At 47.6% G+C, this 49,120-nt stretch carries 46 protein-coding genes (1 of these 46 running past the window's edge); 23 read left to right on the top strand and 23 right to left on the bottom strand.

All coding sequences use genetic code 11. The features are described from left to right. Positions 1-236: 236 nt before the first annotated feature. Entirely contained in the window at positions 237-1,538 is a 1,302-nt protein-coding gene (locus NWE96_01155) for a coproporphyrinogen III oxidase family protein (GenBank protein MCW3982585.1), read from the bottom strand. Positions 1,539-1,922: 384 nt separating this feature from the next. Between NWE96_01155 and NWE96_01150 the strand changes: the two genes are divergently transcribed. Beyond that, positions 1,923-4,550 (top strand): hypothetical protein, encoded by a 2,628-nt coding sequence (locus NWE96_01150; protein MCW3982584.1) that lies wholly within the window; start codon positions 1,923-1,925, stop codon positions 4,548-4,550. A gap of 32 nt (positions 4,551-4,582) precedes the next feature. On the opposite strand, the gene NWE96_01145 is transcribed toward NWE96_01150, so the two are convergent. From NWE96_01145 to NWE96_01135, 3 genes are all read right to left on the bottom strand, one after another. Next, complete coding sequence (locus tag NWE96_01145; protein MCW3982583.1) at positions 4,583-5,983, bottom strand: radical SAM protein; 1,401 nt, start codon at positions 5,981-5,983, stop codon at positions 4,583-4,585. A 112-nt stretch (positions 5,984-6,095) separates the two neighbouring features. After that, on the bottom strand, positions 6,096-8,318 hold the full coding sequence (locus tag NWE96_01140; protein ID MCW3982582.1) for a PQQ-binding-like beta-propeller repeat protein: 2,223 nt from the start codon (positions 8,316-8,318) through the stop codon (positions 6,096-6,098). Between the two features lie 109 nt (positions 8,319-8,427). Then, the gene (locus tag NWE96_01135; GenBank protein MCW3982581.1) at positions 8,428-8,676 is read right to left on the bottom strand and encodes a hypothetical protein; all 249 of its coding nucleotides are present in this window, start codon (positions 8,674-8,676) and stop codon (positions 8,428-8,430) included. 413 nt (positions 8,677-9,089) lie between these two features. Between NWE96_01135 and NWE96_01130 the strand changes: the two genes are divergently transcribed. Continuing rightward, on the top strand, positions 9,090-9,851 hold the full coding sequence (locus tag NWE96_01130) for an ATP/GTP-binding protein (GenBank protein ID MCW3982580.1): 762 nt from the start codon (positions 9,090-9,092) through the stop codon (positions 9,849-9,851). Here NWE96_01130 and NWE96_01125 read toward each other — a convergent pair. Both NWE96_01125 and NWE96_01120 read right to left on the bottom strand, forming a co-directional pair. Further along, on the bottom strand, positions 9,848-10,471 hold the full coding sequence (locus NWE96_01125; GenBank protein ID MCW3982579.1) for a hypothetical protein: 624 nt from the start codon (positions 10,469-10,471) through the stop codon (positions 9,848-9,850). The two genes, NWE96_01130 and NWE96_01125, sit on opposite strands and share 4 nt — an antisense overlap. Positions 10,472-10,529: 58 nt before the next feature. Next, positions 10,530-10,910 carry a Rid family detoxifying hydrolase gene (locus tag NWE96_01120; protein MCW3982578.1) on the bottom strand — a complete coding sequence of 127 codons (381 nt, stop codon included), beginning with the start codon at positions 10,908-10,910 and terminating at the stop codon, positions 10,530-10,532. Between the two features lie 167 nt (positions 10,911-11,077). On the opposite strand from NWE96_01120, the gene metK reads away from it, so the two are divergent. Further along, positions 11,078-12,256: a methionine adenosyltransferase gene (gene metK, locus NWE96_01115; GenBank protein MCW3982577.1), complete on the top strand. Its 1,179-nt coding sequence runs from the start codon at positions 11,078-11,080 to the stop codon at positions 12,254-12,256. Positions 12,257-12,489: 233 nt separating this feature from the next. After that, positions 12,490-13,734 (top strand): tyrosine-type recombinase/integrase, encoded by a 1,245-nt coding sequence (locus NWE96_01110; protein ID MCW3982576.1) that lies wholly within the window; start codon positions 12,490-12,492, stop codon positions 13,732-13,734. 194 nt (positions 13,735-13,928) lie between these two features. On the opposite strand, the gene NWE96_01105 is transcribed toward NWE96_01110, so the two are convergent. Further along, positions 13,929-14,093, bottom strand: a complete 165-nt coding sequence (locus NWE96_01105) for a hypothetical protein (protein ID MCW3982575.1) — start codon at positions 14,091-14,093, stop codon at positions 13,929-13,931. Positions 14,094-14,381: 288 nt separating this feature from the next. Here NWE96_01105 and NWE96_01100 point away from each other — a divergent pair, with 288 nt between their 5' ends. After that, complete coding sequence (locus tag NWE96_01100) at positions 14,382-14,921, top strand: hypothetical protein (GenBank protein ID MCW3982574.1); 540 nt, start codon at positions 14,382-14,384, stop codon at positions 14,919-14,921. A gap of 261 nt (positions 14,922-15,182) precedes the next feature. On the opposite strand, the gene NWE96_01095 is transcribed toward NWE96_01100, so the two are convergent. Then, positions 15,183-16,100, bottom strand: coding sequence for an S-methyl-5-thioribose-1-phosphate isomerase (locus NWE96_01095; protein ID MCW3982573.1), 918 nt, complete (start codon positions 16,098-16,100; stop codon positions 15,183-15,185). A gap of 388 nt (positions 16,101-16,488) precedes the next feature. On the opposite strand from NWE96_01095, the gene NWE96_01090 reads away from it, so the two are divergent. Beyond that, entirely contained in the window at positions 16,489-17,163 is a 675-nt protein-coding gene (locus tag NWE96_01090) for a GH3 auxin-responsive promoter family protein (GenBank protein MCW3982572.1), read from the top strand. On the opposite strand, the gene NWE96_01085 is transcribed toward NWE96_01090, so the two are convergent. After that, positions 17,160-17,537 carry a zinc-ribbon domain-containing protein gene (locus NWE96_01085; GenBank protein ID MCW3982571.1) on the bottom strand — a complete coding sequence of 126 codons (378 nt, stop codon included), beginning with the start codon at positions 17,535-17,537 and terminating at the stop codon, positions 17,160-17,162. The two genes, NWE96_01090 and NWE96_01085, sit on opposite strands and share 4 nt — an antisense overlap. Positions 17,538-17,651: 114 nt before the next feature. Here NWE96_01085 and NWE96_01080 point away from each other — a divergent pair, with 114 nt between their 5' ends. From NWE96_01080 to NWE96_01070, 3 genes are all read left to right on the top strand, one after another. Continuing rightward, positions 17,652-18,152, top strand: coding sequence for a hypothetical protein (locus NWE96_01080; protein MCW3982570.1), 501 nt, complete (start codon positions 17,652-17,654; stop codon positions 18,150-18,152). 219 nt (positions 18,153-18,371) lie between these two features. Then, positions 18,372-19,613: a DNA methyltransferase gene (locus tag NWE96_01075; protein ID MCW3982569.1), complete on the top strand. Its 1,242-nt coding sequence runs from the start codon at positions 18,372-18,374 to the stop codon at positions 19,611-19,613. A 5-nt stretch (positions 19,614-19,618) separates the two neighbouring features. Further along, the gene (locus NWE96_01070) at positions 19,619-20,314 is read left to right on the top strand and encodes a BsaWI family type II restriction enzyme (GenBank protein ID MCW3982568.1); all 696 of its coding nucleotides are present in this window, start codon (positions 19,619-19,621) and stop codon (positions 20,312-20,314) included. An 83-nt stretch (positions 20,315-20,397) separates the two neighbouring features. Here NWE96_01070 and NWE96_01065 read toward each other — a convergent pair whose 3' ends face one another. Beyond that, positions 20,398-21,477, bottom strand: a complete 1,080-nt coding sequence (locus NWE96_01065) for a radical SAM protein (protein MCW3982567.1) — start codon at positions 21,475-21,477, stop codon at positions 20,398-20,400. 263 nt (positions 21,478-21,740) lie between these two features. Between NWE96_01065 and NWE96_01060 the strand changes: the two genes are divergently transcribed. Further along, on the top strand, positions 21,741-24,257 hold the full coding sequence (locus NWE96_01060; protein ID MCW3982566.1) for a PQQ-binding-like beta-propeller repeat protein: 2,517 nt from the start codon (positions 21,741-21,743) through the stop codon (positions 24,255-24,257). Here NWE96_01060 and NWE96_01055 read toward each other — a convergent pair. Continuing rightward, the gene (locus NWE96_01055) at positions 24,254-25,729 is read right to left on the bottom strand and encodes a B12-binding domain-containing radical SAM protein (GenBank protein ID MCW3982565.1); all 1,476 of its coding nucleotides are present in this window, start codon (positions 25,727-25,729) and stop codon (positions 24,254-24,256) included. The genes NWE96_01060 and NWE96_01055 overlap by 4 nt on opposite strands. A gap of 168 nt (positions 25,730-25,897) precedes the next feature. Here NWE96_01055 and NWE96_01050 point away from each other — a divergent pair, with 168 nt between their 5' ends. Together NWE96_01050 and NWE96_01045 are read left to right on the top strand one after the other, a co-directional pair. Next, positions 25,898-27,442, top strand: a complete 1,545-nt coding sequence (locus NWE96_01050; GenBank protein ID MCW3982564.1) for an amidohydrolase — start codon at positions 25,898-25,900, stop codon at positions 27,440-27,442. A gap of 181 nt (positions 27,443-27,623) precedes the next feature. Beyond that, positions 27,624-28,784, top strand: a complete 1,161-nt coding sequence (locus tag NWE96_01045) for a PQQ-binding-like beta-propeller repeat protein (GenBank protein MCW3982563.1) — start codon at positions 27,624-27,626, stop codon at positions 28,782-28,784. 88 nt (positions 28,785-28,872) lie between these two features. Here the strand turns inward: NWE96_01045 and NWE96_01040 are convergent, their stop codons facing one another. Next, positions 28,873-30,102: a site-2 protease family protein gene (locus NWE96_01040; protein MCW3982562.1), complete on the bottom strand. Its 1,230-nt coding sequence runs from the start codon at positions 30,100-30,102 to the stop codon at positions 28,873-28,875. Between the two features lie 177 nt (positions 30,103-30,279). On the opposite strand from NWE96_01040, the gene NWE96_01035 reads away from it, so the two are divergent. Both NWE96_01035 and sepF read left to right on the top strand, forming a co-directional pair. Beyond that, positions 30,280-30,612: a DUF5658 family protein gene (locus tag NWE96_01035; protein MCW3982561.1), complete on the top strand. Its 333-nt coding sequence runs from the start codon at positions 30,280-30,282 to the stop codon at positions 30,610-30,612. 208 nt (positions 30,613-30,820) lie between these two features. Beyond that, on the top strand, positions 30,821-31,408 hold the full coding sequence (gene sepF / locus NWE96_01030) for a cell division protein SepF (GenBank protein ID MCW3982560.1): 588 nt from the start codon (positions 30,821-30,823) through the stop codon (positions 31,406-31,408). Here the strand turns inward: sepF and NWE96_01025 are convergent. Both NWE96_01025 and psmB read right to left on the bottom strand, forming a co-directional pair. Further along, positions 31,395-33,326: a beta-CASP ribonuclease aCPSF1 gene (locus NWE96_01025; GenBank protein MCW3982559.1), complete on the bottom strand. Its 1,932-nt coding sequence runs from the start codon at positions 33,324-33,326 to the stop codon at positions 31,395-31,397. The genes sepF and NWE96_01025 overlap by 14 nt on opposite strands. Then, entirely contained in the window at positions 33,326-33,970 is a 645-nt protein-coding gene (gene psmB / locus NWE96_01020; GenBank protein MCW3982558.1) for an archaeal proteasome endopeptidase complex subunit beta, read from the bottom strand. The genes NWE96_01025 and psmB overlap by 1 nt, the downstream gene beginning before the upstream one ends. Positions 33,971-34,315: 345 nt before the next feature. Between psmB and NWE96_01015 the strand changes: the two genes are divergently transcribed. Beyond that, positions 34,316-34,783, top strand: coding sequence for a tetratricopeptide repeat protein (locus NWE96_01015; GenBank protein MCW3982557.1), 468 nt, complete (start codon positions 34,316-34,318; stop codon positions 34,781-34,783). Between the two features lies 1 nt (position 34,784). Next, entirely contained in the window at positions 34,785-35,567 is a 783-nt protein-coding gene (locus NWE96_01010; protein ID MCW3982556.1) for a lipoate--protein ligase family protein, read from the top strand. On the opposite strand, the gene cysS is transcribed toward NWE96_01010, so the two are convergent. The 3 genes from cysS to NWE96_00995 are packed head-to-tail and all read right to left on the bottom strand — an operon-like array spanning position 35,564 to position 37,495. Continuing rightward, positions 35,564-37,039 (bottom strand): cysteine--tRNA ligase, encoded by a 1,476-nt coding sequence (gene cysS / locus NWE96_01005; protein MCW3982555.1) that lies wholly within the window; start codon positions 37,037-37,039, stop codon positions 35,564-35,566. The genes NWE96_01010 and cysS overlap by 4 nt on opposite strands. 5 nt (positions 37,040-37,044) lie before the next feature. Continuing rightward, positions 37,045-37,278, bottom strand: a complete 234-nt coding sequence (locus NWE96_01000; protein MCW3982554.1) for a type II toxin-antitoxin system HicA family toxin — start codon at positions 37,276-37,278, stop codon at positions 37,045-37,047. Continuing rightward, on the bottom strand, positions 37,271-37,495 hold the full coding sequence (locus NWE96_00995) for a type II toxin-antitoxin system HicB family antitoxin (GenBank protein MCW3982553.1): 225 nt from the start codon (positions 37,493-37,495) through the stop codon (positions 37,271-37,273). The genes NWE96_01000 and NWE96_00995 overlap by 8 nt, the downstream gene beginning before the upstream one ends. Positions 37,496-37,604: 109 nt before the next feature. Here NWE96_00995 and NWE96_00990 point away from each other — a divergent pair, with 109 nt between their 5' ends. The 4 genes from NWE96_00990 (at position 37,605) to hemE (ending at position 41,418) form a co-directional block, all read left to right on the top strand. Further along, positions 37,605-38,057, top strand: coding sequence for an Lrp/AsnC family transcriptional regulator (locus tag NWE96_00990; GenBank protein ID MCW3982552.1), 453 nt, complete (start codon positions 37,605-37,607; stop codon positions 38,055-38,057). Positions 38,058-38,152: 95 nt separating this feature from the next. After that, positions 38,153-39,286, top strand: coding sequence for a radical SAM protein (locus NWE96_00985; GenBank protein ID MCW3982551.1), 1,134 nt, complete (start codon positions 38,153-38,155; stop codon positions 39,284-39,286). A gap of 9 nt (positions 39,287-39,295) precedes the next feature. Beyond that, positions 39,296-40,381, top strand: a complete 1,086-nt coding sequence (locus NWE96_00980) for a radical SAM protein (protein MCW3982550.1) — start codon at positions 39,296-39,298, stop codon at positions 40,379-40,381. Further along, on the top strand, positions 40,381-41,418 hold the full coding sequence (hemE, locus tag NWE96_00975; GenBank protein MCW3982549.1) for a uroporphyrinogen decarboxylase: 1,038 nt from the start codon (positions 40,381-40,383) through the stop codon (positions 41,416-41,418). The genes NWE96_00980 and hemE overlap by 1 nt, the downstream gene beginning before the upstream one ends. A 114-nt stretch (positions 41,419-41,532) precedes the next feature. Here hemE and NWE96_00970 read toward each other — a convergent pair whose 3' ends face one another. From NWE96_00970 to NWE96_00950, 5 genes are all read right to left on the bottom strand, one after another. After that, the gene (locus NWE96_00970) at positions 41,533-41,763 is read right to left on the bottom strand and encodes a hypothetical protein (protein ID MCW3982548.1); all 231 of its coding nucleotides are present in this window, start codon (positions 41,761-41,763) and stop codon (positions 41,533-41,535) included. Between the two features lie 12 nt (positions 41,764-41,775). Continuing rightward, positions 41,776-43,947 (bottom strand): CDC48 family AAA ATPase, encoded by a 2,172-nt coding sequence (locus tag NWE96_00965; GenBank protein MCW3982547.1) that lies wholly within the window; start codon positions 43,945-43,947, stop codon positions 41,776-41,778. A gap of 143 nt (positions 43,948-44,090) precedes the next feature. Then, a complete protein-coding gene (locus NWE96_00960; GenBank protein ID MCW3982546.1) occupies positions 44,091-44,369 on the bottom strand; it encodes an elongation factor 1-beta in 279 nt (92 codons plus the stop codon). A gap of 13 nt (positions 44,370-44,382) precedes the next feature. Next, entirely contained in the window at positions 44,383-44,562 is a 180-nt protein-coding gene (locus NWE96_00955) for a zinc finger domain-containing protein (GenBank protein MCW3982545.1), read from the bottom strand. Between the two features lie 338 nt (positions 44,563-44,900). Then, a complete protein-coding gene (locus tag NWE96_00950) occupies positions 44,901-45,674 on the bottom strand; it encodes a hypothetical protein (protein ID MCW3982544.1) in 774 nt (257 codons plus the stop codon). A 390-nt stretch (positions 45,675-46,064) separates the two neighbouring features. On the opposite strand from NWE96_00950, the gene NWE96_00945 reads away from it, so the two are divergent. Further along, entirely contained in the window at positions 46,065-46,643 is a 579-nt protein-coding gene (locus NWE96_00945; protein ID MCW3982543.1) for a DUF488 domain-containing protein, read from the top strand. Here NWE96_00945 and NWE96_00940 read toward each other — a convergent pair. Further along, entirely contained in the window at positions 46,635-47,987 is a 1,353-nt protein-coding gene (locus NWE96_00940) for an RsmB/NOP family class I SAM-dependent RNA methyltransferase (protein MCW3982542.1), read from the bottom strand. The two genes, NWE96_00945 and NWE96_00940, sit on opposite strands and share 9 nt — an antisense overlap. Positions 47,988-48,209: 222 nt before the next feature. Between NWE96_00940 and NWE96_00935 the strand changes: the two genes are divergently transcribed. Together NWE96_00935 and NWE96_00930 are read left to right on the top strand one after the other, a co-directional pair. Next, positions 48,210-48,392 carry a hypothetical protein gene (locus NWE96_00935; GenBank protein ID MCW3982541.1) on the top strand — a complete coding sequence of 61 codons (183 nt, stop codon included), beginning with the start codon at positions 48,210-48,212 and terminating at the stop codon, positions 48,390-48,392. A gap of 111 nt (positions 48,393-48,503) precedes the next feature. Further along, positions 48,504-49,120 carry the 5' portion of a hypothetical protein gene (locus NWE96_00930; GenBank protein ID MCW3982540.1) on the top strand. It continues 187 nt past the right edge of the window, so 617 of the gene's 804 nt are visible here — the first part of the coding sequence; its start codon is at positions 48,504-48,506; its stop codon lies off the right edge, out of view.

The following is a 49,120-nucleotide window of genomic DNA, read 5'->3' as shown; positions in this document are numbered from 1 at the left end:
CTGACCCTTTGATGGCGGTTGTTACTAACTTTGTGCCTCTCATTGCTTTGGGTGTGATCGTTCCGATTCTTGCCAAAGTTATGACTTGGTATGGCCTCCAGCCTCAGAAGCACGCGGCTGGATACTAAACCCCCCACTTCTTTTCTTTGTTAAAATAACAGTTTTTGCTTTTTCAGCAAATTAACTATAGAAATCTAAATGCTTAAGAAAATAAAAACTACAAAAATATGAGAAAATTAAGTGTGGTTGGGAGCAAATTCCCAAGCGATGTTGCCTTTCCAGAGTTCACCTTTCTTGGTTAAGCGGACTTCTTTGTCGTCGATTTCGATTAAGCCTTGGTCCTGCAGCTTCTGAAGTTGCTTGGGAAACACCGCTTCAGGTGTGGTGTTGAATTTCTCTTTGAACTCTTTCTTGCTCACAGGCAAACGCAAGTACAACCGGGTCATGGTTCGTCGCATCATGTCCTCAGTTGAAGATTCCGACAACCTGCAAATTGGCAGCTTGCCTGACTTAACTGTCTCCATGTAAGCGTTGATGTCCTCTAAGTTTGAGTAGCTGAATTTCTGCAGATAACCCATAAAGCAACCTGCGCCAGTGGTTAAGATTCCTCCCCATGGCCAACCGTTGAGGCAGTTCTCGCGCATGTGCCACTCAACGCGGCTGTAGCGGTCATGCCCCACTGCTTTGTAGCCTGCTTTGGTAAGCATCTCGTGGGCTTTCATGAACATTTGTTTCTCGTATTCTGCGTTGCCTTGTGGGGGTGACTGACCGTTTTTGATCATTTTTTCTAAGATGGTTCCCGGGTCAACGTGGAGGCTGTAGCAGTCGACTTCGGCGTCTAACTCTATGGTTTTTTTGAGTGTGGCTTCCCAGCTTTCCATGGTTTGACCTGGCAAGTTGTACATTATGTCCGCGCAGACAACTAAGCCGAGTTTTCGTGCGTATCTGATGGCTTCTTCGACTTCTTTGGCGCTGTCTGGAAGGCAGAGGGCTTTGCGGAGTTTATCGTCGAAGGTTTGGGCACCCATATCCATTTGGTAGACGCCGTATTCGGCGAGTTTTTTGATTTTTGGGAGCGCCAAGGTTTTTGATGAACCAGTGACTTTGATAAAGTATTCTTTGCTGGTGTTAAAGTTCGCTTTACAGAAATCGATTAAATCTATGATTTGCTCCGCGCTTAGTACGCTGGGGGTTCCTCCGCCGAGGACGATTTCGTCAAAGTAGCTTGTTTTGACGTATTTTGTTTTGGCGTACATGGCGAGTTCTTTTTTGAGTAAATCCAAGTAGGGGCCAATCTGAACTTTGCTAGACGCGGTTGTGGGGAAGTAGCAGAAGGCGCAACGTGAGTCGCACACGGAAACCCAGGGTTGTAGCTCCATGAGTCTGCCTGAAGTGTTCTCTGTGTTGAGGAACTGCATGAAGGCTTCGTAGGTTTCGGGTTTTATGTCTGGGTAATCTCGGTAAGTGTAGGGGGGCCAGTTCTCCCGTGTATCGTAGACTTCGGTTGTGCCTTTTTGGGTTGCGGAGGCTTTTGTCATCTATATCCCTTTGAGTGTACCTTAAAAACGCCTTGATACTATAATAAAGTTTACGCGAAATTTACCTAATGCGGGGAATGATTCGATGAAGAATATCAATGGTTGTTTACAAGTGTGTTTAAATTGAATCTGAGGTTTTTTTGCAGTTTTTGTGTGAAATTTGGCGTTTGTGTATTTTTTGGTTGTTTTTTGGTAACTATTTAGTTGCTGTTTGGTCTTTCTTTGATCTTTATTAACTAAAACTTAGTTAATTGGTTATTGTGATAAAATGTTAATTTAAAAGCGGTTTTTTCCTAAAATAAAGTTATATTGTCCACGCTTTTGGCAAATTTTAAATACACAAAAACAACAAATCACCAATCGCCTACTAAGGAGAACAGAAAAATGAAAAAAACAAAATCTCTAGTAGTGATGTTTTTTTTGCTTCTTCTAACAATACCCATGATCCTACAAGTATCTCAAATAGCACCAGTGACAGCGGCAGAAGACATGCCAGTATACCTCAAAGTATACGCTGAACCAAACGTAGTCGGAGTCGGCCAAACCGTCTACATCAGCCTCTTCTTCACAAAACCAATACCAATCGTCGGCGCAGCAGGAGGAGCCAGCCTCTACACGGGACTAACCATCAACCTCGTCAAGCCTGACGGCTCTAACCAAACTTATGGACCATACACAAGCGACACAACAGGAGGAGTCGGCGGAATAGAATTCGTACCCGATACCGTCGGTAACTATACAGTCCAAGCTTTCTACAAGGGACAAACAATCAACGGCACAGTCTCCGGCAAAGTTTTCACCTACAATATACTTCCAACTCAAAGCGAAGTTACCACATTCACTGTGCAGACTGACCCAATCCCTGGCAATCTCATGGTTCCTCTTCCAACAGAGTACTGGTCACGACCCATTTATGCCACTAACTATCAATGGGCACAGCTCGGTGGTAATTGGTGGGGCTTAGGAAAACCCTCATTCACCGACACAGGCGGATACGATGCACAGGGCAACAACTTCAACCCCTACACGGAAGCACCTAACTCGCCGCACATAATGTGGGTAAAGCCAACAGCGTTCGGAGGCCAAGTCGGTTTACCCATAAGCAGCGATCAAGAAAGCCAATACACCTCCACATCAATCCTCTACCGGCAATTTGAACCCGTTATACTCAACGGTATAATATACTACAAACTATACCCCAACACACCCACAACTGAAACCAGCGCCGAAACACCCGGCTGGGCAGCAGTAGATCTCCGTACAGGGAAAACACTATGGACTAAAAACACCAGTGACACCTTAGACTTCGCTTTTGTAATGCAATTCCATACAGTGCAAGAATATGGAACGCAAGCATTCCTCGTCGGAAGCGCCAACAGCCCCCAACTATTCGGTATCCCCCGCCCCGAAGGGTACACTTGGCAACTATTCGACCCAATGACCGGATATTTCATTGCAAACATAACTAATGTACCCGCGACAACAGCTCCAGGATTAGTTGAAACCGAAGACGACAACGCACAAGGAGCAGTCTACATCTACACGGTTAACGGTACCTATCCGAACCTAACTCTAACCATGTGGAACTCCACGCTGTGTCTTCAGGGACCAACAATGAGCTCTGTCATCCGCCCCTCAGGCAACATTAACTATACGCGAGGCTACCAATGGTCAAAGGCAATACCCTCAACCATTAATGGCGTTAACATCACCGATCTAACCAACACTCTCAAGAATCCCGCTCTAAGCATCGCAGCAAGAACAAACGAAGTTATTCTTTTACGAGCTTACGGAGAAACGATGGATACCTTCGCGTCAGAGTTCGGTGAGGGATCCGAAATTGAATGCGGTTTTAACGCGAAAACTGGTGAACTCATGTGGGGTCCGGTGAATAGAACTGTGCCAAGACACCATGAAGTCAGCGTTTTAGCTGCAGGCGACGGATACTACGTTGAACATGATAAAGACACAAACATAGCATACGTATTCAACCTCAAGACAGGCGCACAAGTCGGCAGCGCAATTCAGCTAAAGGGTAACGCTTTGAGCACCCTATCAAGAGGCGGCGCCATCGCTTACGACAAATGCTACATCTGGGACTTCGGCGGCTACGTCAACGCAATCGACCTAAAAACAGGCAAAATCGCCTGGACCTATGAACCCCGACCAGCAGGCTACAACACCCCATACGGCATCTACCCATTCTGGCACTTCGGCTCACACAGCATCGCAGACGGCAAACTCTTCCTCTCCGAAAGCCGCATGTACGACCCACCGCTCTTTTCAGACGCTCACAAGATCGTTCTCAACTGTACCGACGGCTCTTTGGTCTGGAAAGTCTTGGGCTTCTATGGACGCGAACCAAGCCCCATCGCCGACGGCTACCTAGTAGCATGGAACAGTTACGACTGCCAAATCTACACCTACGGCAAAGGCCCAACCAAGATGACCGTTGACGCGCCAAAAGCAGGTTTACAGTATGGTCAATCCGTGGTAATAAGCGGCACCATAACCGACATCTCCACAGGCACAACAGACGACGACAGAAGCGCCCGCTTCCCCAACGGAGTTGCAGCCGTTTCTGAAGAAAGCATGGAAGCATGGATGGAATACGTTTACATGCAGCAGCCTAAACCAACCAACGCCACAGGTGTACCAGTTGAATTATTCGTCGTTGACGGCAACGGGAACTACCGCAGCATCGGCACAACCACAAGCACCGTCGAGGGCTACTTCAGCTACAACTGGGTTCCAGACATTCCAGGACCATACATGGTTTACGCCTCGTTTGCGGGCAGCGAATCCTACTGGCCCTCTACTGCAGTAACCTCATTCGTAGTCGAAGGAGAACCCGAACCAACAACGGCACCTACACCTCAACCCCAAACAATCTCTGAGCAGTACTTCCTACCCAGCGTCGCAGCAATAATCATCGTAATCGTCATAATCGGCGCAATAATCTTGCTGATGCTAAGAAGACTGCCACAGCTTTACTTCAACGACAAAAAGTAAAACTCATTCCCCTTTTTCTTTTTTAGTTTCCCCTACATTTTGGACATGATTCGCCAGAGGTTATAGTTTATGGCGGTGCGGGTCATGATTTTGCTGTACAGGTTCCCTTTGATGTAACCTTTAACTGCTTGGCGCATAATGTAGCGGGGGCTGTAGAACTTGTTGTAGAAGCGTCTTCGCATCTCCGCGATTTCTTTAGCTGGCAAATTCGGGTCTTCATAGATAGGGTTCATCGTGTTGTAAGTTTTCCAATCCTGCGACATCGGCCAACCGTTTTTGACCACAATTTCGCGGAGGTGTGTGCCTGGGTATGGTGTGGCGTGGCAGAGCCAAACATCGTCGGGCTGAATTTTTGCTGCGAAATCCAATGTTTCCTGCAAGGTTTCTTTAGTTTCACCAGGGTAACCTAAGATGACTGAGACGGTGACAAACATGCCTGCGTCTTTTGCCCATTTGATAGCGTTCTCGATCTGCTCGTTAGTTACCCCCTTCTTGAGAACCGCACGCATGCTGGTACAGCCTGATTCCACGCCGAACATCGTTTCGTCGCAATGCGCCTTGGCCATCTTGTCAAGAACTTCTTTGGTGACGACGTCCGCGCGGGTACCACACCCCCAATGCAACTTTAGCTTGCGTTCGATCATGCCGTCGCAGATTGCCATGGCGCGTTTGCGGTCAAAGGTGAATGTGTCATCTTGAAATGCGACCCCTTCTGCGCCGAACTCGTTTTGCAGCCACTCTAACTCGTCAAGCACATTTTTTGGGCTACGCGCACGAAAACGTTGACCAAACATCTGAGACGCTACACAGAAACTGCAAGCGTAAGGGCAACCGCGGCTGGTTATGATTGGCAGCAGTTTACGTTTGGAGACGTAGTATTTCTCGATGGGCAAGAACTTGTATGCTGGTAGCGGCAAAGCGTCAAGGTCGGCTATGAAGGGGCGGTCTGCGGTGCGGATAACTTCGCCATCTTTGCGGAAGCTTATGCCTTTGATGTCGCCAAGTTTCATTCCTGTGTCGGGTTGTTTGGCGAGTTCAAGCAGCGTTTCTTCGCCTTCACCCCGAACAATTACATCAACAGTTTTCTCAATTGTGAGAACTTCACTGTCTGAAAAGGTCGCGTGTGGGCCGCCCATGACTATGCGGGCTTCTGGGCACACTTCCCGTGCCACCTGAGCGCACTTAAACGCGGATTCAATGGTTGGCGTCATCGAGCCCGTGCCGATTAGGGCTGGCTGGAACGCTGACAACTCCGCCTTGAGTTTGTCGTGGTCGTAGTGGCTGACTGGGCAGTCGATGACTTTGACTTCAAACCCGTTCTGGTCCAGCACAGCCGCCATGTAGGCTAAACCAAGCGGCGGAAACTGTGGGTGATGACCGATATCTACTGGGAGAGGTGGATTGACGAGGGCTACTTTTTTGTTAGACGCCATAACATGTTCACGTGTGTGCTGGAGTGTTATGGATGCTTATTGAATCGATTTGGATATAGCTTACGCATCTTAGCTGGAAATTTCAAGATTCTGTGCATTTGCAGGTCTGCATTTAAGGGTGGCATTTGTTTTTCCTAAGCCAGATAAGTGCGCCTATGACTGCAATTAGCGAAACCGCAATCACCACACGTGCAACCAACCCAACAGGTAAACCGTCTGAACCGTCACGGTCTTGCACAGAGCCAAAGGCGTAGACCATGTGGTCGTAGGAGCCAACGTAAACTATGCCGTTTGCTGCGGTGGGTGAGGAGACGACTTTGTCTTCTGTCTGATAACTCCACCTCAATGCACCTGTTTGGGTGTTGAGGGCGTAGAGTTTGCCGTCGTAGGAGCCAAAAAGCACTGTGTCGCCAGCTATTGCGGGCGAAGAAGCCACCGGTCCCTGTGTGGTGTAAGTCCACGCTTCAGAGCCATCCGAGGCGTGCAATGCGTAGAGTTTGTTGTCGTCGGAGCCCACATAAACCAAACCGTTAGCTACTGAGGGTGAAGAAGAAACTGCGTTGCCAGTTGCGAAACTCCACAGTAGCGTGCCATCTGAGGATTTTAGGGCATACACATTGCGGTCATAGGAGCCCACATACAACACGCCATCCACAACGGCAGGCGAAGAAACCACATGCCCTCCCGTCTTAAACTTCCACACCAAATCCCCATCAGAAGCGTCCAAAGCGTAAACGTAGCCGTCGTTTGACCCAAAAAACACCGTGCCATTCACTAAGGCGGCGGAGGAAACCACAATCTGGTCGCCAGTCTCAAACTTCCATAGCAAGGCACCGTCAGAAGCGTTAAGCGCGTAGAAAACAAAGTCCTCCGAACCAACATACACCACGCCGTCGTAGACTGTGGGGGAAGAAACCACCGCGAAACCCGTCAGGTAACTCCATTTGAGGCTGCCTGTTTGGGCGTCGAGGGCGTAGATTTTGCCGTTGTAGGAAGCCACATAGATTGTGCCGTCGGCGATGGCGGGGCTGGAGAACATAACCATGTCGCCTGTATCGTAGCTCCAAACTACGGTGTTGTGGAGTTCCCAGTCGTAACCCACCATCCCCGTGTAAGCGTCCAAAGCGTAGATTTTGCCGTCATGAGAACCAACATAAACCCGCCCATCCGCCACCGTGGGCGAAGAGTCAATTTTGCCCCCCGTTGAGAAACTCCACATCAAAACACCCAGCTCAGTGCTGAAAGCGTAGAATCTGCCATCCCAAGACCCCACAAAAACCATCCCCCCTGCCACTGCGGGGCAAGAAATAACGATGTCACCTGTAGTGTAACTCCATTTGGGCAACCCAGTTGACGCGTTAAGAGCATAGAGCCTGTTATCGTTTGCTCCCACGTAAACCACGCCGTCTGCAACGGTTGGCGAAGACGCGATACCTGCACCTGCCTCAAAAGCCCAAACCTGCTCCCCATCCGTCGCATCGAGCGCGTACACTCTGCCGTCAAGCGACCCCACATAGACCACGCCATCCACCATTTGAGGCGAAGAGTAAACATCATCTCCAGTTTGGAACCGCCATTTCAAGCTACCATCCACTGCGCCCAAAGCGTAGACATAGTTGTCCGCTGAGCCCACGTAGACGGTTCCGTTGGCGACTGCAGGCACAGAAATAATCTGGTCCCCTGTCGTGTAGCTCCAAACCAATGCGCCGTCGGCTGCGTTTAAGCAGTAGAGCTTCCTATCCAGCGAGCCCACGTACACTAAGCCTTCGCTGACGACTGTTGCGGAAAGCATTATGCTGTCGCCTGTCTGATAACTCCACAACAACTCGCCACTGGCAAGATTTAGGGCGTAGACTTTGCTGTCCTCCGAACCAAAATAAACCACCCCGTCAACGATGGCTGGGTCAGAATCCACGTAGTAGCCTGTCGAAAAATTCCAAAGCTTCCGCCCCGTGGCTGCATCAAGGGCGTAAAGGTTAAAATCTTCCGAACCCACGCAGACGATGCCGCCCGAAACCGCAGGCTTCGAAATCACAATACTGCCCGTTTCATAAGCCCAAATAACCTTGCCCGTTGCCGCGTCGAAAGCGTACACGTTATGATCATAAGAACCCACATAGACCACACCGTCGACTACTGTGGGGGAACCTACTTGACCGCCCGTGTTAAACTTCCAAAGCGTCTGGTTCGACTGGGGTGCGGCTGAAGTTGTGGCTCCGTCGTTTTTGAGGTTGCCGCGGAACATCGGCCAATCCAGCGGCTGCTCGGCTAGTGCGACGCTTGGAAGCAGAAGCAGTGCAAGGGAGAATAAGCAGACGGTTGCTTTTCTAAACATCTATCCTCTACTATTCATCGCTGTTTATTGCTAAAGATGTTTTCGCTAAAAACGGCAAAAACCGTTTTGGAATTACTAGTTCTAACTTGATTTGTTTTTTGCAGAAAAATTAGGGGTTTTTCGGTTTCAACTTCTCCTCGAGAAGTTTTATTCTGGTCTCGAGAATCGAAATTTCCATGGCACTAGCTAAGCTTGTCAGGCCGATTCCCCAAAAGAAAAAGAACCAATTTGGATAGATTTTTTGAAATGCCTCAGGGTCGTAACTCGAAAGATACGTGGCGATTGTTATACCCAGAAGGAGCGCTAATCCGGTTATGGCAGTAAGTCGAGCTTTTGGCTTATATTTCCTTTCACTCATATAACCACCTGCTTTAATGCTAAAATTCTTAACTATTACGTTTTTGTTAAGCTTTTTCTAATATTTGAATTTTCCCTTCAAGGCGCGAAAAAAGTAGTGTAAGCGTAAGCATTGCTAAGCCGAACACAAAAAGAGTGGAATTTGATAATATGCTGCAGGAGAAAAGGTCTCCTCTCAATGTGGTATAAAATAGCCCCAAATGCCCTTACTATGATGCCGGTTAACGCTAACAACCCTGCGTCCTATAACGCGTAGTGTTACTTTGAATAGTTGACTTCTAAAATTAGTTCTATATATAAGTGAGGGGAGGAGGCCGCAGAGCAGTAGGGTGAAACACTCGTTTTGTGGCGTTTGGACGGGTAGAAAGGTTCATTACTTCTATCGTCGCTCATCGTAAACGGAGACTCACACCCATGCCCTTAGCATTCATCATAGGAACCGCTGGCAGCGGCAAATCCCTATTCACTGCCGCGTTTGCAGATTGGCTAAAAATGAGCAAGCAAGACGTCGCAGTCGTCAACCTGGACCCCGGAGCGCTTAAACTGCCCTATCAACCAGATGTGGATGTCCGCAACTACGTTGACGTGGGCAACTTGATGGAGAAATACAACCTCGGCCCCAATGGAGCCTTGATTATGGCGGCAGACTTGATTGCCGATGAAATCGAAAACTTGACACGCGATATCGAAGAAGTTCATGCGGACATCGTTTTGGTTGACACTCCGGGGCAGATGGAGTTGTTTGCTTTCCGCGCAAGTGGACCCTACATCGTAAACGAGCTCACTAAGGAGCCTAAAGCGCTGATTTATCTCTTCGATGCGGTCTTTTCTATAAACCCGCTAAATTATGTCTCTAACATGTTCCTTTCCGCAGCCGTTTACAACCGCTTCTTCACGCCGCAGGTGCATGTGCTCTCCAAGATGGATTTGATTCCCAAAAAAGATGCACAAACCATTGCTTCGTGGTCAGCTAATCCCATGGCCCTTGAGAGCGCGATTGAACAGAAACTGGAGGGCACCAAACGCCTTTTTAGCCGTAACATGATGCAAGCCATCACCAAGTTAGGCTTAAAGTTCCTTTTGATGCCTGTATCTTCAAAAACCAACGAAGGCATGGTTAACATCAACACCACGCTTGAACGCATCCTCAACTATGGTGAAAAATACACGACTTAACGGATCAGTGACCAACTGGCTGCAAAGGCACCGCGTTTAGCTTTAAGAGCAGACTCGGCGCTGGCTATGACGATTGCATCGTTTTCCTTCGGTTCTAGTTTTTGTAGAATTTGAGCTGCGGCTTGCGGATACAATTTCTGTAAATCGTCACTTACCGATTCGATGCAGAGATGCCCCTTTTTATAGACAATTACCAGGGCTTTGCGTGCACCAGCGATTATGGCGGCGTCGCGTTGATCGATGCCTGTGCCGACTTTTTCGCCGCTGTTCTTTACCAGAAAAGCATAATTAACCTCTGACATTTTTAAGTCCAACTTGGGCAAATCAACCCGTTTAGGGAATATGGCTTCGAATTGTCGCCAGGTTTCTTTGCCTTTTTCTGTGAGGTTACAGCCTGCTTTTGATGTCTCAATTAACCCTGCGTCGACTAATCGGTGAATTATGGTTCTTACTGCGCCGTCACCGACGTTGAGTTTCTCTGCAAGTTTATTCCTGCCCAGCGGCTTCTCTGAGAGTAATTCTAAAGCGTAGAATACATGGAAAACCGTAAACGACGTTGAAGGGCCAGGAGCTTTTTTTCCAGCGACCTCTTGCATAAACTTCTTAAGTGATACCGCCATGCCTCACGCCTGCATCTTACTAAGCGTTGGCTGGTTTTTATAACTTACCAATCAGCAGCTACTGCTTGTAGGCGACGACAGCGATTTCTATGAGTGCACCAGGTTTGAGTTCAACGCCCCCGACTGTTGCCCGTGCAGGAAAGTCGGTTTTAAAATGTTTAGCATATTCTAGGTTGAAATCTTCAAACAACGACAACGAAGTGAGGTAAACGGTGGCTTGAACGACGTCGTTTAGGGTGTAGTTGGCTGCTTCTAAGATGGCTTGGATGTTCTGCATGACTTGACGGGTTTGGATGGTGATGTCTGCTGCGGCGAGTTTTCCTGTTTTTGGGTCAATGGGAAGTTGCCCTGAGACAAACAGAAACGCTCCTGCTTGGATGGCTTGATTGTAAGGGCCGACTGGGTTGGGCGCGTTTGGTGAGTTGACTATTTTCTTCATGGGTTACCACTGGTTTGTGGATGTTTTGGGGTTTAAAATGGTTATGCATGCTGGAATGTACCTGTCTGCTGATTATTCTGTTTGGAATATTTTATTCAGAAAGCCATATAAGAAAAACTCCGAGTAAGCTATGCCTAACAAAACTCGTAAACGGAAGAGAAAACTCCATGAAACGAAACGGAAAATACTTATTCACATCCGAATCCGTCGGAGAAGGTCACCCAGACAAAGTCGCCGACCAAATCTCTGACAGCGTCCTAGACGCCATATTCGCCAAAGACCCCAAAGCACGCGTTGACTGCGAAACCCTCGTCATGCAGGGCACCGTTATGATTACAGGTCAAATCACAACCTGCGCCTCAGTCAACATCCCCTCAATCGTTCGTCAAACCCTAAAAGAAATCGGTTTCGACAACGCCAAAGACGGCTTAGACTGGGAAACCTGCGGTATCTTGGTTTCATTAACTGAGCAGTCACCAGACATCGCCATGGGTGTCGATGCAACCAACGGCAAAGAACAGGGTGCAGGCGATCAAGGCATGGTTTTCGGCTACGCAAGCAACGAAACCAAAGAACTTATGCCGCTGCCAATTTTACTTGCACATAGACTGGTGAAGCGTCTTGCAGAAGTCCGACACAACGGCACCATGCCCTATCTGCGGCCTGACTGTAAATCCCAAGTCACCGTCGAATACGAATGCGGGAAACCAAAATGTGTTAAAACAGTGGTCATCGCCGCCCAAAACAACGGTTCAGTAGAAGACGCAGTGCTAAAGCAACAGATCATCGAGAAAGTAATCAAATACGTTATCCCCGCAAACCTGCTTGCACCAGACGTGAAATACGTCATCAACGGCACAGGCAGATTCGTCATCGGCGGAACACTTGCAGACTCAGGTTTGACTGGACGCAAAATCATCGTTGACACTTACGGAGGAGTGGGAAGCCACGGTGGCGGATGCTTCAGCGGCAAAGACCCATCCAAAGTTGACAGAAGCGGTTGCTACATGGCACGTTACATCGCCAAAAACGTTGTCGCAGCAGGCCTTGCAGATCAATGCGAAGTCCAAATCAGCTACGCCATCGGTGTCGCGGAACCAATCAGCGTTTTAGTCAACACTTACGAAACAGGCAAAATCCCAGACGAACAGATTCTGGAGTTGGTTAAGAAGAACTTTAACATGAAACCACGCGGAATCATCGAAACACTCAACCTGCTACGCCCCATCTACAAGAAAACCGCATGCTTTGGTCACTTCGGAAGAGACGACGTTGAGTTTCCATGGGAAAGATGCGACAAAGTTGAGGCACTCAAAAGAGACTTTGAAGCAATCAAAAAAGCCTAACTCTTTTTTTATTTTTCTTAATTCTTTCTCTGAGTGATTTTTCCACTATTTTCATTCGTAAGGTTCATAAAATCCTGTATCCGCAAATAGCTGGAACCACGCGACGTCTCACCGTGTACCTCCTCTCCCTTATATAAGGAAAGGTTGTTTTGAATGCTTACTCTTTGCGGAGGCGAGTGTCGTTTTAAACGTAAGGCTTTTAGGGGAAAACACAAACCAAAGGATGGAACAATATGAGTAAAGAATCAAAACCCTATACTCAAGACCCCTATTTTAAACGATGGATGTCTGGACTCAGCGAGAGAACTAAGCTGAACTATACTGAGAGAATCCAGAACTGGATAACCTTTACAGGCATGGATTTAACCATGCAGGTAAGTAAACGCATGAGGGATTTAACCTCTCAAGACCTCTCAGAGAGACAGTTTTTTGAAGACAAATTCAGAACGTATAAAGAGTACTTGGAGAAAAGGGGCGATTTAAAGCCGCTTAGTGTGAGGACTGAGTTAACGGCTGTGGCTTCTTTCTTTTCAAGAATCGGCTTACCCTTAGCTTTGAAGCGGGGTGATTGGGAGAGTACGATGCAGCAGCAGGTAATCCAGCGCCTAAAGATAACACGCGATGACGTTAAAGCGATGTATGCCCACGCTAACCTAAGGGATAGAGCTTTGTTGCTTGTTTTGGCGCAGAGTGGCTTTAGTGAGGTTGATGTGAGCTGTCTTAGAATCGAAGAACTCAAAGGCTTGTATGAGAACCCCGAGACGGAGCATTATTTTATCGAGAAGCCAAGGGAGAAAACAAACGAGGTGCAGGCAACGTGCTTTAGCTATGAAGCGGTGCATGACCTAAAAGCTATGCTCCAAGAACGAGGCAACCCCGAAGTGGGCTTTTTGTTTGTCAGCCAAACCAAAGGCAAAGGAGAACAACTAGAAGTTAGAAGCATAAATGAGGCTATGAAGTCGTTAGCTCAAAAAACGTTTAGCAAAGACAAAGCCAAAGACTTCAAAACAAAAGCACTCAGGAGCTTTTACAATTCGGCGTTGCTTAGAGCAGCTGTGTCGCCTCAGGAGCTTAAGGATTTGATGTTTGGGCATGGCAGAAAAGGCGCCAGAGGACACTACGACTACGATGAGCAGACCATTAAAGAAGCCTATGGTAGGGTGTTTGAGCATGTCTCCATCAACGGTCTGCAAGTCAGAAACGATTTGAAGAAGGTTATGGATGGGCTGAACAGTTTGAGCAGTATGAATGAGGTTTTTAGGCGGCAGCTTGAAGCCAAAGACAGAGAACTCCAAGAAGTCAAAGGTGAGCTTAAGGCTTTGAGCAGCATGATTAGGCAGGTAGCATGTTCTGAGCAGGTAAAGATAGCAGACGAAGTTCTTGCGCAAGTTGCAGATAGATTACTTGCTGACTCAGAGTTTATGGCTAAATTCAAAGAGAACGCTCAAAAAATAAACCCCAACACCCTCAAAAGATAGGCACCAACCTATCTTTCCTTTTCTATCTCATCGTCAGGAATTCTTAGCTTTTTCAGCTTTGTTCTTAGTTGTTTTTCTTTCATTTTTGTCTTGAGCAGTCAGGCTTAGAAGTTATTTGAATCTATTTTATTTTTTCTTAATCTCAAGTTTCGTATCTAACTACGTTAACAAGATAAGGCGCGCCCTTCGGGCGCTCACGACACCGCCCAAACCCTAACGCTAAAGTTACCTGCTTCCTTAGACGTCGGGTTTATCGGCGGCGGCGCTTGGATTGTTGGGTGAGGGCAGACCGCGACAGCAAGAGCATTGAAAGTCTTAATGTTCTGCTGGTCTGCCCTCACTTGGTAGCGCCGCCACACGTAAACCCGCCGCCCTTCGGGTTTCTGCGGAAATCTAAGGAAGCAGAGGGCACCCGCTCTGCTTCAAGCATTGTTTAAAACAAGAAACACGGACGGGAAAACATATCACCCATGCTATTTTTTATTGCTGCCGCTCTTGCTTTACACAATGCTCAAAAAAGCGCTCACTTATCTAAGTAGGCCTTTTTCCACGGATGTATCTGTTTATTGGTCAAGAAATGTTGACTAAACTTATGAAAGCATTCTATACAAAAAAGCTTATATTCAATTTATCTTTTAACGGCATTCATGAAGAATTTAGAAAAAGTAATTGTTGTAGTAACTTTATGCGCCGTCATCATTGCTTTAGCTATTGTAGCCTCACTAACCAATAATAACTCAAACGCTAACAATCTCATAAATTCTCCCACACCAACAGCGACTTCTAACAGGAATACAAATACAGATACACCAGCACCAAGTAATGTGCCAACCTCTAATGTCATATTTACCTATCTTGAAGATAGCAGAACCAAAATTAATAACAACACTAGACTAATCTTATCAATTAATGCTACCCTAGCAAGTGACAATCCATTTGAGGTGGATTATTCTAAATTCTACCTATATGTCTGGATTGAGGGACAAAACAGTTCAAAAGGTTTGCTAAACATGCATCACTATAATTCGTTAGAATCAGGCAGTAAGTATTTGGACACCACGGAAAAAACCGCCATAATTAAATTAACTTTTGAGTTTCCATCTGAAGCTATGGGATTCGAGGGTAATATCGTACCATTTTCCTTTTACACATTAAGCTATTTAGACCAACCAGTTCCTCAACAATAGCGCTTATAGGTGAAATGGCAGGATTACTTTATCCCCCTGCAATGACCTTTTCACACGGCATTTTTAATAAGCGCCAAAGCAAATAATAATTAACCCTAAAAAGATGCGCTTAAAACGTCGATACCTCCAACTCTCAAGTAAATAGCGTTTAGAACAACTTTTCCATATAAAGAACAAATCCCATCCTGTCTGCTCTGAACCTAAACAATCCTTTTAATCATGTTAGAACAAAAAAAAAATAACGCCGTACACCAAGCCTGACTAAAACAGCCATGGGAACCTTTTCCGCGTTACCTCCATGACGGTTTGGGGGGCTATTATGCCTTCTTCGCAGATAAAACCGTGAATGTAGCGGTTTGAGGTAACATCAAACGCAGGGTTACGCACATTCAAGTTTGCAGGTGCATCCGCCCATACTTCGGCTGGGAGGCGCTGCTCTATTTTCTCGTACTCTCCGCCAAGGGTTTCGGGGTCAAACTTGAGCAGCTCCGTAACTACATAGAACGGTTTGCGTGCTTCACGAGCCAACACCGCGAGGCCGCCTGTCCCGACTTTGTTAACCACATTTCCCTCTGAAGTGATTGCATCTGCACCCACAATAACAATGTCTACGTCGCCCATGAAAGTGCGGGCAGCTGAATCAACAATGAAGGTGGTTTCGATGCCAAAGTTGACCAATTCTTTTGCGGTGATTCTTCCTTGAAAAGCTGGGCGAGTTTCGGTGCATATGACTTTGAAGTTTTTGCCCTGCTCTTTGGCTTTTGAAAGAAGTCGAGTAACAGTTGAGGAATGGCAATGCGTGAAAACCACCATATCGTCTCGGATACGTTTCGCTCCAATCTCAGCGATTCGCTCCCGCGTTGCGTCGAGGTCTTTGAGGAATTTTTCTGCACTGGAAACTACCGTTTCCTTAAGGCTTTCGATTTTTGTAGTCTCTGCGTTTTGGGTTTGAATGATTATGCAGCGCATGGCGTTACGCATGAGTGGCTCAGTTTCTCTAGATGCAGAGAGCACTGTTTGAGCTGCTTTGAGTTCGGCTATGAGTTGCTGTTTGGTATTAGCTTGGGTTTGCTGGGCAAGGGTTTGGAGAGCTTTCACTGCGGCTATTGCGACATTTCTTGCGCCCTGAACTTGAAGCTTGCGAATTTTCTCAGCGGTTACCTCAACTGAATCGGTCATAGTCTCAACCTTAATGTCTGCGTTGTCCTAGTATCTTGTGTAGAAGCATATAAGCAAATTCATAGAAACAGACTGACGAACGCTATGTTACCTGACCGAGAGGGAATCAAAGGTATCATTTTGCCCTATGTAAAGCCCTGGTATGACTCAATCGAGAACCCCAAAAAGCACAGGAACAAGTTTTAGCTGAGTTACTCCCAAAATACGCCCAAACAGAATACGGCCAAAACCTCTTTGCCCACAAAATCGGCAGCATAGCTGAATATCAATCTAATTTTCCCATAATCAACTATTCAGCACTCATTCCCCACCTCGCCGCGGTAAGAGAGCGCAGCTACAAGGCGTTTTTGTCTGAACCGCCCCAAACATTCCCTCAAACGTGCACACCATGAATGTTGATGGCAGGGCAGTTTCTTACGGCTACAGTATCGGCACCTACGCTCGATTGAACCCGATGTTTGACCGTGTCAGTTTGCTTCCCCGCCAAGAAGACATCGACAAGATAGGCAGTGGAATCAGCCGCAGGGACTGGCAGCAACGCTTCGAGTTGGTGTACGAGATGGCTAAAGACCACAACGTCACAGCAACCATGGGCGTTACACCCGTCATCCTCCACTTTGCCCGATACATCAAACATCGCTACGGCAAACTCCCGTGTGCCATCTGGAAACCCCAAGCGCTCTTTTGCACCAGCGTACGCAAAATCCAATTTAAATACGGACCCATACTCAAAAAATACTTTGGTGACGTTCCCATCGTGGAGATGTACACTGCGACGGAGGGCGTGTTTGGTCAGCAACTGGACGATTGGCCCTACATTACTCCGAACTATGACGCGTACCTATTTGAGGTTGTCACTGGCAAAGGGGTAAAACTGTTGCATGAACTCAAAAGGGGTGAATGGGGCAGACTCATCATTTCCTCATGTATGCTGCCGCGCTACGACATAGGGGACATGGTTGAAGCGGCGGGAAAAAACTATTTTCGCATTTTCGGAAGAAGAAGCACCCTAACGCTCCTTGAGCACAGTCTTTACAGAGCGTTTCTGGGCTGGACTCTTTAATGGGGAACTGGCGAGTGCCTGCGTGCGATAACCGCGACGTAGATGGCGCCCGCGATGATGATAACGCCGATGATGAGTAGCATCAGAGCCCAAGTTTGCCCAGCGTTGACAATGTTGGGGTTGCTGATCTGTATCACTGAAAACAAGCCGAGAGTGATTAGGATTAAGCCACCGATAAGGTAGCCGATGAAGCCCCTTTCGCCTTTCTCCTGTTTTTCTCTGTTTTCGTTTTTTTCTGCTTTTTCGTTGCGTTTTTGGTATGGCGGAACAGGCTCAGCTTGAGCGGGCGAGGTGCCTTTTAGTGGTGCGCCGCATCGGGGGCAAAATGTCATGGTGTCTTCGACTGGGTTGCCACATTTCGGACAATACGACATAAAATTCTCCCCATATGTTCTAATCAGCTCTAACTATTTAAAAGATGCACTGCGCAAGATTTGGAGAAAGATATATCTGCAATTCAGTCCACTTTTTGCAAGGAGAAACAGTCATTGATCGGCGCCAGATTACGCCAAGCCTTAAGTGACGAAAAAAAGGAAAGCCTACTAACCGCCATATGGGTCGGCTCGATACTTATCACTTTGGCAGTAATCTATGCAATTCACCTTCCCAGCAGTCTTCTGGATCGATTAATCGACTTCTTTTTGGGTCTTAACCTAGTAAACGTGCCAGGTACTGGGGTTCCGCTTCCTGCACCCACTGACCCTGCAGCGCACATTGAACTCTACACTGCAGGTTTCCAGTTTGCCATAGCCATCGGCGTCATTGAAATTGTGATACTTGTTATCAGAATTCTGCTTCATTCACCGTATGCACGTAGGGCAGAAACCATCGAAAACATCGTGTTCTGGCTTGGCGCAGGCTACCTAATATCTACGTACCTGTTGAATATCACTTTGACTGCGGAGTGGTTTGTGTTTTGGGCAGGCATAATCCTTGTTTTCGGCTTGGCATTAGTGGCAAGAGCATTCGTACTCTTAGTCAAACGGTAAAGTTTAGTTGCTTTTCTATTTGTGTTTTAAGATTTTGGTCATTCCTTCAAACCTTGGAATAATCAGGTAAACGCATCTCACCAAATTTGCATTTGCTAAGGAAGGTGGCTCATCTTAAAAAGTGAAAGGTTTGTGAACATAAATTTCAAAGTAAAATGCTGAAATTACCACAGTATATTTATACTGTAGAGAAATGCGGTATTACTTGAGTGGATCCGAATGTTAGAAGAGATTTCACAAGTTACGTCGCATATTTTTGTTTCATCAGCGAAGACTGAAAAAGAATGTATGGATAGAATGCTTTTCGGGACCAGCAAAGTTTACGGTGATGATGCCTTAGCAGTAAAAAAAGGAGATTTGATTTTTCTGTTGAATATCGATTCTAATGTTCTGCACGGCGTTTTCCGTGCAAAATCTGATGGAAAACAGAATATTGTTCCAGAAGCATGGAAAGGCAAGTATCCGTATCAGGTCGCAGTTGAACAAGTTGGCAATCTTCAAACTCTAAAAAAAGCAAGAGTGTTACTCAAAAAGCTCGGTGTTGTATCTCATAAATCTCTAAGTGATGCCGTAACTAAACGCCTTCTAAACCTTTTCACACTTTCCGAGTCGGATTATCTCAAACAACTTGCAGACAGCAAAACTTGGGGGCTTTTAACTCCTGATTATTCAGTAAATGGTAAAACTAATGGAGATACATCCGAAGAAAAACCAAAATTAGAATCAACCACGCTGTGGGATTTTCCTCGCCAAAGTTATGGTAAAACTCCAAAAGGTAACAATAAATATGCAGGGGTTACTCCTGCATTTGTAATTTGGAATATGGTACAAAGATACACTGAACCTGGAGATTTAGTTCTCGATCCCATGTGTGGCAGTGGAACAACCCTGGATGTTTGTAGAGAAGAAGGGAGAAAAGCAATCGGTTTCGACATATCACCTCCACCATACAGATCGGATATAAAACAGAATGATGCACGTCATATACCACTCGCTAACGATTCTGTCGACATGATTTTTATTGACTCACCTTACGGTGATAATATTCGGTATAACGAGCACCCTGATAATATTGGTCACATTTCAAGTGAAAAACAGGAATTCTATGATGCCCTAGAAAAAGTAATGGATGAATGTTACCGAGTACTAAAACCAGGTAAAGTAATTGGTTGGTTAATAGGCGACCAATGGGTAAAAAAGAGATTTACTCCCGTCGGTTTTAAAGTCTATGAACGTTTATGTAAAAACTTCGAAACAGTTGACATTATTTGTGTTGTCCGAAGAAGTCAGGCTTCTAACACGCCTTTTTGGCACAGTCGTGCAAAACGTTATAACTTCTATTTGAGAGGCTTCAAGTATTTGTTCATAATGCGCAAGCCTTCCGAGACACAAATAACTCCTGTAAAGAGAAGTGTTAAATGGGCTTACTATGATAGAAGTAAGAATAACGAGAAAAAGTGACATTAATGAAATTCAAAGATTTAGTAAATCTTTATGAGAAAAAGAAGACCGTTTGTGGAACTGAAACTTATAAGCATATTTCAGAACTTCTGAAAGAAGCAAAAGAAATACATAAAAAAGACTGGCTTAAAAACCCAACCCCAAATGGGGATCATGAACAATCATGGCGGGCTTTTAAAGGAAAAAACCTGGAAAAGCTCATTGCATTCATACTTAAAGATGAAGTGGAAACCTTAGGTCTAAAGATTATTAATGGAGCCACTTTAGATAGAACAAAAGCAGAAAACCTCTCTCTTGAACTCAGTTCAGTAAAGCACAACTTATTAATTGATTATGGAGAGTTTGGTTCTCATTTACCTGATGTTGACTGCATAATATATAGTCCGAAGTCCTACAAAGTTATTGCAGTTTTATCCAGTAAAGTTACCCTGCGCGAACGGATCGCTCAGACAGGCTACTGGAAAATCAAAATGTCGAAAGATCCTGTCACTATGAATATTAAAGTTTATTTCGTTACCCCTGATGAAGACGGAACTTTAACGACAAAAATACCTGCTAAAAAGGGACGGGCAATATCAGAAGTAGATTTAGACGGAAGTTACGTGATGAGCGAAAAAACTATAGAGGAAAGCTCTAAGGTGAAAATGTTTGATAAATTCATTCAGGACTTGCGGGAAGTACTAAAAAATGTTTGTGAATAAATATTGTTCCAAAAGTTTCTAAAACATTAATAAACGAAAAATTGTTTACATCTACTTTCGGGGTCCAAAAATAGGGGAAAAGGCTATTTTTTGCGTAAAGTCATCGGTATGTAGGCGCAGGCGGGGTCTTCTCCAGCTATGTCGCCTGTCATCGCGTATGCTCGGTTTCTGCATCCGCCGCAGATTTCTCGGTATTCGCAGACTCCGCATTTGCCTTTGAGTACGTTGCGGTCTTGGAATTTGTTGTAGTATTTGGAGGCTTTGATTTCTTCCCATGCGGTGCTTAAGCTTTTGTTGCGTATGTTGCCCAGCATCATGGGTTCGTCTGGTTGCAGGTCAGTGTAGAAGCATGGGATTAAGTCGCCGTTTTCGGTTACGGAGAGGTAGCCGCCGAATGCGAAGTAGGTGCATTTGCCGTGGAACTCTTTCTCGTACCACTCGTTAAAGCGGTCTTCGGGGATGCGTTGTTTAACGATTCTAGCGAAGTGTGGGCAGTGAACGTGAACTTCGAATTTTCCGTGGTATTTTTCGGTGATGTCCCAGATGTGGTTGAGTGTCCACTCGTACTGTTCTGGACTGGGCGAGAGGTCGATGGAGGCTTTGGCTCTTCCGCTTGGCACCAAATGGTTATACCAGACGAAGTTGGCGTGGTACTTGTCCGCTAACTCGGCGACGTGGTCGAGGTGTTGGTAGTTGATTTTAGTTATTGCGCAGGCTAAGCCGTTTAGGATTTTCCCCGCTGAGAGTTTCTCGATGGCTGCTAAGGCTTTCTTGTAGCTGCCTTTTCCTCGGAGTTGGTCGTTGATTTCTTCGGGGCCGTCGATGCTGACTGAGGTCCAGACTTGGTTTTTGACGAGGTTATCGTAGATTGAACCGTCGACGAAGACGCCGTTGGTGAGTAGGCAAACGTTTAAGCCTTTACTTTTGGCGTAGGTGACGATTTCGAATATGTCGGGGCGTGTGAGGGGTTCGCCGCCTTTGATGCCGAACCATCTTACACCGAACTTTTTGACTTCGTCAACTAGGTGGAAGGCTTCTTGGGTTGTCATTTCTCTGGGCGCATGTTTGCCTGTTGCGTCTACGTTGCAGTATAGGCATCGTGCGTTGCAGGCGCCTGTGGCACGCCAAGAAGTCATAAGAAGTGGACCTTTGTGTTCAGTCAAAATGAATCCTCTCTTGGGTTCCCATTTTTGTTGTGTAGCTTAAGGGTTGTCTGCGACCTAAAAAAGTTTACGCGCTTACTTCTTAATTTGGTTTAAGAAGCGCTTCCGCAAAATTCGCTTGCACACTCTTGCCTCTAACCTGCAGGGTATGGTTTCAGTAAGCTTTATAGTACATTCAAAGCATTTTTAAAGTGGACAAATTGCGACGCATCTCTTGATGGCAAAGGGCGTCGTTACTAAAGTCGCATTTATCGGAGGAAGGCGTGGTGTACAAAAAACTTGCAATTTCAACAGTTGTCGCTATAATGCTTACTGCATTAATCATCCCAGCTATAACCCTAAACGCGCAAACCAGTAGCAACCTAAACCAGTATGAATGGCCACAGTATCAAGGCGACTCCTCCTACACCCGTTACTCCAAAGGACCCGCCCCAGACACATCCAACATACTATGGAAAGCCAACATACCCGGCATTCAGCCATACCTTGCGGCGTTTAACGGCAAAATCTACGTCGCCAACAACACCCACGCCTTCGCGCTTGACCAAGCAGGCAACATCTTGTGGCAAACTGCCTTCCCAGAATCCACGCATTGGCCTATCGCCTACAAGATTGATAGCCGCCACATGGTTATCGAAAGTTACTGTTTTGACCCTGAAACAGGTGCGCTTCTTTGGAGCAGCTCAGACTTTAACGCTTATACGGGTATCTTTAACGCTAACGTGTATAGTCCTGAAGAGAAAATGTTCTACATAAAAGTCGACAGCTACATCGAAGCGTGGAGCTTCGCTAATCCCTCGGCTCCGCCTACTTTGGTTTGGCGAACTTACATTCGAGGCGGCGGTATAACAGGCATCGGAACCACATACGGCGACGGCAAAATCTTCACTGGTTCATTTGAAAACATGCAATTCGCGCTTGACGCCAAAACTGGCGAAATCCTCTGGAAAACCAACACCAAGGGCCCCATGATTTTTACGGGCGCCTACGCGGATGGCATGTACTTCAAGGGCGGTAGCGACGACAACACCATGTACTGCTTCAACGCCTCTACAGGCAAAATCATCTGGCAGTTCCGTCCGGACACCGACGGCTACTTTACAACAGGCTGCGCAGTCGCCTATGGCATGGTTTACGAGATGAACAAAGACGGCTACCTATACGCTTTTGACATGTACACTGGCGAAGTCGTCTGGAAATACAAAGGCCCAAACGATTCGTTGATGTGGCCTGGTATGCCCTCGGTTGCAGACGGAAAAATCTATGTAACCACTGGTGAAGAAGCCCAATACAACGGGCCAGCTGGCATCTCCGAATTCTCTTGCATAAACGCCTTCACAGGGCAACTGATCTGGAAGCTGGATGGCATAGAAGCGCTGCCACCTCGGGAGTCAGTTGCAATCGCATACGGAACCCTATACATGATCCCCGGCAGCGTAACCACCGCCGTAGACACAATCTCAGGTAACGAGTACGCCACAAGCGGTGAATTGTGGGCGATAAAAGATACCGAAGCACAGGACACCACGCCTAAGGTAGTGAGTTCTTGGCCTCAGTGGCGCGCCAGCCCAGAACGCTCCTCAACCGCCGAAGTCGGCCCTTCCAACCTGTCTGTGGCGTGGCGATTTAGAACTGGAGGCTCAGTAATTTCTTCCCCAAGTGTTTATGATAACATGGTTTATGTTGGCTCCTCGGACGGATACCTCTACGCATTGGACGCTTGGAACGGCGACTTGCAGTGGAAATTCAAAACAGGCGACATAATCGAATCCTCCCCAGCAGTAGTCAACGGCCGAGTTTATACGGGCGGCGACGACGGCTACGTTTACTGCCTTAACGCTAAAACAGGTGCTAAACAGTGGCAAACTTTTGTTAACGGCAATTTGCCTTTCACGTTTGGGAACTTGGTTTTGAAGTCCTCGCCTGCAGTGGTTGATGGCACAGTTTATGTTGGTTCCTTAGACGGCTATCTTTACGCTTTGAATGCGGATACTGGAACCATAAAATGGAGAACTCAAGCGCTGGGTCCAATCGAGTCTTCCCCTGCTGTCGCGGATGGAGCGGTGTACTTTACTGCAGAGGAACCAGAATCTGGTGGCTTCTACAAACTTGATGCAGCTACTGGAGAGGTGCTTTGGAAAAAGGAGTTGCCTTATCGTCCCTCCTTTACGGGTGGAAACCAGATGCTTGGCACCCCCTCTGTTGCCGAGGGCAGAGTGTTTGCTTCTTCGAATTGGGGTGACTACTTCTGTTACGACACCCAGACGGGTGAGATGCTGTGGCGCTTCCAAAACCCCACTGCCACTGAATTCATTGTTTCCTCCCCAATCTACGTTAACGACGGCACGGTTTTACTCATCGACAAATTTGACCTTGCCTGTGTGGATGTCTCAAACGGCTGGGTAATTTGGAGCAAGTACACTGGCGACGAACTCTACGTTTCCCCCTCATACGCCGACGGCAAAGCCTACATGGCCACCAGCCAACGCCACATCTTTGTACTCGACACAACCCGTAACGGAACCATAATCGCAAACGTCACCCTGCCCTCAAGCACCTGGTCTTCTCCAACAATCGCCAACAATCGCCTCTACATCGGCTGCAACGACTGGTACGTCTACTGCTTTGAAGAAACCATAACTGGGGAACCTTCAGGCACCAACGGGTCTGCCCCTCAAGAAATGCCCTCTATACCCGTAATTGCCCTCGCCATAGTCACTACAATTCTCTTCATAGTAGCATTACGTTACGTCGTCAAAAAACAGAATGAACCACGCTAAGCTTGACTTTCCTGCTCTTGAGTTGAGGTGCTGTAGCCGCCGACGCTTTTCTTTGGACGCCTAATTTTACTGAGTTTCTTGAAGCCCCAGCGAAGCGTTTTGCTGTTCCAAACCAAATGGTTTAGCGCGGCGCGGGCCATGATTTGGCTGTAGAAGTCACCCTTCAACTTTTTGCGCAGGAAATAGCTTACGGAGAAGTAGTGGTCGAAAAACTCTTTTTTGACTTCTTCAAGCTTCTCAAGCGGCAGGAGCGTGTTGGTGAAGACCTGGGTTTCTTCGCGGTACTGGTTCCAGTTGGAATCCACCTCTAAACCCAATTCCTTGACAAAATTAGCCAATTCCGTGCCCGGATAAGGAACCGCTTCACACATGTAAACGTAGTCAGGCTTGGTTTTGTGGAGGAAATCGATGGTTTGCTTTAGCATCTCAGGAGTTTCGGTTGGGTAGCCGATGACTAATGAAACCGCGACGGATATGCCTGCTTCTTTGGTCCATTTGATTGCTTGGGCGTTGAGTTCTACGGTGGTGCCTTTGCGCATGAGTTTAAGCATCTCTGGGCTGCCTGACTCGACACCGAAGTGAATAAGCTGACAATTGGTTGCCTTTAGCTTTGCCAGTAACTCTTTGTTGACGCGGTCAACTCGGGTGCGGCAATCCCAAGGCAAATCCACCCCCCGCTTCTGCATCTCATCACAAATCGCAAACGCACGCTTCAAATCAAAAGTGAAGGTATCATCATAAAACGCAAACGCGCCCGCATGGTACTCGTCTCTGAGCCACTCCAGTTCGTCAACGACTTTGCTGGGGCTTCTGCCGCGGAACGCGTGACCGCACATTTTGTTGGCTAAACAGAAGGTGCAAGCTGAGGGGCAGCCGCGGCTGGTGATTATGGGCATGTAGTTTACGCCGAAGAGCTTGTACATGTTGGTGTCGAAGTGGTGGTGAGCTGGGCGGGGAAGAGAGTCGATGTCAGTTATGAAGGGTCGGTCGGGGGTTTGGATGATTTGGCTGTTTTTCCTAAAGGTGATGCCCTGCACGTCTTTGAGGTTTTTGAGGTTGCCCTCTGATGTGAGCCGTGCGAGTTCGAGCATGGTTTGTTCGCCTTCGCCTCGGACGACTATGTCGAGGTTGCTGCTTTCGGCGAGGGCTTCTTTGTCTAGTACGGTCACATGGGGACCGCCCATCAAGGTTAGCGTGTTCGGTAAGGCTTTTTTTGCTGCCTTCAAAACGTCTAATGCAGGCAAATAAGTAACCGTAGCAGACGTGACGCCGACCACGTCGGGGTTGAGGCTACGAAACTTTGCCTCTAATGTTTCTGGGGTGTACTTTGTGGTTTGGCAGTCGACCACGTCCACTTTGTAGCCTTCTTGTTCCAGCACTGCTGCCAAGTAGCCGAGTCCCAGAGGCAGAAAAACCGATTGTCCAGCTTCAGGAGGATAAGGCGGATTGACAAGTGCTACGTGGGCTTTCAAAGTGGCTCCCCAAAGGTGATGTTAATCAAAACACGTCGCGCGAAACTATTATGCTTTACGTAAACTCGCAGAATTTGTGTTCGGTGACGTTTGGGGCTGGGAACGGAAGGTTTTTTATGGAAACTCGCCAACTAGCCGAATATACTCCAATAAACGGTGAATTATGGCTTGTCAGCGACCATAGCGATTCTAAACTCTAACATAAAAACCATGAACCCCAAACAGCCAACTGCACAAGCCATGGCCATAACAAACAACAAAATCACCAAAGTCGGAAGCAACCAAGAAATCGAACCCTTCATCGGCGAAAACACGATGGTTTTGAACCTTGAAGCCAAAACAGTGGTTCCGGGTTTTATTGATACTCATATTCACGTTGCCGACTACGGCAGATGCCTAATGTGGCTGGACTTATCCGCTGCCAAATCCATCGCTGAACTGCAACAATTAATCAAACAAAAAACTCAGCAAACACCCGCGGATAGATGGATTATTGGGCAAGGCTGGAACGAAACCCGCTTCAAAGAGCAACGTATGCCCACAGCCGCAGACTTAGACGAGGCAGCACCAGACAACCCAGTTATCCTCTACCGTGAAGCGGCAATGATTTGCGCGGTCAACACCAAAGCCCTTACAGCCTCAAGTGTAAACGAGCAGACAGCAGTGCCTCAAGGCGGAGCCATCGACAAAACCGTAGACGGCAAACTCGTAGGAATCTTCCGTGACACCGCCACCTCGCTGATTTGGCAAGCTGTGCCTGAACCCACCGAAGGCGAACTCTTGATGGCGACAGTGGGTGCGTGTCAAAAAATCTTCCAAGCAGGCATAACCAGCCTCCACTGGCTTGTCATATCCGAAAGCGAGCTATCAATCATCCAAAAGCTCCACAGCATGGGGCAACTTATGTTCAGAGTGAATGTGGTGGTTCCAGAGGCGCTACTGGAGAAGGCGGCCGCTCTCAAGTCAAACGATAGTCAGGTGCTGCGTGTAGGCGGCTCTTTCATCGTAGTTGACGGTTACTTGGATTCCAAAGAGGCCGCCCTCATTGAACCCTACAGCGACGACCCAAACAACCGCGGCAAACTGCTGCTTCCAAAAGAGGCGCTGGAAGCTTCGGTTAAGCGGGCTCTGAAGTTTGGGGTTCAACCAGTTATCCATGCGATGGGCGACAGAGCCGTAGACCTGACGCTCTCGGTTATAGAGCAAACCCAAAGCGACGTGCGATTCCGAATTGAGCAGGCAGCCGTCCTAAACCCAAACCTCATCGAACGCCTCAAAAAACAAAACCTTACAGTAACGATTCAGCCAAAGGTTGTCTCCACAGAGTTCACAGTGTGGTCAGCCCAAGAACGCCTCGGCAACAGAGCAAAATATCTGCATCCACTCAAAACCCTACTAGACGAGGGCGTGGTGGTTGCGGCAGGTTCAGATTGCCCCATGGAGCCCCTGAGTGCCTTGCTTGGTGTACAGGAGTTGGTAACTCGGCAAAGCTACCCTGAACAGCGCTTAAGCGTAGATGAAGCCCTCAAACTGTACACCTTGAATGCCGCGTACTGTTCAGGGGAGCAGTGGATTAAGGGTTCAGTTGAGGAGGGGAAACTCGCGGATTTGGTGGTGCTATCCCAAGACCCCTCAGTTGTAGAGCCGCGGAAAATAAAAGACATCATCGTTGACTTTGTTGTTTTAAACGGCAGAGTTATGATTCCTCCCTAAACCCTATTTCTTGTGTTTGCAAAATTTTATATCAAAAATCCACAAATATTCCGTCGGCAGATATCCTGTGAACCTCCACCCCCTCCTCCATTTTCTACTATTGATAATATTATTGAGTGTACATCTAGTAACAGTAACTTTTGCAACTCAAACGACCCAAAGCTCAGACAGCGATTGGTTAATGTTTCGTCATGACCCAGAACACACAGGCTCTACAAACGTTTCTGCACCATTAGAGCCCCCTGTTATCTTGTGGCAAACCAACGTCTTCGCATTCATAACCAGCTCTCCGGCAGTGGTTGACAACCGCGTCTTTGTTACCGATTATATTGGAAATCTTGTTTGCCTCAACGCTTCAACTGGAGATAAAATTTGGACCTCCAGCGGACAGGGTTCACCCGCAGTTGTTGATGGCGTCGTCTATGTAGGGCACGATGTAATAACGGCATACAATGCCTCTAATGGAGAAAAGATTTGGAGTGACCAAACGCTTTACGGCTCTGGAGGAAGCTCGCCAGCGGTGGTTAATGGCATAGTCTATACAAGTTTTTTTGGTCGCCATGCCTATAATGCATCTACAGGCGCTAAAATCTGGAGCCAAACAAGTGACGAGTTACTTTCTGCCCCCGCGGTCTCCAACGATGTTGTATACTTTGGGGGTTACAGTCTCCTCGCTGTTAATGCATCTACAGGAACTGAAATATGGAGGTACGCACCGCAAATTAATACGGCACAAACTTATCGAGCAGGTTCTCCTTGCGTAGAGGGCGGCTACGTTTATGTGGGGCTTTCTGACAGTTTTTACTGTTTAGATGCCACAACGGGGAAAAAAGTTTGGGATAATCCAAAGGGTGCCTTTGGGTCTTCTCCTGCTGTTTCAAATGGTATAGTGTATTTTGGAAGTCAAGACTTTAACGTTTATGCGCTAAATGCGTCTACTGGCAGTAAAATATGGAATTACTCAACGGGTTACCTTGTGGATTCTTCTCCTGCAGTAGCTGACGGCGCAGTTTATGTCGGTTCTGGCGACGGTAACCTCTACGCATTCAACGCTTATACGGGTGTTAAGCTTTGGAATTTTACCCTTCAGCCTCTTCGAGACGAGAAAGGATACAGCAGGTACCTGTTTGCATCTCCAGTAATCGCCAGCGGAAAAATCTATATGGGAACAAGCGACGGCATGGTGTATGCCTTAGGCACTTCAACAGTCTCGGATGAACCGCCGTTTCCATTTCTCTTGATAATATTTGTTGTACCTTTGCTTTTCATTTTAGCGGTAATGGCATATCAAAAAATTAGAAAAATCTACAAAGCGTACACTAACCACAGTGCCCTCCTTTAACAGCCAGAAACATTTTTATTTAATGGGTTACCAGTGAACTTTCGCCTAAAGCATCAGTTTAACTTTTACCATTATCAATCAAATCGAATTAGAGAATGAAGGGCAATACTATGCCTAACGCGACTAGCACCACACATGCCGCGGTGACTGCGAGTGTGGTTCGGCGGATAGCTTTTTCACTCATCCGTTTACCAGCAACCTTCTTGAGTGTTATGTCAAAGATTCTGCCGCCGTCTAAAGGATAGATTGGCAGTGCGTTGAATATGGCGAGGTTAAAGTTGACAAACCATACCCAGAAGAGAGTGTTTGCAAAGATTTGCCAGTAAGGCAGTGGGCTCGAATAGTAGGGTGCCAATGAGTCTGAAAAGGGAACAGTGGTTGAAGCTAGAGTAGGTGGCACCAAGTACATGGATAACCGGTCTATCGAGAAAGTTTGGTAATTCGCCAATCGAGCGTGACTGTATAGGTCTCCAGCGCTTACACCCATCACAGTTCGGTTGTCAGACACAGTGAGGTTTAAGGTGGTTGTGTACTGGGTCTGCCAACCTTCACCTCTGGCTACAGTCACCTGAATGGTATCTCCCGCGGTTTTAGTATCCAACAGAGTTCTTAGTTGTGTTGAATTGGTAATAGTTATGTTGTCGATAGAAACCAAGACATCATTAGCTTTCAATCCAGCCGCTTCGGCAGGCATCCCCTCCGAAACACTTCCGACGTAGACACCGTCAACCATCGGAGTTAAACTACCCACAATCAATAGAAGCCCCACGAGGCATGCCGCGCCCAAGATGACGTTGCCGCCGACACCTGCAGCCATAACTTTAAGCGAATGCCTATGTCTTGCTTTCTTAATTTGTTCCTCGTCAACGTCAACGAATGCTCCGATGGGAACAATGAGGAAGAAAAGTAACCCGCTTGATTTGACGCGGAGGTTAACGTTTCGGGCAATGATGCCGTGTGCGCCTTCATGGATTACTATGGCAACTACAATCGCTATCCAACCGTAAACTATCGGAAGCATAGGGTTAATTCCAGGCAGCAGCAAAACAGAGCCCGGTCCCAAATCTTTGACGATTTCACCCACTAAAGGGTTTGAGAGCACCGCGATTAAGCTGTTAGTTATAAGGTAGAGCGCTAAACCGGCAACAAAAGGCACCAAACCGAGAAAGATCCACGAAAAATACCTTGACGTTTTCAAAGCGCCAAGCTTGTCGAAGATGGCGGAAAAACGTTTTGTTCTAACAATCAACAGTGGAAAACTGAATTCTATTCGCTTCTCTTTTTCCATTGTTTGGTTTTCTGGTTCCTGCGTCGCCAAATCTGAATCGCTCAGCCTAAATCATGTTTTGAAAAACTTAAACATAGCGCAAATTGTCGAGAAATCTGTTCGAGGTTGGCGATATATCGATTTTCGTAAGCTAGATTCTTAAACAGAAACAACCAATAAGGGTGTTGAGAAGGAAGGAGAAGGCTTACGTACCAAGTTAGAATAGCGATGCTTCCAAGTGTCCTACTTGTGCTTATGGGCACAATCGACTGCATCACAACCGTCATAGGGGTGCTTTACTTTGGAGCTGTAGAACTAAACCCTATTATGGCAGGCGTAATGCATAACATACCCTTGTTTATGGTCATTAAACTCTCAGCAACCATCTGTATCGGCGGAACCTACATTTTAGCCAGCAAACTCCTAAATCAAGTCCCAAACAAAACCACTAAAACATTCAAGTACTCAAGCATCATCATGAAAACCGCCTACGTTGGCGTGGTTCTCTTCATGTGTATGGTTCTCATAAACAACTTTGCGGTTCTCATGGGCATAGTTTAAACATAAAGCAACGTTTTTTTGGGTTTAGCGCCTCTTATTAGTTGAAAATTCTCTAAAAACGCGTTAAACAAGCGGAAACCGTTGAGCGGTGAAACACAAATCAAATATTTAAGTGACAACAAATTAGCCTACACAAGCGTCAAGAGTTAAAAGTAAGAAACGCTTAACTGTGAAAACATCCGTAATGTATGGTTGAGAGGACTCAGAAATGCCGTTCAATCTATTCCATCGAAAAAAGCAGCCAGAACAGGAAGCTCCAGCACCAGCCACTGTAGCGCCAGACGAACCAGCTCAACCCATCCAGGACGCCGCACCTGAACCCGCAGCGGTAACGCAAGAACCCGCACAAGAAACCGCTCCAGAAGCAACCCCATCGGTTCAGCAACCCCCAGAAACCCCCGCATCAACACCAGAACCTCAGCCTCAAGAGCAAACACCAAAAGAAGAAACAGTCACCCCTCCCGTAGAAGAGGCGCCACAAGTTCAAGCCGAACCTCCAAGTAAAACCTACCTCAAAGCCATGCCTCTCAAAGAACTTTCAGACATCGAAAAAGTAAAAGCCGACGTCACAAACGGCAACATAATAATTCTACGCATAACCCCCCTTGCCAGCAAAAGCATAGAAGATGTCAAAACCGCAGTAAACGACCTATTCCAGTTTGCTGAGTCAATCGGCGGCGACATTGCCCGATTAGGCGAGGAACGTGTGGTTATTTGCCCAAAAACGGTGAGGATTTGGCGGGAGAAAACTCCAGCGCCAGTTCCAAGCAATCAGACGATTTCTACAGCAGCCTAAAGGTTTCCAAAACCGACGGCACTTCTGTATGTATACCTGCTTTGTTGAGTAAGAAGTTGCCGAAGTTTAGTGTCTTCTGTTTTTCGCCGTGAACCACAAAGATACGTTCAGGCTTCGGTGACAGATGCGTTAGGTAGTTGACTAGTTGTCGGCGGTCGCTGTGGCCTGAGAAACCCTCGATAGAGTTTACGCCCATTTTAACGCAGAAAGCAGCCATTTTGCCTTCGTTGTCCATCATGGTGACTTCGCCTACGCCTTTCTGGACGCGTCTACCCATGGTGCCTTCGATTTGGTAGCTGACAAAGATGATTTGGTTACGTTCATCCCCCGCCCAATTCTTAAAGTACTCGATGACTGGACCGCCCTCAAGCATACCGGAAGTCGCCAACACGATGCAGGGTTCTCCTTCCATGATTGTACTACGTTGGCTTGGGTGCTCAACGATTGTAAAGTAATCGGATTGGAAGGGGTTTACTTCTTCATGTAGGATGCTGTGGCGCACTTCTCTGCCGAGGTATTCTGGGTAAGCAGTGTGAATGGCTGTGGCTTCGCTGATCATGCCTTCAAGGAACACGGGTGCTTCCTTCATCATGCCCCGCTTCATGTAGCCGTCGATAACTAACATAATTTCCTGTGCACGTCCAACGGCTGGAACAGGGATGAGCACTTTACCTTTACGCTCTAAAGTGGCGTTGATGACTTTAGTTAAGGCTTCTTCGGCTTCGACGCGTGTTGGAACTATATCGTCAGGGCCACTGTAAGTGCTCTCTGTGATTACGGTTTCGATGCGTGGGAACTCTGTGGTTGCAGCTTCAAGCAGCATGGTTCGTCCAAATTTATAGTCGCTTGTGTAGACGATGTTGTGTAAACCTTCGCCTATGTGGAGGTGCACCATGGCGCCGCCTAGAATGTGGCCTGAATTGTGCAGGGTTAAGCGGATGTCGGGTGCGATGTCGGTGACCACGCCATAGCGAAGCGGGATAGTGTGTAAGACACATTCACGGACGTCTTTTTGATCGTAATACGGTGTTATACCCTGCTTGTTAGCTACATCAAGGTAGTCAAGTTGAAGCATAGTCATAAGGTTAGATGTCGGAGCTGAACAGTACACTGGACCATCGTAGCCGTACTTGTAGAGGAACGGAACCAAACCGCAGTGGTCAAGGTGCGCGTGGCTGATGACAACCGCGTCAAGCGAGTCTATCTCAAATTCGGGGGAATCAAAACGTGGGAAAGCTTCAAAAGGCCTGTTAGAACCGGGGTGAATACCACAGTCAAGTAGAACACTGCTTTCACGGGTTTTAACTAGAAAAGCTGAGCGTCCGACTTCTTGTGCGCCGCCGAGTACGGTCATGCGGATGTCGCCGACGTCGTAGCTTTTCGGTCGGAAAATCCTCTCCCCAACAGTGCGCAGGATGCGTTCGCGTTCTTTGCTCTCCGAGTGGAGGTAGTGTCGCATGTGGGTAACGATTTTAGATTTAATGGGAGGACTGCGAAGGACGTGAGGGCGCCACTTGGTTTTTTTGATGATTTCTTGCAGTACAGCGCCGTTTCTGCCGATGACTAAACCGGGCTTTTTTGTTTCTATTATGATTTCGCCTAAGCTGGGGTCAAAGTTGATGTCGGTAATTTCAGCTTCAGGCGCGATAAGTTCACGTGTGATTTTTTCCGCTTCAGCTTCAGGAATACGCACGGAAGGGTCAGGGCGGATGACGATTCTTTTGCGTATTACGCCGACTATTTCGGCGACGATGCCGCTTTGATCAACCAAAATTTCTGGTTTTTTGGTGTAAACGGCAAGCATGGGTCCCTCGTATTCGATGCGGGTGACTTCTGCTTCGCGTGGAACTTTTTGAAGAATGTATTGGCTGATTTCTATCTTGTCTTTGTCTTTTTCTTGGGTTCGAGCCACAGTCATTAACTTCCTGCCTTGAGCAGTTTAGCTTTTTCCTCGTCGGTTAACTCTTTGTAACCATGTGAATTAATGGTGATGATGTTGTAGCTGTTGCCGCTTGCAACGTCACGCTTCATTGCCGCGTTAACTGCACGGGCAATCACTGGCAGGGTTTCAGCGACAGTGGAGCCTTCACGGAATTTGTCTTCCAAGACACCATAAGCAACTGGTGACCCTGAACCTGTAGAAACCATCTTTTCCTCAGTTAAGCTGCCATACGGATCTAAATTGAAAACATGTGGACCGCTGTCATCTATGCCTCCGACTAGCACCTGCGTTGCCAAGGGGATGTAACGTGCGGAGAACAACAGGTTTGCGACTAGTCGTGCAGCAGAAGCTACAGGCATGGGGCGGTTCATGTTTATACGGTAAAGGCGTGCATTCGCGATTAGGATATCTACAACTCTCTGTGCGTCGGCAACGGTGCCGGCGATGGTCATCCCGAGGTGGTCGTCGATTTTGTAGACTTTTTTGCCTGCTTTATGAGCAACATAGTAACCCATGGTTACACGGGTGTCTGAGGCTAAGATTACGCCGTCTTTGCAGACGACACCTATGGTTGTGGTTCCTTTGAGGACTAGTTGGCTAGCTGGATTGTTTTGTGACATTGTTTTGTGCTCCCTAAAACTCCGTTTTACGCGGAATGCCCATCCACGAGGAAGTAGCATCATGTATTCTTTCGAAGGCATTAATTAAATATTTCGCCGAAGCATTGAAGACACCTAAATAGGCACCGCTGGGTTTTGATGGGTAAGTCATATGCAATTAGCTGTTGAAAACGGCGTTTTCTGTGCTCTCCAAACGCTGTTTTTCACAAAACAGAATGTCTTGTGGCGTCTGTTTGGTAACCTGCAATAAATTATGCGTGTAAGATGCGTGATTAATCGGTAAACGTTGATAAAACGGATTTACGCTTAAGGTAATTGATGAAAACCTCACATGTAATTAGGGATATGCAAAAGTTCTGGCGCGACGGTGACCACTCTTTTCACCAAGGCAACTTTGAGGGGTCAGTTTCAAGCTACAATAAGGCACTGCAACTTTGCCAGTCGCTTCCAGACTGCGAAGGGTTCGACCGCCGCCGCTTTGAGGCTTCATGCTATGCAGGTTTATCTGCGTCGCTGGGGCGTTTGGGGAAGCATCTTGAAAGTTTCGCTGCAGCCAACAAGGCTCTGGTTTTCTATGATGTATGTGGTGAAAAGTACCCCGCCGACACTGGCCGATGGTTAATGGCACAGGTAAATCAGGGCACCGCGTTGGCGACTCTTGGGTGTTTGCCTGCGGCTTTGGAAGCGCTTGGGCGGGCGAAAGAAATTTTCATTAACCGCGGATTGGATATCGCTGAGAATAAGCAGTGGATTGACATGGTTGACGGAAACATAGCCGCCATAAAAGCGCACATGGCAAAAGGAGAACGGTAGATTGGATACTTGGCGCTACCTCCCCCTATCAACTGGGAATGCTGCATTGAATATGGCAGTTGACGAAGCCATCTTAAACGCCCGTATCGCCAACCAAGTTCCCAATACCCTGAGGCTCTATCGTTGGCAGCCATCAGCTGTTAGCATCGGCAGAAACCAAAACCCCGACGCGGAAGTTTATCTTGAAACCGCCCAACAACTCGGCGTGGACGTGGTGCGGCGTATTAGCGGCGGCGGCACTGTCTACCACGATTTTGAGGGCGAAGTAACCTACAGCGTAGTCGCCAAAGTCGCCGATTTAGGCACACCCGATGTAACCACCGTTTACACCAAAATCTACGGCGCCATAACCGACGCACTCCGCATCTTAGGAGTCCCCGCAGATTTCAGCAGCGGAAACGCCAAAAACTGCCCCAACCTAACCGTTGCAGGTAAAAAAATCAGCGGCAGCAGCCAAACCATCAGCCGTGGCGTAGTCCTCCAACACGGTACAGTGCTGCTCGACGTGGATTTGCCTAAAATGTTTAGACTCATAAAACTCAAAGACCTCACCTGCAATTTGGCGGCGGATATTGGGAAACGCAAAATCACCAGCATCCAAGCCGAGTTGGGACACAAGATTAGCCCAGATACGGTGGCGAATGCGCTGGCTCAGGGCTTTAAGGCAATCCTCAAAATCCAGCTACAAGAAGACGCCCTTACCGCAACTGAAAAAGCAGCCGCCCAGACACTCAAAGAAAAATATCAATCAAAAGAGTGGAATCTGAGCGGAAAAACCGCTTAAGCTTTCTCTTTGTGCCACCTTACGCCCTGTGCAGTGTCTTCGAGTATGATGCCCATGGCTTTGAGTTGGGCTCTGATGGCGTCGGCTTCTTTCCAGTTCTTAGCTTTTCGAGCTGCCTCACGTTTTTGAACTAACGCAATTATTTCATTATATTCTTCAGATCGGAATTTTTCAACGGTAACTGAGTCTGTAGCCTTAATAAAATCGCTGACTTGGACTGTGTACACTTCCACGTTACCTATCACTCCTAAAACCGTGTCGATGCGCATCATCAAACCACCGACCTCCGCCGCCTCAGCCTTGCTAACCAAATTAGCGTCAAGCAAAGCATTCATTTCCCGCACGAAATCAAACAGCGAGGACAACGCGATGCCGATGTTTAGGTCGTCGTCCATGGAGCCTCCGAAGCACGCCTCAAGCTTAGCAGTTAAAGTGGCAACTTTTCCAGTAGCCGTTGTGCCTTCGGCTTCGTGGAGTCGCCGCACAAAATTCCGCAGCCTCTCCACAGCCGACTTCGCAGCCTCCAGCCCTTCAAAGGTGAAGTTGAATTGCTGCCGATAATGCGTTGACATGAGTAGGTAGCGTATTGCGATTGGGTCGTAGCCTTTGGCGAGGAGGTCGCGGAGCGTGTAAAAGTTGCCGAAGCGCTTGCTCATTTTTTTGCCTTCGACTTGGAGGTGCTCGTTATGCATCCAGTAGTGGACGAAGGGTTTGCCCGTTGCTGCCTCGCTCTGTGCGATTTCGTTTTCGTGATGGGGAAACATGTTGTCCACTCCGCCGCAGTGAATGTCAAAGGTTTCGCCCAAGTATTTGGTGCTCATTGCACTGCATTCGATGTGCCAGCCCGGTCTGCCCTTCCCCAACTCCGTCTCCCAAAACACGTCTCCGTCCTCGGGCGTCCACGCTTTCCAGAGCGCAAAGTCTTGGGCTTCTTCTTTAGCGTATTCGTCTTGGCTAACTCGTGCGCCTGCTTTGAGTTCGCCGACTTTTAGGTGGCTAAGTTTGCCGTATTGGGGGAACTTAGCGACGGAGAAGTAGATGGAGCCGTCTTCGCCCCTGTAAGCCACACCCTTCGCCATCAGAGTCTTGATTATTTGGATCATTTCGGGGATGTGGTCTGTGGCTTTGGGGTACACGTCGGCGGGTTGAATGTTTAGGGCTTTTATGTCTTCAAAGAAGGCTTTCACGTAGAATTCGGTGAATTGGCGTAGTGGGATGCCTTGTTTTTGGCTGCCTTTGATGGTTTTGTCGTCTATGTCAGTTAAGTTCATGATGTGGGTAACTTTGTAGCCGCGGTAAGTCAACCAACGCTTTAGAAGGTCTTCGAAGAGGAAGGCGCGGAAGTTACCGATATGCGCGTAATCGTAAACTGTGGGACCACAAGTGTAGATTTTGGCTTTCCCCGCTTCAAGCGGCACAAAGGCTTCTTTTTTCCGTGTTAAAGTGTTAAAAAAGTAGATGTTTGCTTGCATGAAGGTTATCTTCCCTTTAATAGTTGGAGAAATTTTTCTCTGTTTATCCCTGCTTCTCGAAGTATTGCTCTGAGTAGCCCCGGTTTAATGTCTTTTCCCGGATGCATGGGGATAACTATCCTTGTTTTTTCTTGATTTATAAGAATAACATGTGAACCCTTTTGACGGATAACGTGGAAGCCTTCTTTTTCCAAAATTTTGATTAATTGGCTTGAATTAATCGGCGGAATTTTAGGCAAGAGCTTTCACTTTTTGTATGCCCACAACTTTTTCTTTCAACAACTCTTTCTTCTCTTCTGCAGAGAGAGTTTCCCAATAAAGATCAATGGCTTCTTTTGCGTTTTCCATCACTTCGGCTAATGTTTCGCCTTGGGTGTGGCACCCTGGCAAGGCGGGCACTATGGCTACGTAGCCGCCTGTCTCGTCTTCTAGAATAACAACGTCGAAATCTCGCATTCAACTCGCCAACATGATAGATACAACCGCCGAAATTATTTAAGCATTCACACTGCACGAAAATAGTTTTTTAAACCATTAATGCTTAGTTGTTGACTCGTGAAACCAAGTGCCCGCAACCCTCGATGGTGTTGACCGAAAAATCCTAAATGCGCTACAGAGCAATGGACGTGTAGCTTTTTCGGAGATAGCAAACGAAATCGGCGTGGACGAAGCCACAATCAGATACAGGGTAAAAAAACTCAAAGAAGCAGGCGTAATAACCAAATTTACAGCGCTTTTGGATCCTGCAAAAATCGGTTTTCCCGTTACAGCGGTGATTATGATTAAAATTAATCCTGTCTTGTTTGATAGTGCATCAGCTGAAATTGCCAAACTAAGCGAGACGCGGCATGTTTTTCAGAGCACAGGCGGCTATGACGTTGTTGCGGTTGTTAATACGCGTGATTTGGGGCATTTGAATGATTTGAGAAGGCGTTTGGAGTTGATTTCGGGGGTTAGTGATGTTGTGGTTTTTGCTACGACTAAATTGTTGAAGATTAAGCCGTCATTTGATCTATAATCTACATTTTACCGAAATTCGGAATAAATTATTAGAAAACTTCCGTTTTTAGTAACTTTTATATGTTTTACCCATATAATAAACAGCCTGCACAGTTGCAGGACACACACCCAGTGGTTCACCTAAAATCCCTCTTCTACAGCAAAGAAATGACCCATGTAGAAAAACGGTGCCGCGAAGCCTACACAAAACACGGCATAAGCACCGTCATCTGGAACACCACCCGCCAATGCGGCCTAAACTGCACCCACTGCTACATCGGCGACACCCAAGACACAACCGGCGAATTAAACACCTCAGAGGTCGCTTCTTTTTTGGCTCAACTTCACGAAATGGGCGTTCCACTCATTTTCTTAACGGGCGGAGAGCCTCTTCTGCGAAAAGACATTTTTGAAATCCTAAAACTCTGCAACGATTACCAAATAACCACCGTACTAAGCAGCAACGGGCTCCTGCTTAACGACCAAAAAATCGATGCCCTGCTAAGCTACAACGTACACTACATCGCTCTCTCGCTGTATGGTCCTGCCGCCCAACATGATTCAATCGTTGGTTTGCCCCAAAGTCACGACAAAATAATCGAAAACGCCCAGAAATGCATTCAAAAAGGCATAAAAGTCGCCTTCAAAACAGTCGTGAGCAGCTACACCTACGACAACGTACCCTACATAATAGAAAAAGGCCTCAGCTTAGGCGTCAAAGCGTTTTACCTCTGTGACCTCATCGAAACTGGACGCGCCGAAAACGCAAAGTTCTGGCGAATCTCTCCTGAGCAATGGGGCACCTTAGCTGAATATCTTTTTGACAAAGTCATCGTCAAAGGCGAAGCAGAAATCGACATCGGCGCCTGCCCCTCGCTGGCACCCTTAGCTGTTGAATACTTCAAAGCTAAAGGCTACGATATTGCACATGCAATTCAACGCCTCAGCTCCATGAGCGCTTGCCCAGTAGGTCAAGGACCCATCAGCGTATCCGCCAAAGGCGACATATTACCCTGCAACTTTATGCAGCAATTCAAACTCGGCAACGTCCGCCAAAACGACCTCGCCAAACTAAAAGAAAACCAATTACTCAAATCAATCGCCACTAAAACAAACCTCAAAGGCAAATGCGGTTCCTGCCAATACAAAAAGCTCTGTTGCGGCTGCCGCGCCAAAGCCTACCTGACAAACAAAGACATCGAAGACCAAGACACCACCTGCATATTAGCCGCAAACACCCCAAAGTAGGTTAACAGATTGCTCGGCACACCAGCATCAGTCACTTTTCTTCCCAAAATCATCTCTTGGAATACCACCTTCAAATGCAACCTCAACTGTAGCCACTGCTACCTAAACGCCCAAGAAAAAGCAAAAACAGAAGAATTAACAACCACCCAAGGAAAAAGCCTCATAGACCAAATAGTCAAAGTCAGCAAACCTATCTTGATTCTAAGCGGGGGCGAACCGCTCCTACGAAACGACATTTTCGAACTTGCAAGCTACGCTGCACAGAAAGGACTTAGGGTAACGATGGGCACCAACGGAACACTCATCGACGACACAGTAGCCAAAAAGCTGTTTGATGTCGGCATCAGAAAAGTCGCAATCAGCCTCGACTCCAGCCAACCAGCAGTCCACAACAATCTTCGAGGAACACAGCACGCTTGGCAAAAAGCAGTTGAGGGCATCAAAGCTTGCATGCGAAACGGCGTGGGTGTTCAAGTCAACGTAACGGTAACCCAACAGAACTACAGTGACATCGATAATGTGGTTTCCGTTTCTAAGGGTTTGGGTGTTAGGGATTTTCATGTTTTCTTTTTGGTTCCGACTGGTCGAGGAAAAACAATCAGCGACATTTCCCCCGCCATGTACGAAGGCATGGTGAGAGGGATCCTCAAAAAATACGCATCGAGTGATTTGACTGTCAAACCAACGTGTGCGCCTCAATTCATGCGAATAGCCCGCCAGATGGGTTTAGAAACCAACCGCTGGAGCCGCGGCTGCATCGCAGGACTCAACTACTGCAGAATTTACCCAAACGGCGAAGTGACACCCTGCCCCTATCTTCCCATAGCCCTAGGAAACATTAAGGATCAAGACTTCCAAGAAATCTGGTTGCAAGCGCCGATTCTAAAAAAGATGCGAAATTTCGAGAACCTAAAAGGTAAATGCCACGTTTGCAGCTACCGCGAGGTCTGTGGCGGATGTCGCGCAAGGGCATATGGTCTTTCAAGCAACTACATAGATGTCTGCGGTGGACTCCACCAACCACAAGCGCTTGCGGGCGATTTCTTGGCGGAAGAACCCTGGTGCATATACCAACCCACAAAAGAAGGGACCTGATGACTCTGGATAACACTACCCTTTTGGATGCCTGCAGAAGAAAACAACCCGCACATACACCTGTTTGGTTTATGCGGCAAGCAGGTCGATACATGCCAAGCTACAAACAACTCAAAGGCAACTTACAAATAACTGAATTGGCTAAAAACAGCGAGCTTGCTTCTGAAGTAGCTATAGACGCCGTAAACCGTTTAGGAGTGGATGCTTGCATTCTGTTTGCAGACATCATGTTGCCCTTGGAAGGTTTGGGTTTCAATTTCAAGATAGAAGAAAATGTTGGCCCAGTGATGCAGAAACCTATCTGCACACTTGATGATGTTAAGGCTTTGAAAGAGTTTGACGCAGAACGGGACATGGGCTACATCAGTGACACAATCGAGTTAACCCTGCAGAAACTGGAGGATTCTGTGCCGCTTATCGGTTTTTCAGGAGCACCCTTCACTTTAGCCAGCTACATGATTGACGGAATTGTGAACAAGGATTTAGTAAAAACCAAGCAACTCATGTATGGTCAGCCTGAAACTTGGCAGTTGCTTATGGAAAAACTGACAAAAATGGTACAAGAATACCTCTGTTTCCAAGTAAAACATGGCGTGCATGCCATTCAACTTTTTGACAGCTGGGCGGGTTGCCTATCCTGTGAAGACTACAATCAATTTGTTTCAAAATACACCCACACCATCTTCGCCTCTATCCCCAAAGTTCCAAAGATACATTTCTGCGCAGACTCAGGTGCCCTAATAGAACAATTCCAAAAAGCCGGTGCTGATGTTTTGAGCGTTGATTGGCGAGTGCCGCTGGAGGATGTATGGCGGAGATGCCGCGAGCAGGTTGCGGTTCAGGGGAACATGGATCCAGCGGCTGCTTTGGCAGGTGGAGAATTCATGAAACGCAAAACAAAACATGTGCTTGAAGCAGCGCGGCCCTATTGTGGACATATCTTTAGCCTTGGACACGGTGTGCTAAAAGAGACCGCCCCAGAGAACCTTCAGTGGATTACAGAAAAAGTTCATAACCTAACTAGCAGTAGGCGATAGTTTTTTTGAATGCGGTTGTTTCGACTTTTAAGTAGACGTCTATGGTCGAGCAGTAACCGGCGAATGTTGTTACTGGATCTTGTTAATGTGGTAACTAAGAGAAGGAGCGGGGGTTTATTGGATTAGTTCGATTCTGCGTTTTCCCCGCGCCATGGAGGAGGTACGGATTTTGGCGCTTACCTCAAGCTTTAGCAGCAACTGGTTGAAGTCTTTGAAGCCTAAGTCTTCGTATTCGTCTTTGAGTTGTTCGTAGAGGTCGTCGTCGGTCATGTCGCCTTTTTTCTTTAGAATCTCCAATAGGTAATAGTACGCTGGGCGTGTTTTCCAAGTTTTCATCTGAGGCATAAACGCATCCTACTATGCAACTGGGGTTGCTGGCTTTTGTACTTGTCGGATTTGCTGCATGAAGCTCTTGTACCATTTCTCCATATCTGGCGTAATCGATGGACCCATCTCTTTCATGGCATCTTGGAAGTCTTTCATGGTGACTTCGCGGGCGTTCACGTCGCGACGTAGTGAATGCATGGCGGCTTCTCGGCAGAGAGATTCGATGTCTGCACCGCTGTAGTACTTGGTCATCATGGCAAGCTGGTTTAAGTCAACGTCTGAGCCGATGGGCATGCCTTTAGTGTAGATCTTAAAGATTTGAAGACGGCTTTTATCGTCGGGTTCAGGCACGTAGATGAGGCGGTCAAACCTGCCTGGTCGAATAACAGCGGAATCAACCATGTCAGGCCGGTTTGTTGCAGCGATAACCACGATATCCTGCAGGGAGGTTATGCCATCCATTTCGGTGAGGAGTTGGCTGATGACGCGTTCGCTTACCCCGCTGTCGCTCATACCCATGCCTCTGCGTGGTGTGAGTGAGTCGATTTCGTCTAAGAAAATCACTGCGGGCGCTGCCATTCGGGCTTTGCGGAAGACTTCGCGGATGGCTTTTTCGGATTCACCGACCCATTTGCTGAACACTTCAGGTCCTTTTATGGAGATAAAGTTGGCTTCGCTCTCGGTTGCCACGGCGCGTGCGAGGAGTGTTTTGCCGCAGCCAGGTGGACCGTACATCAAGATGCCTTTGGGTGGTCTTATGCCTAAGCGTGTGAACATCTCGGGGTTCTTTAGTGGCCACTCAACGGCTTCTTTGAGGTGCTGTTTTACGTCGTCTAATCCGCCTGCGTCGTCCCAATGTACACTGGATACTTCAATGTAGACTTCGCGCATGGCGGTCGGGGTGACTTCTTTGTATGCGCCAACGAAGTCGTCCATGGTAACTTCCATCTTTTCAAGCACCGCGGGCGGGATGCGTTCTTCTTCGAGGTTAATCTGTGGCAGGTATCTGCGTAGTGCCTTCATGGCTGTTTCTCTGCCCAAAGCGGAGAGGTCTGCGCCGGTGTAACCGTGAGTCATGGCTGCAAGTTTGTTTAAGTCAACGTCTTCTGCAAGGGGCATACCGCGGGTGTGTATCTGGAGAACTTCGTGGCGTCCTTTTTTGTCTGGTACGCTGATTTCGATTTCTCGGTCGAATCTGCCTGGTCTACGCAGGGCGGGGTCAAGTGCGCCTGGCCGGTTGGTTGCGCCTATGACGATGACGTTGCCTCTGCCTGACAAACCATCCATTAGTGCCAGCATCTGTGCGACGACGCGTCTTTCCACTTCGCCTGTGACTTCTTCACGTTTCGGAGCGATGGCGTCGAGTTCATCGACGAATATGATGCTGGGCGCGTTTTGTTGGGCTTGCTGGAAGATTTCTCTTAAGCGGGCTTCGGATTCACCGTAGAATTTGCTCATGATTTCGGGTCCGTTGATGCTGTAAAAGTTGGCTTCGGACTCGTTAGCTACTGCTCTGGCGAGGAGTGTTTTGCCGCAGCCAGGTGGACCATGGAGCAATACGCCTTTGGGCGGCTCGATTCCTAAGCGCTGGAACAGTTCAGGATGCCGCAGTGGCAACTCAACCATTTCTCGGACGCGTTGGATTTCGTCGTGGAGTCCGCCGATGTCTTCGTAGGTTGTGCGCGGTAAGCCTTTGCCTTCTGGTGCAGGTTCGTTTAGTATGGTTAGGCGGGTTTCGGTTGTGACTTTTATTATGCCATGTGGTCTTGTTTTGGATACCGTGAATGGGATGGCGTGACCAAGCATCATAACCAGTGTAGTGTCGCCTTCGACTAAGGTGCGTTCCATGAGGCGGTTTCTGACGAAGTTCGTGAAGTCATCATCCACGTTTAACCTCATGTCCACCGGTGCAAGGGTTAATGCGATGGCGGTTTTGACTTTGGCGGGTCGAACCACCACGTACTCGTTGATGGCTACGCCGCTGTTTTTGCGTGTAAACCCGTCGATGCGGATTATGTCGCGGTTTTGGTCTTCACTGTAAGCTGGCCAAGCGATTGCGCTTGTTGTGCGTTTGTTAACTATCTCGATAACGTCTCCAGCGCTGATGCCAAGTCGCTGCATGGTACGCTGGTCGATGCGGGCTATTCCTCTGCCGACATCTCTTTGTCGTGCGTCTCCGACGCGTAATTGAACTTCGCTCATCTAGATGGCTCCAAATAATCTGCTGTTTTAGGTCTGTTGTTTGAAAAAGACGGGTAACATATATAAACTTTAAAGTGTAGCGTCAAAAACATTCAGATAGAGCTAAAAAGATGAATATTTAAGCGAAAAAGGTAAGGAACCGCTTAGTCGCGGCTTGTTCTGCGGATGTTGAAGGCTTCAGCTTGGCTTACGCCTGGAATTTTGGCAAGTGCAGTTTCGAATTCTTCCACTATGCCCATTTTGTCCTCTGGAAAACGCACCTGGACAAGTAGTGCTTTGAGTCCGAAAGCGACATCCTCGGTTCCCCAGCCCTCAATGGAACTGTGCTGTGGAAGGATGGCTTTGACTTTCTCTTTTAGGGGTTCAAAGTCTTCAACTATGTCTTCGGGGAAAACCTTGTAGACAACTAGTATTGCGCCCATACTGTTTCGCCTTTTATGGTCCTTGGAATCCGCATTTGGGGCACTTGTATAGTCTGCCGAATTTGCGGCATTTGCCGTCGCGTTTAATTTGGATTTCGCCGCAGTTTGGGCACGGGAATTTTGTGGATTCGCTGCCTGGCGGGATTGGTTTTCCGCAGCTTGTACATGTGACCAATGACAGTTTTTCTGACATGAAACGACACTTCTTTGCGAATAATTTGACGGGGTTCCTTATATTTGCTATGCCTAAAAAAAGTGTTAATCTAAAGGTTGCGCTTCTTCTGCGAATTAGGCGTATGTTGACGTTAGATTAGGGTTTATTTTATAGATCCTTTTTGGGGGCAGTTGAATTTTTCTCTACTCCTTTTAAAGCGTGAACTAGAAGTTCAACTATAAGTTCACTGAACCAAGAACCAACATTGAAAACCACGCCGCCTCTCTTGCGCTACCTCCCCTCCCTTATATAAAGCAGCTAAAACGGGTTGTAGCTCCCCCATTTTGGCTTCCGAACACAGACTCCAAATACACCCGCTACTTTAGGCTCCTTTTACGCAGATACACAACCACCAAACCCAACAACACCACAACAGCAGCAAGCAACATCGTGATGACGATTTCAACCCATTCCAAACCAGGAAACGCCGAACTATCAGCGTTAGATTGGGCAGTAGGTGATGTTGATTTTTCTGAAACCGTAGCCATCGGTGATGCTGTCGAAGTTGGCGTTACTGAAGATGAAGCTGTCGGGTCTGGCGTAGAGACAAAAACAGAACCATCAGGTAAGCTTATCGTTCGGGTGCCGCTCCAGCCGCTATCACTGTCATAAGCCACTGAATCCACGAAGTATCCGCCGTATTCAGGGTTTAGCGGATGCTGAATCGCCCAACTTTGAGCGTCGTGCCCAACGAATGCTTCAACTTGGAAGTCCAATTTGGCATTGTCTGGCAGATTATTTAGAGGGTATCGGGGGTTTTCGTCTAGAGGCAATGTTATGGTGGTGTATTGGCCGCTTGATTGGATGGGTGTTTGAAGCGGTAGCGACATTTCTTTTGTGTAAAGGTACTGGGAGTAGGTCCATGTTTTTGTCTCCCAATTGTATCGTGTATTAGGCAACTTCCAAATGGGGTATAGTTCCGTCCAGTCGCCCTCAAAATGCGGTCGAACACGAATATTGTAATAGATTGGGTGACTGTTGTCTATTGTGGGCTGGTTTGTTATGGTTACTTGTATGGTTCTGTTGGGATGCTGGGTGGTTGTGGTTTGACCCGTGTAGGGGGTCGGTTGTGGTTGTACTGTAACTTGCATGAACATACTTGATTGTGAATTCTGGTATTGACGGTTTAGGTATCGACTGCTCGGAGCTACTCCCCACCATCATTAGGTTCGTTGCTGCCAGAACCAGTATGAGGGCTAAAGCGACGGTTTTGGTCAAGTTTGCCAGCCACATGAACACTGGCGGGGGTTGCAAATTAAAGGCTTCTTGTTTAGGTTTCTTGACTAAGTCTTGTCAAGGTTTCTGAACCAGCCTCCATCTATAGGTTTCTGCATAGAGTAGCTAATAGGCTCCAAATATGTTGGTGCGGCGCTATTCCATCTATAGGTGCAGTGCATAGGTTGGATATTAGGCGTCAAATATGCCTGTTTAGGTTTGATTCTTATATCCAGCTAGCCATAATGTAGCTTTGAGGGTTAGGTTTGAGCAAAGAAACCGAACTGACAGTTTTCACCATCGGGCACTCGACGCGAACACTTGACGAGTTCACTGAGCTGCTCCAAACCTACCAAATCGGGCTGGTTATAGATGTCCGAACTGTCCCACACAGCCGCCACAACCCCCAATTCAACAAAGAAGCCCTCCCCGAACACCTAAAACCCCACGGCATCAAATACATCCATCTGCCCGAAATCGGAGGCTTACGCCACCCAAGTCGAAACAGCATCAACCTCGCCTTGGAAAACGCCAGCTTCCGCGGGTACGCCGACTACATGCAGACCAAAGAGTTCACTGAGGCGTTGCTCAAGGTGGTGGCGTTGGCGCGGGAAAACCGCCTTGCCCTGATGTGTGCGGAGGCGCTGCCTTGGAAATGCCACCGAATCCTAATCAGCGACGCACTGGTGGCGCGGCATGTGCTGGTGCTGCATATCATAAGCAAAACCGACACCATAACCCACCAACTAAACGAGTTGGCACAGGTAGACGGTAACAAAGTATCTTACCCGCTCTACAGAAAGGAGTCGCCGCAGAGAACACTAGGCGATTTTGGGTCAGGTTGATTGTTGTTTTTGTAGTTTGGCTATGAAGAAGCCGTTACAGCCATGCATGTGGAGGTAGAGGCGTTGGCATTGGGTTAAGCCGTTGAGTCCGGGGACGCCGATTTTGGGTTCAATCTCCACTAAGCGGAATTCGGGGTGGGTTTTTAGGAACTGCTCGATTACGCTTTCGTTTTCTTCGAGTGTGATGCTGCAGGTGGAGTAAGCGAGGAAGCCGCCCGCTTTGACTTTGTCGGCGCAGTTGTTAATCATTTGAAGCTGAATTTTGCTCATGTTCGCAATCGACTTGGGGCTGAGACGCCACTTTGCAGAGGGCTGCTTGGCAAACACGCCTGAACTGGTGCAAGGCGGATCTAAGACCAACAAATCAGCCTCCCCGACCAGCGGCACCGAAACCCGCGCATCCGCCACAACTGGCTCCGCGATTTTTGTGCCCATCCGAGCCGTCTCCTTCTGCCAAATGCGCATGCGTTTGGCTGAGAAGTCCACGGAGATGATTCTGCCTTGGTTGCCCATGAGTTGGGCGATGAAGGTGGTTTTGGCTCCTGGAGCTGCGCAGATGTCGAATACGACGCTGTTGGGGGTGGGGTTGGCTGCTTGGGTGGCGAAGCAGCTTGCTTTGTCCTGCACGTAAAATAGGCCTGCTTTGAGGCTGGGTGACGTGTTGAGGGGTGCTTTTAGCTCTAAAACTTTGTAGGTGTATTTTAGGGGTTCGACTTTTTCAAGTTTTACACCTTCCGCGGCGAGTTTAGCTACGATTTCCTCCTCTGGAGCGGCAAGGGTGTTGATGCGGATGTATGTGGGTGGGGGGTTGAGGCTGCCTTTGAAGAAGGCGGTGGCTTCTTGTTTGCCGAAGAGTTTGGTTAGGTATTCGACGAACCATGTGGGGTGGAAGGTTTCAAGCGCGATCCGCTCGGTTTCGCTGGCGGCGTCGAGGATGGGTGCAAGTTGGCGGGTTAACAGAAAACCCAGATAGGGTTCCACTTCGCGCATGACTTCCCAGCATAGAATGGCTCTGCCTAAGCTGGCGATGTTTTCGGCTTCTCTGAGGTGGATTTTGCCCCAGTTCTTGGCGACGCGGGTTTGGTAAACGTAGAGCCGCAGAAACGCTTGTACTCCTTGGTTGTATTCGGCGAGTTTTTTGGGCGCCACCACGGTGTTTATGAGTTTGTCGATTAGGTTTTTGCGTCGTGTGGTCTCAACAACCAGCCCGTATGCGAGGCGCATGGCCTGCGGGTTGCTTATGCCCAACTGCTTAGTTGTGCGCACCAACGCTGAACGCTCGTTTAAGCGGCGCAACTCCATCCAACTCAATGTTTCTATAGCGATTGTCCAAGCTTCCCGCAACAAATTCTGTTCACACTCCAACCAAAGGCATCGCCCTAAATAAGCAATACAACAACGGCAGCTGTAACTGCATGTAAACAGCCACATAGCTTTATCAATTTTCAATGCCGATAGAAAAGTTGAAGATGGCTGTTCAGGCGCAGAGGGAGGAGTGTGTACAAAATTTGTCGCACACATCAGCTTATCGAAGTTTTCCTTTTCTAATTTAGAGGAGAATTACAGATGAATTCAAGTCAACTAGTTAAGCGTCGAAGCACCCCCCAAACCCGAGCGGGACAGTACATGTGTGCCGAATGTGGCAAAATCTTTGATACCAAAAAAGAAGTAGACAGCCACCGCCGCCAAAAACACGGTCCACAACTTAAATCGGTGCATGACGCACTAAACGGCCTCTACACCGAATAAACCCAAGTTTTAAGCCAAATTGCGGGTTCCCCAAGCGGAGCCTCCTTCTTTAGGTTTTGAGCAGGTTTATTTAGCCCAAACCAAAATACAACCACTGGAGACCCTCACTCTTTGAAGTCGACGCCTAAAAGTCAACGCAAACTCATCTTAACCCACGACGTTGACTGGCCACTCAGAGGCCCCGGCAAAACACACGTTTTGGCAAGGCAAGACAGGTTTTCCTCAGAAATCATCCAAAAAGTCCAAACTGAAGACTTTAACCCCTACTTCGGCGTTCCAAGGGTCAGGGAGATTGAAGAGGAATTTGGCATCCGCTCAACCTTCTTCTTCAGACCCATCTACGACGACGGCTGCGAAGTGAGCGAGTACAGCCACACCATCCGCGACCTTTTAACTCATGGTTGGGAAGTGGGGTTGCACGCCAACAACACCGCCACCCAACAAGACGTGAACAAAGAAAAAGCGCTCATCGAGAGGGCCGCGGGAACCCAAATTGTTGGCTGCAGAATTCACTGCCTAAAACTCACCGAAAACACCTACCCAAACTTCGCCAAAGCAGGCATAAAGTACGATTCATCCATCTCGTTTGATAAACACCACATCGACCCCCGAAACACAGGGCACCTAACCCGCGACGGCGTCGTAGTTTTCCCCATCACATTTATGGACGCTTACCTCTTCACATACATGGGGCAAACCGAAGAAACCATCGTGCCCTTCATCGTTAA

The organism is Candidatus Bathyarchaeota archaeon, assembly GCA_026014685.1.
Lineage (GTDB): Archaea > Thermoproteota > Bathyarchaeia > Bathyarchaeales > Bathycorpusculaceae > Bathycorpusculum.
Note: the sequence above shows the minus strand (reverse complement) of the source record. Positions and strands in the feature narration are given on the sequence as shown.

Coding starts and splice junctions, on each gene's coding strand:
- NWE96_01155 (MCW3982585.1), bottom strand. CDS start 1,538: ATGACAAAAGCCTCCGCAACCCAAAAAGGCACAACCGAAGTCTACGAT.
- NWE96_01150 (MCW3982584.1), top strand. CDS start 1,923: ATGAAAAAAACAAAATCTCTAGTAGTGATGTTTTTTTTGCTTCTTCTA.
- NWE96_01145 (MCW3982583.1), bottom strand. CDS start 5,983: ATGGCGTCTAACAAAAAAGTAGCCCTCGTCAATCCACCTCTCCCAGTA.
- NWE96_01140 (MCW3982582.1), bottom strand. CDS start 8,318: ATGTTTAGAAAAGCAACCGTCTGCTTATTCTCCCTTGCACTGCTTCTG.
- NWE96_01135 (MCW3982581.1), bottom strand. CDS start 8,676: ATGAGTGAAAGGAAATATAAGCCAAAAGCTCGACTTACTGCCATAACC.
- NWE96_01130 (MCW3982580.1), top strand. CDS start 9,090: ATGCCCTTAGCATTCATCATAGGAACCGCTGGCAGCGGCAAATCCCTA.
- NWE96_01125 (MCW3982579.1), bottom strand. CDS start 10,471: ATGGCGGTATCACTTAAGAAGTTTATGCAAGAGGTCGCTGGAAAAAAA.
- NWE96_01120 (MCW3982578.1), bottom strand. CDS start 10,910: ATGAAGAAAATAGTCAACTCACCAAACGCGCCCAACCCAGTCGGCCCT.
- metK (MCW3982577.1), top strand. CDS start 11,078: ATGAAACGAAACGGAAAATACTTATTCACATCCGAATCCGTCGGAGAA.
- NWE96_01110 (MCW3982576.1), top strand. CDS start 12,490: ATGAGTAAAGAATCAAAACCCTATACTCAAGACCCCTATTTTAAACGA.
- NWE96_01100 (MCW3982574.1), top strand. CDS start 14,382: ATGAAGAATTTAGAAAAAGTAATTGTTGTAGTAACTTTATGCGCCGTC.
- NWE96_01095 (MCW3982573.1), bottom strand. CDS start 16,100: ATGACCGATTCAGTTGAGGTAACCGCTGAGAAAATTCGCAAGCTTCAA.
- NWE96_01090 (MCW3982572.1), top strand. CDS start 16,489: ATGAATGTTGATGGCAGGGCAGTTTCTTACGGCTACAGTATCGGCACC.
- NWE96_01085 (MCW3982571.1), bottom strand. CDS start 17,537: ATGTCGTATTGTCCGAAATGTGGCAACCCAGTCGAAGACACCATGACA.
- NWE96_01075 (MCW3982569.1), top strand. CDS start 18,372: ATGTTAGAAGAGATTTCACAAGTTACGTCGCATATTTTTGTTTCATCA.
- NWE96_01070 (MCW3982568.1), top strand. CDS start 19,619: ATGAAATTCAAAGATTTAGTAAATCTTTATGAGAAAAAGAAGACCGTT.
- NWE96_01045 (MCW3982563.1), top strand. CDS start 27,624: ATGTTTCGTCATGACCCAGAACACACAGGCTCTACAAACGTTTCTGCA.
- NWE96_01035 (MCW3982561.1), top strand. CDS start 30,280: ATGCTTCCAAGTGTCCTACTTGTGCTTATGGGCACAATCGACTGCATC.
- sepF (MCW3982560.1), top strand. CDS start 30,821: ATGCCGTTCAATCTATTCCATCGAAAAAAGCAGCCAGAACAGGAAGCT.
- NWE96_01025 (MCW3982559.1), bottom strand. CDS start 33,326: ATGACTGTGGCTCGAACCCAAGAAAAAGACAAAGACAAGATAGAAATC.
- psmB (MCW3982558.1), bottom strand. CDS start 33,970: ATGTCACAAAACAATCCAGCTAGCCAACTAGTCCTCAAAGGAACCACA.
- NWE96_01015 (MCW3982557.1), top strand. CDS start 34,316: ATGCAAAAGTTCTGGCGCGACGGTGACCACTCTTTTCACCAAGGCAAC.
- cysS (MCW3982555.1), bottom strand. CDS start 37,039: ATGCAAGCAAACATCTACTTTTTTAACACTTTAACACGGAAAAAAGAA.
- NWE96_00995 (MCW3982553.1), bottom strand. CDS start 37,495: ATGCGAGATTTCGACGTTGTTATTCTAGAAGACGAGACAGGCGGCTAC.
- hemE (MCW3982549.1), top strand. CDS start 40,381: ATGACTCTGGATAACACTACCCTTTTGGATGCCTGCAGAAGAAAACAA.
- NWE96_00970 (MCW3982548.1), bottom strand. CDS start 41,763: ATGCCTCAGATGAAAACTTGGAAAACACGCCCAGCGTACTATTACCTA.
- NWE96_00965 (MCW3982547.1), bottom strand. CDS start 43,947: ATGAGCGAAGTTCAATTACGCGTCGGAGACGCACGACAAAGAGATGTC.
- NWE96_00960 (MCW3982546.1), bottom strand. CDS start 44,369: ATGGGCGCAATACTAGTTGTCTACAAGGTTTTCCCCGAAGACATAGTT.
- NWE96_00955 (MCW3982545.1), bottom strand. CDS start 44,562: ATGTCAGAAAAACTGTCATTGGTCACATGTACAAGCTGCGGAAAACCA.
- NWE96_00950 (MCW3982544.1), bottom strand. CDS start 45,674: ATGCAAGTTACAGTACAACCACAACCGACCCCCTACACGGGTCAAACC.
- NWE96_00935 (MCW3982541.1), top strand. CDS start 48,210: ATGAATTCAAGTCAACTAGTTAAGCGTCGAAGCACCCCCCAAACCCGA.